Below are 57671 nucleotides of genomic sequence, written 5' to 3' on the forward strand. Positions count from 1 at the left end.
GTGAACTACACCATACCGGCGGGAGGGTTACGCCAGGGAGAGACCTGGTTCCGAAGGGCTGTAACTTCCGCTGGCTGTACTTCCTATTCCGAGGCAGTTAAAATCACGCTTTATCCTGGCTTGGCAAACAACGAGATCAGTGCAGATGAGACACAGGTCTGTATCGGCACCTCTCCGACTATACTTAATGGCACGGAGCCTACTGGCGGCAACGGTAACTATGCTTACCTATGGGAGAGCAGTACCACAGGCCCTGCTGCCGGTTTTGGAGAGGCGGTAGGTGTGAATGCCGGGCAGAACTATTCGCCTGGTAATCTTACGGTTACCACCTGGTTCCGACGCGTGGTGAGCTCAGCCGCCTGTGGTGCCGATACCTCAGGCGTGCTGGAAATCCGGGTAGCCCCAGCATTGCGCAATAACACGATCACTGCCACCCAAACAGATGTATGCGAGGGGCAGGTGCCGGCGCAGATTGCCGGAAGTATGCCAACAGACGGTGCGGGTGGGTATACTTACCTATGGGAGAGCAGCACCACAGGCCCTGATGGCGGGTTTGTGCAGGCAGCAGGCACCAATACTGGCCAAAGCTATACACCAGCCCCGCTAAACCGCGAAGCATGGTTCCGTAGGATCGTTTTCTCGGGCGGTTGCTCCGACACCTCTAATGTGGCAAGCCTGACTATACTGCCTGTGCCGGCTGCTCCGGTGGTTGCCGTGAGTAACGCTACTGCCTGCCTCAACGGCTCCGTTACCCTAGCAGTGGCCAACGCGGACGGCATGGAGTACAGGTGGTATACTTCATCTACAGGAGGCAATCCAGTCTTTATTGGGGCGGAGTTTCCGATTGATAACGTAACGCAATCCACAACTTACTATGTGGAGGCCGTGAATAACCAGGAATGTGTTAGTATGAGCCGCACGCCGGCTACTGTTACCGTGGTTATCGCTGAGGCGGACGCCGGTGAGGATGTGACCATTATACAAGGCCAGCCCGTAGAACTGCGCGGCTCTGGTGGCGCTACTTACTTGTGGGAGCCGGCCACCGGCCTCAATGACCCAACTCTGCAGAACCCTGTGGCCAGACCAGAAGAGACCATCACTTATACTTTAACCGTGACTACGGAAGAAGGCTGTACGGACACAGCCAGCGTAACAGTTGAGGTGATACCGGCCATTGAGGTGCCAAACGCCTTCACACCGAATGGCGACAATGTGAACGAAGTGTGGGAGATAAAGAACTATGAGAATTACCCGGATATGCGGGTGGAGGTATTTAACCGCTGGGGCAACAAGATCTTCAGCTCTAAAGGCTACGGTGTGCCATGGGACGGCACATACAATGGCGAAGAGCTGCCGGTGGCTACATACTATTACCTCATTTACCTCCGCAGCACGAATGAACAGCCGCTTTCCGGTAACGTGACCATTATCCGATAAGACATGACCAAGCCGCTTATACTTATACTTTCGTTGATGGCCGTGGCCATGCAGGCTATGGGGCAGCAACGGCCGCAGTACAGCCAATACATGCTCAATAATTACCTGCTCAACCCGGCCATATCCGGTATCGAAGACTACGCCGACATCAGGCTGAGCCATCGGCGGCAGTGGGTGGGTATCGATGGTGCCCCGAGTACTTATTATTTGTCGGCGCACACGCCGCTAAACAAAGGAGCGGCCAGCAACAAGTACCACCGGGCACTGGCGCACCACGGCGTAGGTGCGATTCTGCACACAGATAAAACCGGGCCGCTGCGCCGCACAGGCCTTAGTGTGTCCTATGCTTATCACCTGCCTCTCACCACAAGTATAAATTTGTCGGGCGGAGTTTCTACCGGTCTTATCCGTAACTCTATCAATTCCGCCGACCTTGATTTCTCCAACGAGAACGATCCGCTGCTGGGAGGGGGCGACATCAACAACACCGTGCTGGATCTGAACCTGGGGCTTTGGCTGTACTCACGCAACTTCTCGATAGGCGTGGCGGGAGCGCAACTGCTGGAGGATGCCGGCAGCTTTAAGGCAGACACGCGCGGTGAAGCAGGCCTTGATCTGCAGCGTCATTACTTTATAACAGCTAGCTACCGCCTGGAGCCAACTGAAAGTATAGACGTCATTCCGTCGGTTATGGTGAAACTGGCCGATCCGAGTCCGGCTTCTATCGACGCCAGCCTGCGCGTGATGTATGCCGAACGCTTCTGGCTTGGCGGCGCCTATCGCCACGAAGATGCGATTGTGGCAATGGTGGGTGTCTACATCAGCCCCCTGCTCGACCTTTCCTACTCCTACGATTTTACCACTTCAGATCTAAACCGGGTAAGCGCCGGCACCCATGAAGTGGTGCTCGGCTTTAAGCTGCTCAACGATAACCGCATCATCTGCCCACAGTGGGTGTGGTAAGTATAGCTTAGATACTGCTCTCAATCCCCTGAACGGCCCCGGCTGTTGCTGCTGCAACAGCCGGGGCCGTTTGTTTTATTCCAATATTCTGCCCAGAAAAAAACGCTGTGCCTCATGTATGCGATGTTACCTTCCTGATTGATAGCGCCCAGTGAGGTGTAAATGCAAAAAGTAATAAAAGTGTGGTAGTGGTATCAGAGAGAAAAATTAAGCTATATTAGTGATATATATAGTCTTATGCATATATTTATATATTATTTGGTCATGAAAAAATTTAAACTTTTTTGTAAAACTTGTATTGTACCAAAAATTGTGAAATTTTAGGTGTAGCATAGAGGATAAACGTATAGGTGCGATTTAATAATTTTTCTATGTAACTTTTATAGTCTATTATTGCACCTGAAAAACTGACTCAGAGAGAAAAGCCTGTTGGGATTTGTTGATTTAGTACAATGTGAGATGCCAGGAAAAACTCAATGTTTCACCTTAAATAGAGAAGTATATAAGAAAATTTTACGAATAACTGAATGAGAAGCTGGTTAGAAAAAGTCATACTCTTGTTAGTGTGCTTTTGCGTAATGGCTGCTGGCGCTTTTGCCCAGACAGCACCTGCGCTTGGGGCTCTATACGAGTTTGGAGCAGTAGCATCGTCTGGTATCTCCAACACGGGTAATACCGTCGTGCAAGCCAAGGTGGGGGCGCACCCCGGCAAAGTAACCGGTTTCCAGCCAACTGGAACAGGTGTAGCCATTCAAGGCGTCCATGAAGGCCCGTTAGCCAAGCAGGCCGTAGAGGATGCGCGCGCAGCCATGGCGTTTCTGGCAGCCCAGCCCAGAACCAGCACCATTGCCGCCGGCGAGATCAGCGGCATGACGATCACACCAGGGGTGCATGCCATAGATGGTAACGCCATTCTAAACGGCAACAACAAGCTGATTTTCGACGGTCAAAACAAGACCAATCCTGTTTTCATAATTAAAGTAAGCGGCACCTTTGATATAACCAAAGCTGAGTACGAGCTGCTGAACAAGGCTGCCAGCATTAACCTGTTCTGGGTAGTAGGTGGCGATGTTACGGTACGCAAAAGCGCCTCAGCACTGGGTAATATCTTCTCCGGTGGCAACATTGTGATGGAGGACGGCGCACAGATACAGGGGCGCCTGGTTGCTCCCTCTACCGGAAGCAAAGGCCAGATAACATTCACCAACAACTCGGTTACCTACCCAGCCGACCTGGAAGTGACGCTCTCAAAAGAGCCGGGCTCAAAAGGCGAGGATACCTATGCCTTCGGGGAGCAGATCACCTATTATATCACCGTAAAGAACAATGGCCCTACCAATGCGGAGAACGTGAAGATTTTCGGGGCGAACCTGGCCGGGGCGGTGTTAAGCTACTCCTCTTCAAGGCCGGGCGTTACGTTTGACAACCTTACCTGGTTTATCGGGGGGATGGACTATAAGAGCGAGGTGACGCTAACGGTTACGGCTAAGATAGAGAAGGCCGGTATCATTACAAGTACGGCTGCCGTGGCAGGGTCTGGTGTAGATGAAGTGCGAGGCAACAACCTTAGTACCCTCAGCTTCTGTGTGCTGCTATCAGAAACAGGTGAGATAAAAGGCCCGGCAGAGGTGTGTTTGGGAGATGAGTTCGTGTACAGTATCGATCCTGTAGAGGGAGCCACCAGCTATGCCTGGAGTGTGCCCTCCGGCTGGAGCTATACGCAGCTAGGTACAATGGGCGCTTCTACCTCCATTAAAGTAAAAGTAGGTTCAGAGCCTATCGTTGATAATGCAGGCTTTGTGAAGGTAACGGCCAGCAACACCTGCGGCGAAGGCCCCGCCAGAACGCTGGATATTACAGTGCAGGCTGCGGTGCCACCACAGGCAGGCCCAATCTCTGGTCCTGATGGCCTGTGCCTTGCCACAACGGAAGCCACTTTCAGTGTTGCGCCTGTAGCAAACGCCACCTCTTACAACTGGACGCTTCCCAACGGATGGTCATTTATATCGGGGCAGGGCACAAACGTCATTGTGGTGAAAACAGGCGGCAGCGGTACGATAACAGTTGAAGCGGTAAATGCCTGCGGTGTTAGCGAACCGCAAACCAAGTATGTGCAGGTAGACGACGCCACCCCTAGCCCGCCCTCTGAGATCCTGGGCACGGTACAGGGCTGTGTGGGCAACACCGTGCCTTTTGAGGTGGCTGACGCTGCAAACGTAACAAACTACAGCTGGACAGTGCCTGCCGGATGGGAGATTGTAGAAGGCCAGGGCACCCACAAAATATTGGTGAAGGTTGGTAGCTCTTCCGGCAACGTTACGGTGCGGGCCAGCAATGGCTGCGGCACAAGCGAGCCAACCAGCAAGCCCGTGGCGCCTGTCTCTTCTGTAAGTGCGGCACCAGGCCCGATAGCCGGCGATGTGAACTCCTGTATTAACCGAAATGGGCTGGAGTACTCCATAGAGGCTGTTCCTACAGCAACCAAGTATGAGTGGTCTGTGCCTGCCGGGTGGGAGATCGTATCAGGTCAGGGTACTACCAAAATCACAGTAAACACCAATGCCAATGGCGGCGATGTGACAGTAGTAGCCTGGAACGACTGCGGCCCGAGCGAAGAAAGTAAGTTAACCGTAGTGCCTGTAGAGGATGTGCCGCTGCAGCCGGGGCCTATCTCGGGCGTACAGTATGGTTGCGTGGGCGGAACCGCCACCTATAGTATAGATGAAACTGCCGGGGCAAACTCCTACAACTGGACCGTGCCTGCCGGCTGGACAATTACCTCCGGACAGGGCACAACCTCTATCGACGTAACAACGGGCTCAAACGGTGGCAAAGTAACGGTATCGGCCGTTAACGGTTGCGGTACGGGTGCCGCCAGTACGCTGGATGTTGTTCCGCAGACACAACCCCCGCTTCCTCCTGCTCCGATCTCTGGCCCGGGAGAAGTATGCGAAGGGCAGGCAGGCTATGAATTCAGCGTTCCGCAACTGGCCGGTGTAAATACTTATACCTGGACGGTGCCAACAGGCTGGGTTATCACGGCTGGCCAGGGTACTTCTAAAATAACCGTAACAGCTGGCGAGACGGCCGGAGAGGTTACCGTTAAAGGCGAAAACGACTGCGGCGCGGGAACGGCGGCAGCTGTGAATGTTACCGTGGTGCCATCTCCTCCAGACCAGCCTGGCGACATCAACGGTCCTCCTTCTGTGTGCGTGGGGCAGAAACAAGTAACATACACTATTGAGCCTGTCGCCTTCGCTTCTAACTACATCTGGTCTGTGGGTGACGGCAGCAACGGGTGGTCGATAGTATCCGGACAAGGAACGACCAGTATTGTGGTAAACGCGGGCTCTACGCCAACCATTATCTCTGTAAAGGCTGAAAACGCCTGCGGTATAACCGGTGAGACCCAGCTGACAACCATCATGACGGATGACGTGCCGGAAATGCCCGGGCCGATTTCGGGCAATACCGTGACCTGTGCCGGAGGTACTTATACTTTTAGTATAGATGCCGTGAAGGATGCCTACAAGTATAACTGGTCTTTCCCGGCTGGCTGGGAAGTGCTGGAGGATAACGGCACGACCATAAGTGTGAAAACAAACGGAACGGGTGGCACAGTGAGCGTAACAGCGCAGAACGGCTGCGGCCCGGGCGCTGCCCAGACCCTGCAGGTAACACCAACCAACACAGCGCCGGCAACACCAGAGGCCATACTTGGCAACGTGGATGTATGTGCAAATACCGAGGCTGTTTTCTCCGTGAAAGAAGTGAACGGGGCCTCCAGCTATACTTGGAAAGTGCCAACCGGCTGGACCATCGTATCCGGGCAAGGTACGCCAAGTATAACCGTGATGGTAGGTACCACTGCCGGAGCCATTAGCGTAACCAGCAAAAACGACTGCGGCGATAGCGGCACCATCTCAAGAAACCTGATCCTGAACACGGCCCCTCCTGCTACTCCGGGCGAAATCTCCGGCTCACAGCAGGTTTGCACCAGCACCACCACCACATACACCATAGCCCCTGTAAACACGGCCTACAATTATACCTGGAGTGTGCCGGAAGGCTGGGAGATCCTGAGCGGACAAGGCTCTGAAAGTATAGAGGTACGGATAGGCACAACAGCTGGCGAGGTAACCGTGGTGGCCGACAACAGCTGCGGCGAAAGCGGGGTGGCTAAGCTGGCCGTGGATGTGGCAGAGAATACCCCAATAAAACCGGGAGCTATCGCCGGGCCTGCCGCGAGCTTCTGTGAGGGCACCCCTGGCTTAACCTATAGCATTGAGCCTGTAAACGGGGCCGTATCTTATACCTGGGCCGTGCCAACCGGCTGGGCAATCACAGCAGGCCAGGGCACGACCAGTATCACCGTGACCTCAGGCTCTGAGGCTGGAGAAGTAACGGTAACCGTGGCAAATGCCTGCGGCAGCGAAGGCAGAGAAGCCATGAATGTGATGGCACAAACGGCACCACTCAAGCCGGAGATCTCTATGGGGCCGGTAAACCCTTGCCAGGGCGTAACAACCACCTACAGCGTTTCGGCAAGTGCCACAGGCAACGTGGATACCTACATTTGGGAGGTGCCAACCGGCTGGCAGATTGTATCGGGCCATAACACGAATACGATAGAGGTAATCGCAAACGGAACATCGGGCAAGATCAAAGTAACAGCTAAGAACAGCTGCTCCGAAAGCGGCACAGCTGAGATGGAGGTAGTGCCATCCCCTGCTTTACCAAGCACGCCAAGCGCTATAACAGGAACCCCTGAAATGTGCGCCGGCAGCACAGTAACCTATTCAGTGCAGAACCCGGAAGCAGGCGCCTCTTATGAATGGACAGTTCCGGAAGGATGGGAAATCGTGTCGGGCCAGGGCAAAGCTTCCATTACGGTAGTGGCTGGTGCGGGAGTAGGAACTGTTACGGTAAAAGGCGTGAATGGCTGCGGAAGCACAGATCCTGCTTCTCTGGAAGTGACGGCCATGCCGGAAGAGGGTGTAACAAGTATAAAGGATGTGAGTTCGCCGTGCGTTGGCCTAAGCTATGAGGTAGAGCCTGTGCCTGGTGCCACCGATTATGTGTGGAGCGTACCGGCAGGATGGACAATCACCTCTGGGCAGGGCACAACAAAAATCTCGGTAACCGCAGGCTTCGGCAACGGAGACATATCAGTGGTAGCGAAAAATGGTGGGTGTACAGATGCTCCGGTATACTTTACGCCGAGCCCAACCATGGCAAACAGTGAGCTGCACTTCCCGAATGTGTTCTCGCCTAATAACGACGGCACGCACGATGTGTGGGAGATACGCAACCTTACCAACTATCCTGACAGCGAAGTAACGATTATAAACCGCTGGGGCAACCAGGTGTACCACAGCAAGGCTTACAAGAACAACTGGAACGGCGACAACCTGAGCGAGGGTACCTACTTCTACGTGGTGCGCGTGAAGCTCTGCGATGGCCAGGATAAAATGTTTAAAGGTTACGTGATGATAGTAAGGTAAGGAGATGGTAACGAACGTGAAGGCAATACAGAAACTACTCGTGCTGCTAGGCATTGCGCTGGCCCCGGCCGCCTTTGCCCAGCAGGCTCCGCAGTACAGCCAGTACATCTTTAACGAGCTGGTGGTAAACCCCGCCTACGCCGGCAGTAAGGAGATACTGAGCATTAATGGCACCTACCGCACCCAATGGACAGGGCTTCAGGGGGCACCAACCTCTCAGACCCTGAGCGTGGATGGGCCAACAGGCCACAAGAGCCTGGGTTGGGGCGTGCACCTGCTAAACGATGAGATCGGGGCGCAGAGCCAGACATCAGCTTACGGTGCCCTCTCTACCCGCATCAGGTTAAGCCGCTATGCTGACCTGGCGCTGGGAGTTGCCGCTGGTGCATCTCAGTATGTGCTAGATGGTACACGCCTGGACCCCGGAAGCGAGATGCCTGACCAGGCCATACCGGAGGGGCGGGTGGCACAGGTGCTGCCAGACCTTAAAATAGGAGCTTTCTTTAACACAGAACGTTACTATGCGGGCCTCTCGGTGGCGAACCTGATTCCGTTTAAAGACGACAAAACCGAGATTGCCACACCTCGCCGCCACTACTTCCTGTCCAGCGGTTACGTGTTTGATATAAACCGGGACGTACGCCTGAAGCCAAGTATACTTATAAAAGAGGATTTCAGAAGCCCGACCTCCGTGGACCTGAACGCTTTTGTGCTGCTGTACAACCGCTTATGGCTCGGGGCCTCGTACCGTACGGCAGTGCCGATGTTTACCAGCCAGGAGATGAAGCAGCTGGACAAGCGAAACGCCATCGCCCTGATTACACAAATTTACGCTACAAAGAAGCTGCGTATTGGATATTCTTACGATATTAGCCTCAACGAACTTAAAAACTACTCTAGCCACGAAGTATCGGTGGGCTACTATTTCCTGAAAAAGAAGTATGGCCGCATCCTGACACCTCGAAACCTATAGTTTACACCACTCTTATATGAAGCGTAATTTTACCCTTGGCTTAGTGCTGGTTTTGCTAGCAATCAGCATGAGCCTGCCTGTGCTGGCACAGGATATGAAGCAAGCTGATAAGTACTTTAACAACTTTGAGTTCAGCCTGGCCCTGGATGCCTATAAAAAAGTACTGGAGAAAGAGGAGCCGAGCCTGAAGGTGGTGCAGCGCATTGCTGACAGCTACCGTATCCTCAACAACAGCAAAGACGCTGAGTTTTGGTATGCCCAGGCTATTGCGTTCCCCGACGCGGATCCCGCAAATATCTTCCTGTATGCAGAGTCGGCAAAGCGTAATGCCAATTACAGCAAGGCAAAGCAGCTCTTCCTGGAGTACAGCGAGAAGGTGCCGGCCCAGCGTGAGGTAGCCCTGCGTATGGCCGCCTCCTGCGACACAGCCATGAAGTGGATGAAGTACCCAAAGCCATACGATATTGTGCAGCTGGAGGCGATGAACTCGGATGGGGCAGACTTCGGCCCGGTACGCACCCAAGAAGGCCTGTTCTTCTCTTCTGACAGGTTGGAGGCGAACAACAAAAAACAAACTGCCCGGAACAACTGGACCGGAAACGGCTTCATCCAAATGTACTTTGCCCCAAAAGTTACGGACAGCACCTGGGCTACCCCTGCACCGCTTCCGAGCTCTATCAACACTGATTACCACAACGGCCCGGCCGACTATCTGGAGAAAGAGCAGACGTTGTACTTTACCCGCACACGTGTGGTGAAGAAAAGGGCCGCCGAGGGCAACAACTCCGACCCTACCAGCTGGTTTAAGGGCAGCGACAAGGGTACGCATACCAACCGCCATGGCATCTACATGTCAAAGTTCAACGGCAAGAAGTGGCAAAAGGCAGAGGCTTTTAAGTATAATGATACGGATGAGTTCTCCATAGGTCACCCCGCCATCACTCCTGACGGTAAGGTGCTATACTTTGTATCGGACATGCCGGGCGGGCACGGTGAGACAGACGTTTATTACAGCGAACGGCAGGAAGACGGATCGTGGGGCCAGCCGGTAAACGCTGGCGCTGTGGTGAACACCAGTGGCCGCGAGAGCTTTGTAAGCCTGGGCGAAGACGGTAGCTTATACTTCTCGTCCGACGGACACATGGGAATGGGTGGTCTCGATCTGTTCAAGGCCGTAGGTACTCACAAAGCATGGAGCAAGGTGGAGAATCTGCAGTACCCGATAAACACGGCCCAAGACGACTTCGGTATCCAGGTAGACAGTACCGGTAAAAAAGGCATGCTGTCATCCAGCCGCTTCTCTGAAACCGGTTTCGACGACATCCTGACGTTTAAGGAATATAAAGTGCCGTGTATACTGGTAGGCAAAACAATAGAAAAGCTAGCGCAGGAGGGCACGGTAAAAACAGTGGCTGTTCCGGTTACGGAGGCAAAACTGCAGTTGTATGTTGATGGCAGCGATGAGTTTGTAGAGGAAACTTCTAATCAGGAGGGTAAGTTCTACTTCCCGGTGGTGGCTGGTACCAAATACGTGATCAAAGGCAGCAAAGCAGGGTACCTGGACCAGGCGGTAACGTTTACGCCGGAGTGCCTTTACAAAACCGACACCGTGCAGGTGGAGCTGGTGTTTATCCGCAGTACACCCAACAAGCCGATCGTGGTTGAAAACATCTACTACGACCTGGATAAGTTCGATATTAAACCGGCTGCCGCTAAGGAGCTTGACAAGCTGGTGCAGATACTGCAGGTAAATCCGCTGGTCCGCATTGAGCTGAGCTCACACACCGATAGCCGCCAGACACACGAGTATAACCAAATGCTGTCGCAGCTACGTGCGCAGTCTGCTGTGGATTACCTGGTATCTAAGGGCATTAGCCGCGACAGGCTGGTGGCGAGAGGTTACGGCGAAACCAAGCTGATAAACAAGTGTAAGGATGGGGCAAAATGCTCGGAGCAGCAGCACCAGGAGAACCGCCGCACGGAGTTTAAAATACTGAGATAGCAGAAAGAACAAGTATAAAAAGAGGGCCGCAGGTATGATTTCTGCGGCCCTCTTTTTTTAAGCTTGATATATCTTTGCGCGAGAGTAGCTTTATACTTGCTGCCTTGAATGCCGTGCTTCGAAACAAAACCCAGGAGCTGAACAAAACCGTGCACCAGCTGAAGCAGCTGCCAGATGCAGTTGCCCGAAGGCAGGGTCGTTTCATTCTCCTCTTTTTGTCATCCAGAAAGGATTTTGGAAGCTGGGAGTATAGGCTTAGAGTTCCAGCTACCAAGTTTCTTAACAGAATGATAACTATTTTTTTGCTTCATTTATCAGAGTGAAGCAGCCTGCTTCGAAGGAGGAATTATACCTCGCCCCAGCCCTCTCCTTTTCTCGAGCGCCCCTACCCCAAAAAAGGGGGGCATCCAACCACCCCTGGCCCCACAGAGCTACGCTCGCTAGTTTCAAACTCTCATTCTCATTAGGCTAAGGAGGGGGAGTTCTTGAGCTGCTGCAGCTGAAATATAAATTGCTGCTGGTATCCGCGCACAGGTCGCAACCTGTCCCTACAGGTGTAAACCCACCCCTGCCCCTCCCGAGATGGGAATTTCGGCAGGCGATTGTCATCCCCCCGCCCCCTTCTCTGCCGAGGGGCCCTACTCCCAAAACAGGAGAGGGAGTTTTAGTAGTTACCGGGGCCAACCACCCCTGCCCCTCCTTAGCTAAGGAGGGGAGTTCTGCTGAAGCTTCGTGAGCAGTGGCTATCGAACTGATCCCAGTCTTTCTGTTGAGCGCCTTGTGAGATCCGGTGCCGCGAGAGCGGCAGCGCCCTGGCGCAGGAGGGAACACAGCGCGATGCGGGAAGACGAGCCCTGCCGGGCTGGAGGGAGCCAAAGCCAGAAATGAAACTGTAGGTTTGTAAGACTGCGGATAAACAGCAGCTAGAAAGGATAGCTTGTATCAAGCTAAAGAAAGCAGCGGCTGTGAAAGTATAGCACAGAATTAAAGTGCAGACTTTGCCAATAATAACCGGGTCTACCTTAATACTATTAACTACGAAAAAAATCGTAAATAAATTTCTTATTACGAAACAATTCGTATATACTTGCAGTACAACCTTAAAACACCGCATAACTACATCTACCTTATGACCTTACCACAAATCCCTAAACCCACGGAGTCGGAGCTGGAGATACTGCAGGTGCTGTGGCAGCACGGCCCGAGCACGGTGCGCTTCGTGCACGAGGAGCTCAGCAAGACCAAAGAAGCCGGTTACACCACTACCCTCAAAATCATGCAGCTAATGACGGAGAAAGGCATGCTGGAGGCTGACAAGTCGAGCCGCTCGCACATCTTTAAGCCGCTGCTGCAGGAGGAGGACACGCAGCAGCAACTGCTCAGCCGTTTTCTGGACACTGCCTTCAGGGGCTCGGCTAGTAAGCTGGTGATGCAGGCGCTCGGCAACAGCCGCACATCCAAGGAAGAGCTTGACGAAATCAGAAACCTGTTAGATAAACTGGAAGGAGGTAACCAATGAGCCTGATCCCGAACCTGTTACCCGAGGGGCTGGTAAGCGCCCTCGGCTGGACACTGCTGCACGCGTTGTGGCAGGGTGCCCTAGTGGCGCTGTTTCTAAGCCTGTTGCTGGTGCTGTTGCACCGCCAACCTGCCAAAACACGCTATGCCGTGGCAAGCTCCGCTATGCTGCTGCAATTGCTGCTATCAGTGGGCACATTTGTTTTATACTTTAATACAGCTGAGGGTGCCGCAACTGCAATGCAAAGTATAGCGGTGGCGGCAGAGGCTCCGGTTATAAGTATAAATGCCTCGTTTTGGGCCGATCCGGTGGGAACCGCACAGGTATACTTTGAACAGCACCTGCCGCTGCTGGTAACGCTGTGGCTGCTGGGCTTGGCGCTAATGGCCGTCCGGTTTATAGGCGGGTTGGCCTATACGCAGCGGCTGCGCCATTATAAAACTTCTCCGCTTGGGGTACAGTGGCAGCAGAAGCTGAACCAGCTTCAGAGGCGGTTAGGCATGCAGCAAGCCGTGCGGCTGGCGGAGTCGGCGTTGGTGCAGGTGCCCATGGCCATTGGTGTGGCTAAGCCCGTGATCCTGCTGCCGATGGGTGCGGTTACCGGTCTGTCGCAGGCGCAGGTAGAGGCTATACTGGCCCACGAGCTGGCACACATCCTCCGCAAAGACTACCTGCTAAACCTGCTGCAGTCGGTGGTGGACATGCTATACTTTTACCATCCGGCCATGTGGTGGGTATCGGGGGTGGTGCGTGCCGAGCGCGAGCACTGCTGCGATGATATGGCGGTGGCCCTCTGCGGCGACTCCCTAACCTATGCCCGCGCCCTTGCCGAGCTGGAGGCGATGCGCATGCCCGCCGCGCCGGGTATGGCTGTGGCTTTCTCAGGGCAACGAGGCTCTCTGATGAACCGGATTAAACGCCTGGTGGGGCAGCCCCTGAAGCCAACCTTTACCGAGGGATTTGCAGCCGGGCTGGTGCTGGTGGTAGGCTTGCTGGCAGTGTCTTTTGGGGCGATGGCCGAGCGGCAGCCGCTGGAGGCGGAAAAGCCAGCTCAGCCTGAAAAAGAAGCAACTGTACCAGAGCCTGAAGTTGCTGAGGAAGCAGGAGAAGCCGTGAGTTATACCGCGCAGGACGCCCAAGGCAATAACCGGAATGTGGTAATCATCACGAATAAAAAGGGGAAAGTAAAAGAGCTGTACGTAGACGGCAAGCGCATCCCGAAACGCGACATCGATAAGTATAAAAATCTTGTAGACCAGCGCCTGCAGGCTACAAACGATGCGCCTAAAGCAACACGTGAGGAATTGCAGGTGCTGCTGGAGCAGGAGCGTGAAGCCCTGGCCCGCGCCCAAAGGGATACCCGTAAACAGAGAATCATCATAGAGCGTTATGATGGGGAGACACCTCCGCCATTGCCACCTGTTCCCGGAGTGCCGCCGCTGCCCCCTATGCCGCCCATGCCTGCACCTGGTATTGCGCCACCCCCTCCCCCTGCCCCACCCGCACCTCCAGCTCCGCCTGTAGGAGCCAGCAAAAAGAAGCAGAAAGCCTACGAGCGCGAGATGAAGCAGTATGATGCGGAGTTGGACCGCTATGCGCAGCAGATGAAGCTGTACGAACAGGAAGTTATCGTGAGACGTATAGCCGGAGACAGCCTGAGGCGAAAAGAAATGATGGCCAGAAGCCGCGAAAGAGCCGACGAAATGAGAGCCCGCCAGGAGGCACGCCAGCAGGAGGTGGAAGCCCGACGCGCTGAGATGGAAACCCGCCGTGCCGAGATGGAAGTAAGAAGGGCGGAAATGGAGGAGCACCGCCAGAAGCACATGGAAAACATGCGCCAGTTGAAGGAGGAACTGGTAAAAGATGGCCTGATTGAGAGCGATAGCAGCAACCTTAACATCAGGATAAATAACAACACACTGTACATCAACGACAAGGAGCAGCCACAAAAGGTATACGACAAGTATAAAAAGTGGCTGCACCCGGATAAGCAGCCGTAACCTTTGACTATGCAAATTTCGCAATAAAGCCTACCTTTGATGTATAAAAAGGTAGGCTTTATACTTTTTAAGTATCTGGCAAGCTATACTTTATGCTTGGCGTACATATCCCTAAATAGGGTAAATTGCGTAAGTATGCGTACCCGCCTTTTGGCCGGCTTAAACGTTTGTTTCATTCTGTCATCACCCCATATATTTCTTTATGGCTAAAATGTTTCCCCTGACCCAGACATGTGTGCGTGCTGCGCTTACATTGCTGCTGCTCTTCCTGCTCTCTTCACGCGCCTTCGCCTCCGATACCCAACACATGATACCGCTCTCGCTGCAGGAACGGGTGCAGCAGTCTGAGATGGTAGTGGAAGGGGAAGTGGTGCGGCAAGAGTCTTTCTGGGATGCCCGTCACGAGAACATCTATACTTCCAGCATCATCAAAGTATATAAATCCTTTAAAGGCGAAGTCAAGGCCGAGCTGATAGAGGTGGTTACAGAAGGAGGCACGGTGGGCATGAAAAAACACGTTTTCTCCACGGCGCTTAAACTACGGCCCGGGCAGCAAGGGCTATTCTTTTTAAAGCGACAGCAGATGCTGCAGCGCACACCGGCTAACCTGCCCCTGAGCACCCGCGCCTACGGCAGCGAGCAGGGCTTTGTGCGTTACAATGTGGAAAACCGCACCGCCCGAGGTGTTTTTGAGAGCTACGATAATGTGCAGCAACTATATGATGCAGTCCGCGAGAAGACGGGGCTGCCGTTCAGGACCATCTCCGAAAACCAGAAACTGAAGGCCTCTGCTGTACAGAACGGGCAGAAGCAGCAGCAAAGCGCAATGGCGCCTGTCATCACCTCTTTCTCGCCTACAAGAGCCAGCGCAGGCACGGGCACAGTACTTACCATAAACGGTACAGGCTTTGGCAACAGCCGTGGTAACGGGTTTGTGGAGTTCCGGAATGCAGATGATGGCGGACAGACATTCGTAAAGCCGCTCCCGTCGGAGTACATATCCTGGACGAACACCCGCATCACCATGTATATCCCTTCTGTGATGCAGGATGATGGCACGGCCGGTTCAGGCCCTATCCGTGTAACCGCCAACGACGGCACCTCCTTTACCTCTGTGGGTAGCATTACACTGGAATTTGCCTACTCCAACATCGATTTTAACGATAAGTCCTTCCGCCCCATACTTACCAGTCAGAATAACGCAGGCGGTTACACCATTCTGTATTCCGAAAGTATGGATAGCAGGCTGGCGGCCAAAGAGGGCTTTCGGCGGGCCGTAAACACGTGGGTTTGCGTGTCGGAGATAAACTGGGTGCTGGGAGGGCTTACCCAGATAAACGCTGCGTCAGAAGACGGTTCTTCCGTAGTCCGTTTTGCCTCACAGTCTACGGTGGGCGAGTCGGTGCTGGCGCGAACCATTAGCCGCTACGAGGGCTGCCGTAGCCTTGTAACCAATGACACGCTGTTCTGGGTTACGGAGTTTGATATGGAGATAAACAGCGAGATTAACTGGCAGTATGGGCCGGGCGGGCCGGGGGCCGATCAGTTTGACTTTGAGACGGTGGTGCTGCATGAGCTTGGCCATGCACACCAGCTTGGGCACGTGAACATACCGCGCGCGGTTATGTTTTATGCCATAGAGTACGCACGTCTGGAGCGCGACCTTAGCTCCCTTGATATTGAGGGTGCTGAGTTGGTGGTGGCGAACAGTGTCGGCGAAAATGCCTGCAGTGTTCCGCCAATGGTGCCTAACCCGAACGGGGAGTGTAACCTGGCCCCGGAGATCCTGACGCTCGATGCCGAGTTTACCTCATCCAATGCCGTGCAGGTGGACTGGACCACCCGGGGTGAGCAGGAGGTGGATCAGTTTGTGGTACAGCGAAGCGCCGATGGCATCTCGTGGGAAGACGTGGGCACAGTAGCCGCCGAAGGCCCAAGCCAAACGGACCTGTTCTATACTTTCACGGATACCGACCCGCTGCGCGACCAGTCGTACTATCGCCTTGAGGTAGTGTACCAGAACGCTGAAAGCAGCTTCTCGCCACGTGCAGTGGTTGTGAACCCGGCCGACCTCCGCGTGCTACGCTACTTCCCTAACCCGGTTGGCGGCGAGAGCAGCCAGATTACCCTCAGGTATTTGGTTAGCCGCAACGCCACTTTGCAGGCGCAACTCTACGACTCCAGGGGACAAATGGTAAGGGATTACAAGGTCAGCTTCAGTACGGGCACCAGCGAATACAGCATAGACCTGCAAGGGCTCGCCGCCGGTATATACTTCCTGAAGTGGCAGGAGGGCAACAAGAGCGGCACAGAGAGAATCCTGAAAATATAGTACGTATAAAACAGCAGCGCCGGAGCTATCAACTCCGGCGCTGCTGTTTTATACGTTTGCTCTTTCTAATCTATCTTGATCTTACGGCTTGGCTTCTCCTTGTCTTTGCCTTTAGGCACCATAACGTGCAGCACGCCGTCTTTGTAGTTAGCCTTTATGTCATCCTCCTTCACAGATTCTGGCAGGCGGAAAGAGCGGCTGAAAGAGCTGTAGTTATACTCGCGGCGGGTATAGTTCTCCTGCTCTTCTTTCTGTTCCTCCTCCTTCTCAGAACTGATGGTCAGCATGCCTTCGTTCACATCAATATTAAAGTCCTCTTTCTTCATGCCTGGGGCAGCCACCTCAATGTCGTAGCCTTTATCGGTTTCGCGGATGTTGGTGGCAGGCACGTTGGCCATCATCTGCTGCCCCATACGCGAAGGCATTCCCCAAAGGTCATTCTCAAAAAAACGGTCTACATCGCTAAAGAAATCAGAGAAAACAGAACGGGCCGGAGCCATACTTCCCCTGTTTCTTCTAGTCATCAAGTTTGCCATGGTTTATTCCTCCTTCTACTTTTAAGTATAATATAAATATATTTTAATGATAAATGTTTGTCTTTTATCAAGTTTTACGAGTTGCTAAAGTATACGTTGTGCTGTGTCGGCAACATTGGCAGGTGTAACGGAGGCTTTTACTTAAAAAATGGGGACGGTTACAGGCAGAAAGTAAAAAGGCAGGCAACATGCAGTTGGGGAAACTGACTGTTGCCTGCCTTTTGGGAGAAGTGGCACCTGCTACACCATGGTTTGCGTAACACACATAGAAATTACAGCCTTGGTATACGCGCCACAGTGTAAGGTTTTAGAGCATTAAGGGTTTTCTAAGCTTGGAAACACTGTGAACGATGTCGTAAAAATGCACACCTCAATTCTATAACACAAGGTATTTTGAGACAGCTTTGTAACATCAGAAAAAGGGGTTTTTCAGTGCCATGTTTAATGCAAAACTGCGTTTAATAATTGTAGGGCCATGTTTTGGCTGGTAGAAAAAGGCCGGTTTGTCACATGGGGCTCCTGAAAAAAATGTGTTGTGCCATTAATTTTTTCAGGGCGCTGTTGTAGTTCTGGAAGTATGGACTGGTTTTGTTATAGGTATAAAGCTATATTTGAGATAGCATGGAAATACCCGGCTGGCCGGGGCATAGCCTATGGAAAAGAAAAGACGCAAGTTTACGCAGTGCCCCAACTGCGGCTACACTTTTGAGGAGGTAAACAACTACTGCCCCAATTGCGGGCAGGAGAACCACGACCTGAACGTGCCCGTGAAGCACCTGGTGGAGGAGTTCCTGGAGGGCACAATGCATTACGACGCCAAGTTCTGGGTTACGCTCAAGTACCTGCTTTTCAAACCCGGCCTGCTTACCGAGAAGTTCAACATAGGGCAGCGGGCCTCCTATGTGCCGCCATTCCGGCTGTACGTGTTCATCAGCTTGGTCTTCTTCTTCATGCTAGCTATCAGCCCCAACACCATGAACGTGGGCCTAAACAGAACGGACGCTTTAGAGAATATGGATCCGGAGGAGAAAGCCGCAGTAGCCAGGCTAGATTCTGTACGCGCGCAGGTGGGCAACGAGGTAGGAGTAGAGCAAGAAGGTATACTGGCAATGCTAGAGAAGGCGGATAAGGCTAAGACAAACCCAAAACTGCTGCGCGACAAGCTGATCAAAAACACCTCTTTCCTGATGTTCCTGCTGATGCCGCTCTTCGGGTACCTGCTCTACCTGTTTTACCGGAAACTGCGCCGCAACTACGTGGAGCACCTTATGTTCTCCATCCACATGCACTCGTTCTTTTTCATTCTGTTCACGGTTTACCTGGCGCTTAAATTCTTTTTGCCGGAGGGCGTGGACATTTTCTGGGTGGTGGTGCTGATCACAGCGGTTTATACTTATCTTGCCATGCAGCGCGTGTACAAGCAGACATACCTGCAAACGCTTCTGAAATTTATACCTGTTTCATTTATTTACATCATCTGCCTGGGTGTCGCTCTCTTCGGAAACGTGGTGGTGAGCATCCTGCTGAGCTGATTTATACTTGCCTGCCATGCCGCAAAACATACTTACCTGGGATAAGCTCATCTCCAAAAAACGCTTCGAAACGACCGATAAAAAGTATACTACGGATGAGTCGGTGCGGGGCGAGTTTCAGCGCGATTACGACCGCATTGTGTTTTCCTCCGCCTTCAGAAGACTGCAGAACAAGACGCAGGTGATGCCCATGCCGGAGAGCGACTTTGTGCACACCCGCCTCACGCACAGCCTGGAGGCATCGGTGGTGGGGCGTTCGCTGGGCCGCATTGTGGGGAAAAACATACTAGAGCGTAACCCGCAGCTGGCAGAGGAAAAGAATATTCAGGAGGCTGACTTCGGTGATGTGGTGGCCGCCGCCTGCCTCGCTCACGACATCGGCAACCCACCCTTTGGCCACTCCGGCGAGGACGCCATCTCGGCATACTTTAAAAGCGATGAGGCACAGCCATACTTGCAAAACCTGTCGGAGGCAGAAAAGGCAGACTTGTATAGCTACGAGGGCAACGCCGCAGGTTTCCGGGTGCTGACCTATACTTACCCGGCGCACTGTAACCTTCCCGGTGGCCTCAGCCTGACCTTTACCACGCTGGCTACCTTTACCAAGTACCCTAAGGAGTCGTTGCCGGTTATCAAAAAAACGAACAGCACCAGCGAGAAGAAGTATGGCTTTTTCCAGACCGAGAAGGCGTGGTTCAACACCATTGCGCAGGAACTGGGCCTGCTGAATAAAAGCCAGGGCGAAGAGGTGTTTTACCACCGCCACCCGCTGGCTTTCCTGGTAGAGGCCGCCGACGACATCTGTTACCGCATCATCGATTTTGAGGACGGTCTGAAACTAGGCCTGGTGCCGCAGGAACAGGGCCTGGACCTGCTCCGCCAGATTCTGAACGACGACCCCAACCGTAAGTCCAGCCTCACTTTCTATGACTGGAAAGAAGAGATCGGTTACCTCCGTGCGCGCATTATCGGGAAGTTGATAGAGGAGACGACGGGCATTTTTCTGCAGCACGAGGAGGAGATACTGGCCGGCACCTACGACAAGCCCCTGATAAACGAAGTTAGCTGTAAGGCTGTGCTGGATAAAATAAAGGACCTGTCTATAAAGCTGATTTACCAGAACCGCCCGGTGCTGGAGATTGAGGCAGCCGGTTTTGAGGTGCTCGGCGGTTTACTGGACGCTGGTATAAAAGCCGTGTTCAAGCCTGAGTCTAAGCACCACCGCAAACTGGGCGCACTCATTCCGCCGCACTATTTAGATTTACCAGAATCTGCCACCGACTACGAGCGCATCATCCACATCTGCGACTTCGTTACAAGCCTCACAGACCAAGCCGCGCTGGGGTTGTACCGCAAGATAAAGGGCATTGAGCTGCCGAGGATGTATTAGGGGCTATGTTAAAAGATAAACTGAGGAGAGCAGATTTGCTGCTGCTTTTGCTTTACCTGACCACCGCTGCAATCATACTTTTCAGGATTAGCGTGGAAGGCACGGGCTACCTGAGCCCCGACTCCAAGGCTTACCTCGGGCTGGCCCAGAACCTCAAGGACGCTTACGGGCTTTATGTGCCGGATGCGCAAGGAGCGGGCAGGCATTACTTCTCCATCTGGCCTGTCGGTTACCCGGTTATGATCTATGTTTTCTCAGAGCTAACTACGCTGGATGTATACTGGGCCTCCAAAATACTGAACCTGCTATTGCTGGGTAGCGGCTTTCTGCTGCTGCGGCAAATAAACAGGCCATACTCCTTTGTGCTGGCCTCCGTGTACGGGGCCTATACTTTCCTGGAGGTACACAGCTTTACCTGGTCTGAGGCTCCTTTTCTGCTGCTACTGCTCTTGCTGGCTTATTTTGCCAACCAAGTGTGGGGGGAAGAGCACATCAACAGGAATCTGGTCTTCATCTTCTTTATCTGCCTTGCACTGTTTTTGGTCCGCTACGTGGGGGCCTTCTCCTTTAGCGTGCCCGCGCTGCTCGGGTTATACTTTGGGTACCTGCGCAAGTATAAACAAGCATCCTGGTTTTTGGGGGCCACCCTGCTCCTGGCCATACTTGCCGGCGCCTACCTATATGCCAACTATGCCTTGAGCGGTTTTGCCACAGGGTTTGACAGGCTGGAGGCCAAGACAGAGGCGGCGCGAAGCTTTGTGCCGATGCTGCTGAAAGGGCTGATGAATGAGTTCCTGGTGATCCGGGAGTACAGGCCCCAAAACCAACCGGACTACCTGTTGTATGCGACAGCATTGCTTCAGCTGCTGGTGCTGGTATACATTGGCATCAACTTAAAAAAGTATTACAGCTTTGGGTGTGAAACAAGGAAAAACAGCTTTTCGGTGACTTGTCTCAGCATCGGGTTGTTATACTTTGTGGCGATACTTGCGCTACGCATACTGTCACATTTCGATGACCTGGATTATCGCCTGCTCTCCCCGCTTAGCTTTATGGCATTCATCGGTATACTGCATAGTTTTGTCTCGCTGCCAGATATGAACAAGGAAATTGTACGGATGAAGTTCTTAATCTTTGCATTCTTCGTACTATCGTTGTTGCTCAATGTACCAAAGAAGTTTGTGGTGAGCCAGCTGCAGTTGCTGTTTTAGCAAGTATAGCATTCCCCGAATCCATCCCTAATTCCATCATCAGCGTATGAGCTAAAACGTAACAACTGGCGTATGTCTCAGTCGCTGTTCAACTTCAAAACATACAGGCTGCAGGATTGGCTCTCGGTTTACCGGTTGCTGGCAGTACCGGCGTTGCTGTACACGCTGTTAAACAGGCATGAACGGATATTCCTGGCGCTGTTGGCTATCAGCCTGGCCACGGATGGCATAGATGGCCTGCTGGCGAGGCGGCAGCGGCAGAAGAGCAGGCGCGGTGCCAAACTAGACACGTACGGCGACCTGCTCACGGTGCCGTTCATGCTGGCCAGCCTGCTTATATTCAGGCCCGATTTCCTGGCGGAGCAGGCCGTGTTATTAAGCATATTAGTGGGTCTATACTTTCTGGAACTGGGAGCTTCGATGCTTCGCTACGGTAAACCAAGCAGCTTCCATACCTACCTCGACAAAATCTCTTTCATACTTTTAGGCATCTTCTACTTCAGCTTTTTCCTGTTTGGCTTTATAGGCTGGTACTTCTATTTTGCCATGGCCGTAGCCATACTGGCGGAGCTGGAGGAACTGGCGCTGGTGCTGCGGCTGCCCAGGTGGAGGAGCAACGTAAAAGGTTTGTACTGGGTGCTGCAGGAAAGGCGGCTTCAGTAAATGGCTCGCCGAAGGCATCTTGCTTTCGCCCCTCCTGCACATTCGTCTATAAAAAAAGTGGGTTCGTCTGCGCGCCCCTCTCATCTGTATAATGCGGCTGCTTAAGCGGCGCCTAAATTCGCTTCTTAGTGCTTTTTGAATTAATTTTAGACGTTGTAGCACAGCTGCGGCAGAAGGCCTACGGGCCTTTTACACTCTTATCAACTAACCAAAACACATGAAAAGCAAGTTTATCATTTGCCTTTTGTGGTGTGCCACCAGCCTCGCGGCAATGGCGCAGAGCAAAAGCAACAAGATTGAGTTTACGGAGTACACGCTCCCGAACGGCCTGCACGTAATCCTGCACCAGGATAACTCTACGCCCAATGTGGCGGTGTCGGTGCTGTACCATGTAGGCTCCAAAAACGAGGTGGAGGGTCGCTCCGGCTTTGCGCACTTCTTCGAGCACCTGATGTTTGAGGGCACTGAGAACATCGGTCGCGGCGAGTATAGCTCCCTGGTACAGAAAGCCGGCGGGGCCCTGAACGCCAATACCTCTTTTGACCGCACTTACTACTATGAGCTGCTGCCATCGAACCAGGTGGAGCTTGGCCTTTGGCTGGAAGCAGAGCGCATGAAGCACGCCAAGGTGGACGAGGTGGGCGTAGAAACCCAGCGTAAGGTGGTGCAGGAGGAGAAGCGTGAGCGCATCGACAACCAGCCTTACGGTTCGATGGGCGAGAATGTGTTTGCCCTGGCCTATAAAGAGCACCCTTACAAAACCATGCCGATCGGTTCTTTCGAGGACCTGAACGCGGCCAGCATTGAGGAATTCCGTGATTTCTACAAGACCTTCTACGTTCCGAATAACGCGACGCTTTCCGTGGCGGGCGACATCAACGTTGAGGAAACCAAGAAGATGATCGAAAAGTACTTTGGCGGCATCGCGAAAGGAACAAAAGAGATTCCGCGCCCGGATGTAGAGGAGCCGAAGCAGACCGAGGAGCGTCGCAAAACGGTGTATGACAACATCCAACTGCCAGCCGTTATCCAGGCCTACCATGTGCCGGAGCAGGGCACGGATGACTTCTACGCCCTGTCTATGCTGACTACGCTGCTGAGCGGTGGCGAGAGTGCACGTTTGCCGAAGGCGCTGGTGGATAAGCAGCAGAAAGCCGTGGCCGCTGCCTCCATCCCCTTCCCTACCGAAGACCCGGGCCTGTTCCTGACCTTTGCCATTGCCAACATGGGCGTGGAAGTGGATGATCTGGAGCAAGCCATGAACGCCGAGATAGAGCGTGTGAAGACAGAGCCGCTAACTGACCGTGAGTTCCAAAAACTGCGCAACCAGGTAGAGAGTAACTTTGTGCAGCAGAACAGCACCGTGGCTGGCCGTGCCGAGAGCCTGGCCAACTACCATGTATACTTCGGCGATGCAAACCTGATCAACACGGAGCTGCAGCGCTACCTGAACGTGACAAAGGAAGACATCCGGCGTGTGGCCAAGGAGTACCTGACCAAAAGCAACCGCGTGGTGCTGCACTACCTGCCAAAATCAGCTGAAGCAAAGCAGTAGTTATTTTAGACAAAGGACTAAGCCGGACAAAAGGCCTCGTTGCATACTGCAAAAGAGAAATTATACTTTAACTCGCCTTTTGCCCTTTGCCGATGAATCCTTTTTCGGGATCAAAATCTGAGATATATCATGATAAAGAAACTATATAGTACCGCATTTCTGGCGCTGGCACTAACGTGCGTGATGCCGGCCCAGGCACAACAATCCACTCCCCCGCCTCCGGGCCCAGCGCCCAAAATTGAGCTGGGCAAGTATGAGCACTTCACTCTAAAGAACGGCCTGAAAGTATACGTGGTAGAAAACCATAAGCAGCCGGTAGTCTCTATGTCGCTGGTGCTGGACCGCGATCCGATCCTGGAAGGCGACAAAGCCGGATACGTGCAGGCTGCGGGCCAGATGATGCGCACGGGTACCACCAACCGCACCAAAGACCAGTTTGATGAGCAGGTAGACTTCATTGGGGCCGACCTGGGCTTCTCTTCTACCGGCTTCAACGCCTCGGCTTTAAAGAAACACCTGCCCGTGCTGCTTGACCTGACCACGGATGCGCTGCTGAACCCGAAGTTTACGCAGGAGGAGCTGGACAAGATCAAAAAGCAGATGAAATCTAGCCTGGCGCAGGCCAAGGACAACCCGGATGCCATTGCCAGCCGCACCCGCAACCTGGTGCTGTATGGCAAAGACCACCCCTACGGTGAGCTGATGACAGAGCAGACGGTGGACAACTTTACACTGGAGGACATTCAGAAATACTACAACACGTACTACAAGCCGAACATCGGCTACCTGGCCGTGGTGGGCGACGTAACCCCGAAGGAGATGAAGAAACTCCTGAAGAAGTCGTTTGGCAAGTGGAAGAAAGGCAATGTGGAGGAGATAAAGTATGAACTGCCGCAAAAGCCGGAGCAAACGCAGGTAGTGATCGTGGATAGGCCAAGCTCAGTGCAAAGCTCGCTTATACTTACAAATCCTGCCGACCTGAAGCCGGGTGCACAGGATGCCGTGGCGACCTCGCTGATGAACAATATACTGGGTGGCGGCATGGACTCCCGCTTGTTCCAGAACCTGCGCGAAACGCACGGCTATACTTACGGCGCTTACTCTTCTATCAGTTCTGATGAGATTTTGGGCCGCTTTAACGCCAGTGCCAACGTGCGCAACGCGGTTACCGACAGTGCGGTGGTGGAGTTTATGAACGAGCTGAGCAAAATCCGCAGCGAGCGTGTGAGCGACGAGGAACTGCGCGATGCGAAGGCTTACGTCATGGGTAGCTTCGGCCGCGGGCTGGAGAATCCGGCTACCGTGGCAGTATACGCCATTAACACGGCGCGTTATGGTTTACCTGAAGACTACTACCCGAACTACCTGAAGAAGGTGGAGGCCGTGACGGCTGAGGATGTGCAGCGTGTGGCGCAGAAGTATATTAACCCGGATAAAATGTATGTGCTGGCTGTAGGCAACGCCTCCGAGATAGCTGACAAGCTGAAGAAATTCGATAAGGACGACAGCCAGATCACCTATTACAACACTGTAGGCGAGAAAGTAGACCGTAAGGCTATGGGCGTTCCGGCTGGCCTGACCGCAGAGCAGGTGATCAACGACTACATCAAAGCCATCGGCGGGAAAGCAAATATCGAGAAGCTAAAGGATGTTACTGTTACTAGCAATGCTTCTATCCAAGGTATGACGCTGGTGTTTAAGCAGCAGCAGAAAGGCAACGATAAGTTTGCGGTGCAGGTGCTGATGAATAACAACCCGATGCAGCGCGTGATCATCAACGGGGATAAAGGCAAGATAGAAGCTCCGATGCAGGGCATGAACAAGGAAATATCCGGTGAAGACCTGAAAGCGCAGAAGCTGGAAGCCAACTTGTTCCCGGTGCTGCAGTACGAGAAGTTGGGCATTCAAACAAAGCTTACCGGTGTAGAGGATGTGGATGGCACTGAGGCTTACGCTGTAGAGGTAACACAGCCAAATGGGCAGAAGACCACGCACTACTACGCCAAAGACTCCGGCCTGCGCCTGAAAGAGGTAAACAGCCTGGAAACACCGCAGGGCATCATCACCCAAACCAAAACCTATAGCAACTACAAAGAAGTAAACGGCGTGAAGTTCCCATACATGGTAGAAACCGTAGTAGGGCCGCAGACGATCAAAGCTGAAGTACAGAATATTGAAGTAAACAAAGGCCTGAGCGACGATACGTTTAAGCTATAGTTTATACTTGCTGATGATTTAAAGGCGGCTGCTCTTGTTAGGGCAGCCGCTTTTTTTATTGCTGGTATTTTGATAAAAGCTTCCCTAGTGAAAGCTGAGAATCCCGGAGCGACCGCTAGTGCTTTTTATACTTTCATAGCCCCTGCTTTCTGTAAACGGATACAAGCTATCCTTTCTTTCTGCGGTTCATCCTCAGTCTTACAAATCCATTGTTGCATCTCTGGCAGTGGTGCGCTCAAGCCCGCGAAGGCTCGTCTTCCCGCATCGCGCGCCAGGGCGCTGCCACTATCGTGGCACCGGATCTCACAAGGCGCTCAACGGAAAGACTGGGAACAGTTTTCGATAGCCACCGCTGACGGAGCTTGAGCCGGGCTCCCTCTCCTGTTCTTAGGAGAGGGTTGGGGAGAGGTGAAACTCCCCTCCTCGGAGGGGCTAGGGGTGGGTTTACACCTGCAGAAGCTCCCTCCCCTGTTTTAGAGGAAAGCTGGGGTGGGGTAACCTAAAACAACTCCCCCTGCACAGGCTGCACAAACTTCTTTGGAGGCTTCAGGTCAAACCCGCACACTTCATTCAGCTGCTGCACCAGGTATGTTTCCAGCTCCGGGGCAAGCGTATTATCCGGCTCATGCACGAAGAAGTATAGTTGCTGCAAACCGTTTTCAAACCACTTCTTCAGGCGCTCAACCCAGGCATCGATGCGGGTGTAATCGGTGGGATGCAGGCCGTTGCCAACGAACCGGATCATGGCGGAAGGTGTGGTGAGGCGCATGTGTAGCACATCGCGGCGGCCGGCTACATCTGTAAGCACAGTGCCAACTTTATACTTCTCCAGCACCTCAAACAGCTCCAGGCTGGCCACGTTGTCGGTAAACCAATCCGGGTGGCGCAACTCTACGGTGATAGGTATACTTTCCGGTATAAAGGCAAGGAAAGCCTCCAGATCGGGAAGTTGGGCGGGGGCAAAGTATGGCGGCAGCTGCAGAAAGGCTTCTCCCAGCTTATCCTCCAGCCCCGCAATGGCCGAGCAAAAGGCCGCTGTTACATCCTGGGTGCTGCGCAGGGCGGCTTCGTGGCTGATAAGTTGTGGGAACTTAGGGCAGAACTTAAACCCGCGCGGCACCGTGTTTCGCCAGCGGTCGATGGTGTCGGGGCTGGGGATGTGGTAGTGCGTGCTGTTGAGCTCGATGGTGTTGAACTGCTTGCCGTACCACTGCAGCGATTCCCGCTCGGGCATGCCGGCAGGGTAGTATTTTCCCACCCAGGCTTTGTTTACCCACACCGGCAGGCCCACGTATACCTGCGGTTTAATGTAGCTCCCAGAGCGCTGCAGCAACGGCAGCGTGTCGGGGTGGTTTGGGGGCAGCGTAAAGTCTACGCGGCTGATGTCGGGCAGCTTTCCAAAGTCCATAGTTTTATGCTTTAAATTACTATACGTGCAAGGCCAAAATTAGCAGGAACCACGTATCAGCCTCACTCAAATTACAGTAAAAATTGGCCGAAAATTGGACCAAATCTACTTGGCCGAAAGAAAATTTCTAATTATTTTTTATAGGCTATTTTCTATGCTCCAGATACATGAAAATATAGCCATACGTGCTTTAAAAAGCGATTTTCGCATTAGCAGACTTAAGGCAAATTTACCGGTGCTGCCTATATCCCCCTACACCCTTGGCGCAATAATGGCGTAAAAGGCTCCGTTTAAAAACAAATTCCGTAATTTTGCGGCTTCACCAACTATTAAGTGATATGAATCAGAATAGAAAGTGCTTTATTTTTTCATTGATCATTTTTCTATTTGTCGGCATTAGCCAACCAACTTTTGCACAAAACAACTCTAGCCAGCCCAAAGTACTGAAAGGCGAGGCATCGTGGTACGGCAGCCGTTACCACGGCAGAAAAACCAGCAGCGGCGAGCGTTACAACAAGAACGACATGACAGCCGCTCACAAAACACTTCCCTTCGGCACGAAGGTGAAAGTAACCAACCTCGAAAACAACCAGTGGGTAATCCTGCGCATCAACGACCGGGGCCCTTTTGTAGGCGACCGCATTATCGATGTGTCTGAGGCAGCTGCCCGCAAGCTCGACTTCCACAGCCAGGGTATTGGCAATGTTAAAGTTGAGGTGCTGGACTCGAAGGCGGAGCTTGCTGCCGCCATCGGCTTTTCTTTCGACGTGCCTTCTTTTGCCAAAAATGAGCTTAACTCCGGTATAGACACGGGGATGCTGCTTAGCCAAAGGTAGGGGTGGCAAGGCTGCTAAAGCCTTTTAAATTTCTCGAAGTAATTTACTTTTTAGAAGCGCGGTGCCTGTAGAGGCCCTGCGCTTTTGTTGTTTATAGCCTTTTTGGTAGAAAGGTATACTTGCTTCATCTATAAAAACCTATCGTTTAGCTTATAAGGTGTGGTGGTGCTTTGAGAAGCAAAATAGAATTGCTATACTTAAGATACCAAAACAAAACTCATTGTACTTAACTAACCTTACTACACCTTGAAAAGACGAAATTTTCTTGAACTCTCGGCGCTGGGTTTTGGCGGGCTAATGCTGCCATCCATTCCTGTGTTCGGCGATATTATCTCTCCGGAAAGGGCGCTGGAGACTGTTGACACTGCGCTAAAAAAGCGCCTGGCTGATGTAGCCCTGAATACAGCTAAGTCGAAAGGCGCAAACTATGCTGACGTGCGCATAGGCCGCTACCTGCAACAGTACATCTTTACCCGCGAGAAGCAGGTGCAGAACATCGTGAATGCCGAGTCGTTTGGCGTTGGTGTGCGTGTGCTGGCAAACGGCACCTGGGGCTTTGCAGCCACATCGGATGTATCAGATAAAGGCGTTGCCAAAGCCGCAGAGCAGGCCGTGGCCATTGCCAAAGCCAACTCCAAACTACAGAAAGAGCCGGTGCAGCTGGCCCCTGTAAAAGGCTTCGGCGAGGTAAGCTGGAAAACCCCTATCGAGAAGAACGCTTTTGAGGTGCCCGTGGGTGAGAAAGCCGACCTGCTGCTGGCCGCCAATGCCGCCGCCATGGACAACGGCGCCAATTTCGTTAACTCCGCCCTGTTCCAGGTAAACGAGCAGAAATACTTCGCCTCTACCGAGGGCTCTTACATAGACCAGGATGTGCACCGCATCTGGCCAAACTTTACCGTAACGGCTGTAGATAAGGCTAGCGGAAAGTTTAAAACCCGCGAGGCGCTGAGTGCCCCAATGGGTATGGGCTATGAGTACATGATCCCGAAGGCATCCGAAAAGATAAAAGGACCTGAGGGCACCGGCCTGAATGGCTACCGCTACGCCTACGATATGCTGGAGGATGCCGCCCTGGCCGCCAAGCAGGCAAAAGAGAAACTGACTGCCAAATCGGTAATGGCTGGCAAGTATGACCTGGTGCTGGACCCGAACCACCTGGGCTTGACCATTCACGAATCGGTGGGCCACCCGCTGGAACTGGACCGTGTACTGGGCTACGAGGCCAACTACGCAGGTACGTCCTTTGCCACGCTGGACAAGTGGAAGTCGAAGAGCTTTAAGTATGGCTCTGACAAGGTGAACATCTTTGCCGATAAAACGCAGAAAGGATCGCTTGGCTACGTGGGGTGGGACGATGAGGGCGTGAAGACCAAGAAGTGGGACCTGATAAAAGATGGCGTGCTGGTGAATTACCAGGCTATCCGCGATCAGGCACACATCATCAACGAGCCGGAGTCGCATGGCTGCTGCTATGCCGATAGCTGGAGCTCTGTGCAGTTCCAACGCATGCCGAACGTATCGCTGGCACCGGGCAAAGAGAAAATGGATGTGGATAAGTTGATAAGTGGAGTGGATAAAGGCATTTACATTGCCGGTCGCGGCTCCTACTCAATCGACCAGCAGCGCTACAACTTCCAGTTCGGAGGCACTACCTTCCACGAGATCAAGAACGGTAAAATTGTGGGCATGCTGGAGGATGTGGCTTACCAGAGCAACACTCAGGAGTTCTGGAACTCTTGCGCCGGCTCCTGCGATGAAAGCGATTACCGCCTGTTCGGATCGTTCTTCGACGGCAAAGGTCAGCCAAGCCAGATCAGCGCGGTGTCGCACGGCTCTGCCCACACCCGCTTCAACGGCGTGAACGTGATCAACACAGCCCGCAAAATTTAGTCTTTCACTTTCCAAATTGAGCATTAACTAAAATGGCAATATTAACAAAAGAACAAGCTCAGGCGATACTGAAGAAAGCGCTGGGTTTTTCGAAAGCCGATGAGTGCGAGATAACGCTTAGCGGCAACGAGGGTGGCAACATCCGTTACGCCCGGAACGAGGTATCCACCAGCGGCGCGGAAGAGAACGTGTCGATGGCCGTAGAATCGCGCTTCGGCAAGCGCTCGGGCGTGGCCACGATCAACGAGTTCGACGATAAGTCGCTGGAGAAGGTGATCCGCCGCTCAGAGGAAATCGCGAAGCTGGCGCCGGAAAGCCCGGAGTATGTAGAGCTGCTGGGGCCGCAGAAGTACATCACTACCAAAGCCAACTTCGACTCCACGGCAAAGATAGACCCGGCCTACCGCGCCGAGGCAGCCGCCAAAAGTATAAAAGCCGCCTCCGACAAAGGTTTAACGGCCGCCGGTTTCCTAGAGCACTACACCAGGTTTACCGCCAAAATGAACAACAAAGGGCTGTTTGCCTACCATCCGTCTACAGACATTGATTTTTCGGTAACGATGCGCACCGAAGATGGTACTGGCTCTGGCTACGTAACCCAGGACTTCTCTGATGCCAGCAAGCTGGACACCGGAAAGGCCTCGCAGATTGCCGCCGAGAAAGCAGCCAACTCGCGCAACGCCAAAGCCCTGGAGCCCGGCAAGTATACGGTTATACTTGAGCCTGCCGCATCCATAGACCTGCTGCGCAACATGTTCTTTAACATGGACCAGCGTAACGCAGAAGAAGGCCGCAGCTTCCTGAGCAAACCGGGTGGCAAGACAAAAGTAGGCGAAAAATTGGTAGATGAGCGCATCACGGTTTACTCCGACCCGACAAACCCTGAAGTGCCGACCGCTCCGTTTGCCGGCGATGGCCGTCCGCAGGAGAAAGTGACCTGGATAGACAAAGGCGTGGTGAAGAACCTGTATAACACCCGCTACTGGGCTTCGAACAAAGGCTCGGCCTCTATTCCGCCTCCGGGCAACGTGATCATGGAAGGTGGCAGTCAGTCGTTGGAAGATATGATCAAGAGCACCAAGCGCGGCATACTGGTAACGCGCCTGTGGTACATCCGCGCCGTGGACCCGCAAACGCTGCTCTACACCGGCCTTACCCGCGACGGTACCTTCTACATCGAAAATGGCAAGATCATGTACCCGGTAAAGAACTTCCGCTTCAACGAGAGCCCGGTGATCATGCTGAACAACCTGGAGGCTCTTGGCAAACCGCAACGCATCAACGGCAGCCTGGTACCACCCATGAAGGTCCGTGACTTTACGTTCACGAGTTTATCAGATGCGGTGTAAAATCTGCTGAGTTATACTTTGGATGCCGTATGCAGCAACGCTGCGTGCGGCATCTGTTTTCATACTTATTTCCTTTTAAGTTGAGAAAGCAATATTATCCGCCTCGGAAGGTAGGGCCGTTATGTTCTGGCTTTTTGTCATCCTGAAAGGATCTTGGTAGCTAGTAGTATAGTCTTAACCTCCCTTCCAACAGGTTTCTTATCAGAATGACAGAAGATTTTAAAAGTTTTTAAGTAGAACTTGACAACCCTGCCCTTTGTAGCGGATGAATAATTGCTTTCGAATCCATTATAAGAGAGTCAAAATTAAGCGTTTTCATAAAGTAACAGTCTAAATAAGAACTCACTCGAGACTCAGAACTCTAAACTCAGAACTCCCACCGTGCAACCCTTCACCTTCGTGCGCCTGCAATACCGCTCCGGCAACTGGGATACCGACCCGCGTATGCCCAGCAACCTGCTGCACTCGCTTATCCAGTACACCACAGTGCCGGTAAACGAGCAGGAGAAGGTGGTGTCGTTGGAAAGCGCGGAGTTGTTCAAATACCCCTTCAGCTACCTGAGCGGGCATAAGCTGGTGCAGTTTAACCAGAAGGAGCGGCAGAACTTTGAGACCTACGTGAAAAACGGCGGCTTCGTGTTTGTAGACGACTGCAACCACGACATCGACGGGCTTTTCGCTAAATCGTTTGAGGAGCAGATGCGGCAGATTTTCGGAGCCGGTGCGCTAAAGAAGATCCCGAATAACCACAAACTCTACCGCAGTTTCTTCACGTTTGAGGAGGGCCCACCCACCACCAGCTTCGAGCTAAACGGCTGGGGCGATGACCTGGTGCACGATTACCTTAAGGCGATAGAAGTAAATGGCCGCATTGCGGTGCTCTACAGCAACAAAGACTACGGATGTGAGTGGGATTACGACTTTAGAAACAAGCGTTGGCTGGCCGAGGATAATACGAAGTTTGGTGTGAACATCATCATGTATGCGCTAACGAGCTAAATACTACAGACCTCGCAGCGTGCGCAGCTCCTGCGAGCGTCTAAAAACATACTACCAAAAGTCATCACAAAGTATAAAATGACTGAACAAGACATAAACCGCCTGCTGGCAAAGCTCCCACAGCTAAAGCAGGAGATACAGAAAATAATCGTGGGCCAGGAGGAGGTACTCGACGAGGTGCTCATTACCATGATGGCTGGTGGACACGGCCTGCTGGAAGGCGTACCCGGCCTGGCTAAAACCCTGTTGGTACGCACCCTGAGCAATGCCATGGACTTAGGTTTCCGGAGAATACAGTTTACTCCGGACCTGATGCCAACCGACATACTTGGTACCGAAGTACTGGAAGAAGACCACGCCACCGGCAAGCGCTTTTTCAAGTTCAACGAAGGGCCTATCTTCTCGAATATTGTGCTGGCCGACGAGATAAACCGTACGCCACCCAAAACGCAGGCAGCCTTGCTGGAAGCCATGCAGGAGCACGAAGTAACCTACGCCGGAAAAACATACTTCCTGCCCAAGCCCTTTTTCCTGCTAGCCACCCAAAACCCGATAGAACAGGCCGGAACGTACCCGCTGCCAGAAGCACAGCTGGACCGCTTCCTGCTGTACATCAAAATAAAGTATCCAACCGAGCAGGAAGAGCTAAACATACTATCCAGCACTACCGGCACACGCCAGGCACAGGTACAACCTGTCATCAGCGGAGAGGAAGTGCTTATGCTGCGACAACTGGTGCGCGAGGTAAGCATAAGCGATGAACTCCTGGGCTTTGTAAACCAACTGGTACGCGCCACCCGCCCCGACAGCACAAGTATAGACTTTATAAAACAGTATTGTCGCTGGGGAGCAGGCCCGAGAGCCGGGCAGGCACTTATACTTACCGCCAAAGCCAGAGCCTTGCTGCACGGCCGCTTCGCCGTGACCGTGGAGGATATCACTACCATGGCCTACCCCGTGCTGCGCCACCGCGTGCTGGTAAATTTCGCCGCCGAAGCAGAGCGCATCACTCCTGACAGAGTGGTAGATGAGCTGCTGCAAAGTATAAAGCTGCCGAAAGAGGTACTGGTATAGACTATCCAACCACCCCTACCCCTCCTTATCAAAGGAGGGGAGTTAAAATACCTGGCGCGGGTATCTAACCCGTGACGTAGGGTGGGCGCGAGTCTCCAGACTCGCTTATACTATTTGTAAAACAAAAGCAGAAACAGATGGAAGAGACGGACATTGTAAAGCTGACGGAAACAGGAACCAACCTCCTGCGGAAGATGCTGGGAGAGCGCATCTGCTATTTCTTTACAGACACGATAAAGGTAGAAGCATCCGGTACTAACATACTGTACTGGGCTCCGGAATTTGCCATCGGCCTGAAAACCAACCGGGGCGACCAGAGCTTCATCAACATCAGCGCCGACTACAAGCTGTCTTCCAGATCCTCAACAACCTACTATGGCTTCGAGATAGAGGAAAGCAAAGTGCCGCTTCGCAAAGAAAAACTGCTGCAGTCTGGGCTCTGCTCCGAGATAAAGGTGCTGTCGTCGCAAGTGCTGATGATAGAGGTGTACCAAGACTGGAACCAGGAGTTTGACGAAGCCATCCACTACGACGCCGCCATCGTGCTCTACACCGACACTCAAAAGTACATGCTCAAAGTACGTGAGGAGTTAATCGGCGGGGTAGATGTTATACTTGATGAGGCTGCTATTGAAGCGGAACTGGTGGATTTAAAGTTGCGGCAAAGTTTGGTGTAGATTCAAATTATATGAAAAATAGAGGGCTAAGAAGGTATTTTGAAAATTTAAAACAACAGAAGCTGCCAGAGGCCCTAGACTTTAGTGGTGCTGATCAATCTTGGTTTGACTTATACCATTTACATATTGATGATCTAGGCTTAGGCAACATATCTTGGAAATCGCGAAAGCAGCATTTAGATGCTCTTTTTGAACTAGCTGAGCTTGTTAAAGAAAAGTTATCAGTTTACCCTAAAGATTATCAGTTCTGGATCGAAATCGATGAAAATGATAGTAGAGAAGATGCCATTTACATCCACACTCCAAATCCAAATGAAAATAATTTCCCGGTTAACCTTGAGTTTGATGAGGAGTTAGAAGTAAAAAACATACTATTGCTTAACTATCTAAATGGCAAAGGTTACTCAATGCAAAAGAAGAAGTTAACCAATTCTGAAGGAAAATTTTGTACAACATACTTTCTTTATCAAGAAGGACTTGGGGCAAGAATAAAAGCGCAACCTTTTAGAATTACCCAACCTTGACCACCCACAAATTCATCGACCCGAAGGTACTGGCTACCATAAAAGATCTGCCGCTGCTGGCTAAAACGGTGGTGGAGGGCTTTTTGGCGGGGCAGAACCAGAGTGTGCGGCGTGGGGCGGGGCTGGAGTTTAGCCAATACCGCAGCTACCAACCCGGCGACGACCTGCGCCAGCTCGACTGGAAAATGTTTGCCCGCTCCGACCGCTATTACATCCGCGAAGCCGAAGTAGACACCAACATCACGGTGCGGTTTATACTGGATGGCAGCGCCTCAATGGCACATGAGGATGTGAACGGCATCAGCAAAATGGATTATGCGCGGTTTCTGGTGGCCTCGCTGGCGTACCTGGCCACCACGCAGGGCGATGCGGTGGGGCTGTACGTGCTGCACGAGAACCAACTCATCAACCTGACGCCGCGCTCTGATAACATGCACCTGCAGCGCTTCTGGCACCAGCTGGCGGAGGTAAAGCCGCAGGGTAAGTTTCCAGGCATGGAGGTGGCCGCCAACCTGTTTGCCGACAGGCGGCAGAAAGAACTGACCGTTTTCCTATCGGATTTGTATGAGCATGAAAGTGAGATAAAAGACCTGCTGTTTAAGCTGGGCGCGCAAGGTCACGAACTGCTGCTGATTCACCTGATGAGCCGCAACGAACTGGAGTTTAGTTACACCGGCACCCTCACCTTCGAGGACTTAGAAACAGGGCAGACGCTACAGGTAAACAGCGCTGTGCAAAGGCAGGTTTATTTAGCCAAACAACAAGAATGGCTTCAGGAAACAGAAAAGGACATGCGCAACCACCAAATCGCCTACAACCGCTTCGTAACCGACGAACCGCTGGACAAGGCGCTAAGAACGTTCTTGCAGAAACGGATGCTGTATGGGTAGTTTAATTTTGAATGAGTGATTGAGTGAATAATTGTTGATAGGTGTTTTGTATGATAAAGATATTCATGGCGCGAGCGTCCTCGCTCATGACCAGCTATAGTTTGGGCCTCTGGCCCAGTTGAGTTACAAACTCAACATCAATGCAAGCCACAAGTTGAAAACTTGCGGCAGTAAGAATATAAGATTACAAAAACAGAAAAAGTCCCCCTTGGGCGTAAGGCCCCTCGACAAAGAAGGGGGTAGGGGATGACAATCGATCCCGATTCCCCTCTAGGGAGGGGTTAGGGTGGGTTAACCGCTCCACAAACTCATAACTTTTAACTCTTAACTCTTAACTATAACTTGAGCTTTCTAGCACCATACTGGCTTTTCGCAGCATCGGCTATACTTATCCCGATTGCCATTCACCTGTGGAATAAACGGCAGGGGAAGACGGTGAAGGTGGGCAGTCTGCGCTGGCTGGAGGCCTCGGCGAGTAACCGCTGGAGTAGTATCAAGCTAAACAACTTCTGGCTTCTGGTGCTGCGCTGCCTTATACTTATACTTCTGGCCGTGGCGCTGGCACAGCCGGTTTGGGTGCACGACCTGCAAAAGCCCAAAGGTGCCAAAGCGGTATTTGTTGGGCAGGAGCTACTTTACACTTCTGCGCTCAAGCCCATCACACCCACTATCGACTCGCTGCTGCAGCGCGGCTATGCGTTGCATACTTATACTTCCGATTTCAGGCAGATACCGCAGGAGGCGTGGCAACAGATCCGCAGTCGCACGCAGGACAGCACCCTGGTAAGCCACGAAAACTACTGGAGCCTCTCGCAGGCCCTGGCTGCAAAGTATAAATTACCGCAGGACAGCGTCTGGCTTTTCACCTCCGACCAGCAGCAATACTTTTCAGGAACCCGCCCCGAAACGATACCCCAGCATATCCGCTGGATTCCGGTGGCTACCGAGGCAAGTATAAACTGGCTGCAGGCGGCTATCCAAACCTCCCCCGACAGCATACTGCTCATACTTGGCCACAGCTCCCGCGAGGGCATCACTTACAGCAAGTATAAAACGGCCACATCAACCCAAAGTATAAACTTGTCCGGCAACCAGCAGCTGCAACTTCAGCGCCAGCAGGGTACGCTAATAGCTTCCACCGGAGGCAACAGCAGCAAGGTAAAAGTACAGACCGAACCGCTGCAGGTAGCCATACTTTCCAGCGAGGCACAACAGACAGAAGCGCGTTACATCAAAGCGGCTTTGCAGGCCATCAGCAGCTACACGAGCCTGCCCATTCACATCAGCTCCGACACAACCAGCGCGAACTGGGTGTTTTGGCTAAGGAACGAGGAGGTACCGCAACGTATAAACCAACAGGTAAAGCAAGGCTTACAGGTGTGGGTACAACAGGGGCAGGAACCACAGAAAACGATCACTACTTTGGCGGGCACAGGCGGCACAAGTATAAAAGTGCATCAGGTAAATCAGCTTGAGCCAGCACAGCAACGCCAGCTTTGGACCACGGCAAACGGTCAGCCTTTGCTCTTAGTGAAAACGATGGGCCGAGGCAAGATTTATACTTTCCGGAGTGGGTTTGGCCCGGCCTGGAGCGAACTGGGGCAAAGCGCGCAGCTACCGGAGCTATTGTTGCCTTTGCTCCTGCCTGAGCCTGATGCAACGTATGATTACCGGGCTATAGATGAGCGGCAATTGCTGCCAGCGAACCGGGTACAGGCGACGGCAGAAACCACCACGGAATCAACCCAAACGCATTTGCTGAAGTGGTTTGTTTTGGCCGCCTTTGTTTTATTTTTGATAGAGAGACTAATCGCCAACAGGCGCAGCAAAGTATAAATGGCCTTACCAGAGAGCATCCATATCCTCCAACGCATTCGCAGGCAGTACGTGCAGGCGAAACTGTGGCTGTATGCGCTGCAGGCTGTGGCGGCAATACTTTTGGGCACGGCTATACTTTGGCGCTGGAAATTTGAGGCACCTGTGCTGGCACTCACCGCCATTGCTATACTTGCCTGCGCCATCTTATACTTTATACTTCGATGGAGAGCTGTTTCTAGTACCACATTGCAGCAAGTGGCCCGCCACCTCAACCGGCAGTATCCGCAACTTCAGGACAGTACCGAGCTGTTGCTGCACGAGCCAGCCAACCTGCTGCAAAAGCTACAGCAGCAACGCGTTTCGGAGGCTTTGCAGCAGCTTCACCCGGAGCAGGATAAGACGTTTACCCTGCGTAGCACCGCCACCTATACTTTCCTGGGGCTGGCGCTGCTGTTGTCGGTAGGGATTTTATATTTGCCTGCTGCTCCGCTTGTCTCAACTGAGCCCGAAAGTATAAAAGTTGACTTTCCGGATGCGCCGGTTGCCGCTGCCGATACGGCCGCTAAAATTGAGAATATCTTGATATCTGTTTCTCCGCCGGCCTACACAGGCAAAGGCGCTTACCGCGCCGAGAGCCCTAACCTGCGTGTTGAAGAGGGTGCTACCGTTACCTGGCGCATCAGCACGAACAAACCCGCACAGTTGCAACTCGAAGTGAACGAGCAAAAGCCTATCAACTTTAAGCAGCAAGGCAACAGCTATTCATTGTCGCGCAGCTTTACCGCCGCAGGGCTCTACACCATCAACCTGAACGGGCAAAAATCTGCTTTTTATACTTTAGAGATTATCCCTGACAATGCTCCGACTATACAAATTCAGAAGCCGGAGCAGTATACCGAGGTATTGTTTGGCCAGCCGCAGCGCGTAACGCTACAGGCTCAGCTAACCGACGACTACGGCATCCGGGAGGCCAACATGATCGCCACCGTGGCAAAGGGAACCGGCGAGGCTGTGAAATTCCGGGAAGAAAAAATCAACCTGAACCTGAGTGGCAGCGCCAAAAACTACACGGTAAAGCAAACCTTGGACCTGCAGAAACTGGGCATGACCTACGGCGACGAGCTATACTTTTACCTGCAGGCCTGGGACCGCCACCGTGGCTACACCCGCTCCGAAACATACTTTGTGCAGATCGAGGACACCGCCATCGTGGAGTCGAGCTTTGATATGTCGATGGGCGTGAACCCGGTGCCGGAGTATTTCCGCAGCCAGCGCCAGATCATCATCGATACAGAAAAACTACTGAAGGAGCAGAAGAACATTAGCAGGTCTGTGTTTGAGGAGCGCTCCAACAACCTGGGCGTCGACCAAAAGCTGCTGCGCCTGCGCTATGGCAAGTTCCTGGGCGAAGAGTTTGAAAGCGGCATCGGTCCGGGAGGCGGTATACCGGAGGGTGAGGAAGGGCACTACGAAGGTGACGGACATGACCACGAGGAATTTGCAGATAAGAACAGCCCAGAAGCCCTGCTAGACCCTTACATGCACAAGCACGACCAGGAAGGCGAAGCGACCTTCTTTGAGCCCGCCACCAAAGCCAAGCTAAAGGGAGCGCTGGCCCAGATGTGGGAAGCCGAACTGCGCCTGCGCACGCATAAGCCTAAAGAAGCCCTGCCTTACGAGTACAAAGCCTTGCGCATGCTGAAAGAGGTGCAGCAGTCGCAGCGGGCTTATGTGGCCAAAACCGGTTTTGAAGCGCCACCGCTTAAAGAACCCGAACTGCGCCTCTCGGGGGAGCTGAACAAAATTACCGCGCCATCGGAAAGCAGGACCATTAAAGCCGAAAAGCAACTGCCAAACACGCGTACGGCGCTGCAATGGCTGGCAAAGTACAAACAGAGCGGCAAGTATAAACCAGCCGATGCGGCTTTGCTGGAGAAAGCGGGTCAGGAACTGGCGCAGCAGTCGTTCACTAAACCCGGCAGCAATTTAAAAGCGCTTCAGGATATAAGGACAATAATTTCAGAAATGCAGCGTGGGGAGAAGTTGTGCAGCTCGTGCCTGGTTTCTGTGGAAAAGGCTTGGGTTGATCTGTTGCCACCGGCAGCGCAAACGCCACAGCCGCAGCAGACGGTCAGGAGCAAGTTGGCAAGGGAGTATATGGAGCAGCTTAAGTGAGTTGTGGGTGCTGAGTTCTGAGTATCGAGTTAGGGAACGATTAACCCACCCCTGGCCCCTCCCGAGAGGGGAATTTCAGAAAACGATTATCCAGCCACCCCTGCCCCTCCTTGGCTAAGGAGGGGAGTTCGATTCAAGCTCCGTTAGCAGTGGCTATCGAGAACTGATCCCAGTCTTCACGTTGAGCGCCTTGTAGATTTCCGGTTTCGCTTTAGCGAAATTGCGACGTCAGGAGCAAAGGAAATGTACACAGCGCGATGCGGGAAGACGAGCCCTCGCGGGCTAGAGCGCACCAAGGGTAGAAATGAAACGATAGGCAAGTAAGACTGCGGATCAACAGAAGCTGGGGAGGATTGCTTGTGTCAAGCTACAGAAAGCAGCGGCTAAGTATATACACCCTGTTCAATGCCAGAAAATGATTAACAGAACCAACAAATGATCCAGTTTAAAACCCACATCGGCCTGCTACAGCATTTGCCCGGTATGCACTACCTGGAAGTGCCGCAGGAAGTGGTACAGCAACTCGGCACCTTAAACATACGCCTGCACTGCAACGTCAACCAAAAACTCACCTTTCAGTGTGGGTTGATGGCACTCGGCGAAGGCAAAGCCTACATTAACATCAGCAAAAAACGCATGCAGGAGCTCGGGGTAAAGCTGCACGACACGGTAACTATTACGCTGGAAAAGGATGATAGCCCATATGGTACCGAAATACCAGAAGAAATAGAGGAACTGCTGCGGCAGGATGAGGAAGGGAACAGGCGTTTCCTGCTGCTCAAACCGGGTATGCAGCGCTACATGCTCAACCATGTGTCGGCTGTGAAGAGTCCGCAGTTGCGCGTAAACAGGGCCATTACCCTTATTGAGAATTTGAAGAAACTACCGGAGGGCAAGGAGAACTTCCGGGCCATGCTGGGGCTGCCCCCGCGCTAATTTGAAAAAAGTATGATGCAACCTTACTGGCTTCTGGCTATACCTATTGTGCTGCTACTGCTGTGGCTGGCCTGGCGTCGGCCTAACCGGCAGCGGCTGGCGTGGCGGCTGCTGGCCAGTGTCGTGGCGGGCGTGAGCCTGGTGCTGCTGGTTTTCCCGCCTGTTACGCAGCAGGCCATTAGCCCCGGCACCGCCATACTTTTAACCGAGGGATTCGAGGCAGATTCGCTGGAAGCCGTGCTGCAAAAGCTGGAGGCGGAGCCGCAGGTGTATGCGTATCAAACTGCATCGGAGGCAAAGGCAATAAGCTCAATGGCAGAGCTGCGGCAGTTGCAGCCAGGCCTGGAAACAGTGCACGTGCTAGGCTATGGGTTGCAGCACGAGGAACTGGAGCAGCTAAAGCAACTTCAGCTAAAGCCTCACCTCACTCCCGCCCAGGCCGGTGTACGGTCGGTAAGCTGGCCCCAAAGTATAAAGCTGGGCGAAGCCGTGGAGGTGGCCGGAAAGTATACCTCAGAAAAGGAAAGTATAAAGCTATACCTGCATGTCGCCGGCAAGGCCCGGGATTCTGTAGAACTGGCAGCAGACAGCACCCATACCTTTCGGCTTCGCTACACACCCAACGTGCAGGGCCGCCATACTTATACTTTACTGGCCGGGAACGATACGCTGGGCCAGGTGCCGGTGCAGGTAACGCCGCACCAACAACTGGGCATACTGCTGCTTTCCTCCGCACCGTCTTTCGAGTTTAAGTTCCTGAAAAACCATCTGGCCGGGCAACAGCACCGGGTCGCTTTCCGGGCCAGCGTGAGCAAGGATATCAGCCAGAGCGAGTGGCTCAACATGCCCAAAACCGACCTTAGCCGCATCACCCCTAAACTATTACAGCAGTTTGATGTGGTGATAACCGAGCCACAAGCGCTGCAAAGCATGAGTGCGGGGCAACGAGCAGCCCTGCAGCGCGCCGTGACGGAAGATGGCCTGGGGGTGCTCACCATCGCCACCGAGCCAGCCAATAGCCGCAGCGCCAGCTTTTTTACGGACTTCCAGGGCAAGCGCCTCTCGCAGCAGGATACGCGCAGCACCCGCGCCGAGTGGCCTGGCCGCGAGGCAAACACCGCCTCGGCAGCGCCTTACACGTTAGCCAACACTACCGCCGTTACGGGCCTAATCGCAGAGCAGGGCAACAGCCTGCTGGCTGGCGCTAAAAAAGCCGGCTGGGGAAAAGTGGCCCTAAGTTACCTGCCGCAAACCTTCCCGTGGGTATTGGAGGGCAAAGACAAAGTATACGCCAGCTATTGGGCTGCCCTTTTATCAGCCATCGCTAAAGAGCAGGTAAAAGAGAAGTTCTGGCAACTGGAAAAACCGCAGGCACCGCACCCTAACCAGCCGGCTGTTCTTTCCTTCACAGATTATACTTTAGCCACCGCCCCAACCGCCACCGTTACCAACCTGGCGGACTCTACAAGTATAAACCTGCCGCTTGCCCAGCAGGTGTATCAGCCTGAAAAGTATAGCGCCACTTTCTGGCCGCGCAGCAGCGGCTGGCATAAAGTAGAAACCGCTAATGCCGCGCCATACTTTTTCTATGTGCAGGATACCTCTGATTGGGAGTTTGAAAGTGTAGCCACCCGACGGGCCGCCACGCAGGCTTTTGCCACACACCAAAGTATAAATCCTGCCGGGGCCGCTGTAGCTTTTAAAACGGAGCCGCTGCCGTTGATCTGGTTCTTCGTGTTGTTTGCCCTGAGTAGTGCGTTTCTGTGGCTCGAAGAGAAATTTTAGAAATCCCGGAGAGGTAAAAAGCCACAGCTCTGGCAGATGATGACTTATGATATCCGCAGAACGAACAGCGAATAATCAACAACCATCAATGCATCAGGGCAGACTTTACCATAATAAACTCGTTGATGTTATCGGTGTTGATAACTCCGGCCAGGCGGCCGTTTTCAAGTACAGGGTACAGCGGAACGCGGGTTTTCTGCAGCTCGGTATAGGCCTCGGAGAGTTTATCCTGCACATTAAAGGTCTTCACCTCCGCCGACATGACCTTGGCCACATGAGTTTCCATCTGCTCTTCTTTTACCGCCTGTATCAGCTGTGAGCGGGTAAGGGTGCCCACCACCACACCTTCATCCTCCACAATAAACTCATGCTCCGAGCCGGTGAGCAGCTTGTTAAGGGCATCGCGCACGGTGTTGGTTGGGGTAAGTGTCACGAAGTTGGTCATCATGCCCTCGCGCACGCTGTGGCCGCGCAAAAAGTCGAGGTGCTGCACCACCATGTTCTCAGAATAAGCCCCGAAAAAGACAAAAGCCCCTATCAGAATAAGGAAGGGATTATAGAAAAAGCCTATGAACACGAAGAAAATGGCCAGCAACTGCCCCAGGTTGGCCGCAATCTGGGTAGCCCGCACGCGGCCCAGCTTAAAGGCCAGCAGCGCCCGCAGCACACGCCCACCATCCATCGGGAAGGCAGGGATGGCATTAAACAGCACCAGCACCACATTCACAAAAAGCAGCAGATAAAGGAAATTGGCAGGCGTGATGCGCATAAAAAACTCCTCTGCTGGCACACCCTGCAGCGAGGGGAGCACCATCCAAAGTATAAATGCAATCACGACGTTAACGGCAGGGCCGGCTAAGGCTACCAGCAGCTCCTGCTTGGGCTTTTCGGGCATCTTCTCCAGGCTGGCTACACCGCCGATAGGCAGTAAGGTGATTACTTTGGTGTTGATGCCGTAGTGTTTCGCCGTGAGGGCGTGACCTAGCTCGTGCAGCACCACGCATAAGAAAACAGCCAGTATAAACCCGATGGCCAGCAGTATAGTTGCTGCATCGCTGCCGCGCTGCGCCTCGGTAAAAGCCACCCATCCCAGCAAGAGCACAAATGTCCAGTGTACCAGTATTTTTATACCTGCCACCCTGCCTAAGTTCAGCGACCATTTCATCGGCTTTATGCGTTAGTGTACAGTAAATTAACGCATAGCACAAGGCTAATGTTCACGGTGTTCTAAAACGAGCGGGGCCGGCTACTTTTACAGTAACCGGCCCCGGCAGATATGAGGTATTTCCTGCTTAATTGAGCTTTGCCACAAAAGCCTTCACATGCTTCCGGAACTGCTCCGGCTGCTCCTGGTAAGGGCAGTGGCCGGTTTCCATCACACGGTAGCTGGCTTTGGGAAATTTAAATGTTTTATAATGCTCCGGCCCAATGGAGTAATCATACTTGCCCGAAAACACCAGCACCGGCAGCTTTATACTTGCGGTTTTGGCAGTGAAGTCCTGGCCATACTCCTCGTAGCCCCACACCTTGGAGCCGAATTGCCAGTTCAGGGTAGTGTCCATCACGGCGTTCATGGCATCGAACATGGCTTTGTCGCGGTACATCATTTTGTACATCAACCCCTGCTCGTTCAGTTTCTGCACCACGCCGCCCAGCGCCTGCCCCACCGGTTCGCCCGGCTTCCGTAGCTCTGACACCGGCACCTGCAGGAAGCGCGCGCCTTCGTTCACGTAGCTCTCCAAAGAGTTGTTGATGTTGAGGGTGCTGTTTACATAGATGAGCCCCTGCACCTGCTGCGGGTGCTGGTAGGCGTATTCGGTTGCCATGGTGCCCCCGAAAGAGTGCGGCATCAGCAGCCACTTGTCATAACCCAGGTACTGGCGCAGCTCCTCAAAATCCTGCACCATGCGGGCCAGGGAGTAGTCGTTTCTATCAGAACCACCAGAACGGCCGCAGCCGCGCTGGTCCACGTAGACCATCTGCAGGTCCTGCTCCACCACATCGCCGCCAAGGGCATAGAAATATTTGGGCCAGGAGCCGGGGCCACCGTGAATGAACAGACAGGGCTTGCCTTCGCCGGCTATGCGCACATACAGCTGCACGCTGTCGGAGGTGGTAAAGAAGAACTGTTTTTGCTGCGCCTGGCTTAGGGCTGGAAGCAGGCTGCCAAGTATAAACAGCGCCGCGAGAAATGTTTTTTTCATAATTTTTAGAGTAGTTAAAGTAGCTTTAGCCGCTGTCGCTCGTAAACGCCGCACAGGGCTGGTATCACAGGTGTAAAATTACATTATTAAGAGGATATTTTTTACTAACAGAGGATGAATAATTTAGAGGGCAGAGGGTTTGAGCGGGAGCTGCAGTTTCAGGCATCGCGGAGCGGCGGCGCCGGCGGACAAAACGTGAACAAGGTAAACACCAAGGTGGAGCTGCGGTTTCAGGTGGAGAGCTCGGAGCTGCTCTCAGAGGAGGAGAAGGCGCTGGTGCAGGAGAAACTGGGCAACCGCATTAACAGCGAGGGATACCTGCAGGTGGTGTGCCAGACCGAGCGCAGCCAGCTGCAGAACAAGGAGCTGTGCGTGCAGCGGTTCTACGAACTGCTGCGGCAGGCGCTAACCCGCCAGAAGAAGCGCAAGGCCACCAAACCTACCCGCTCCAGCGTTCGGCGTAGGCTGGAAAGCAAGAAGAAGCAGTCTGAGAAAAAGGCCAGCCGGGGCTTACGCGGCAACCATTAGCAACTAGCAAAAGTATGGGCAGGCGGCAAGGGTGCCGCCTGCCCTGTTTTATACTTACTCAGTGCCTGCGCCGGAAGAGGCATTTGTATCCTTGCCTTTCAGGTGCGTGTCCAGGAACGTGAGGATGGCGCTGTAGCCCTCTATCTGGTTCTCCTTCTTCACAAAGCCGTGGCCTTCGTCGTCGAACACCACATACTCCACCGGCACGTTGTTCTTCTTTACGGCCTCCACAATCTCATCCGACTCTACCTTTAGCACACGCGGGTCGTTGGCTCCCTGCAGCACCATCAGCGGCTTCTTGATCTGATCGGCAAAGAACAGCGGCGATTTGTTGTACAGGGCGGCGGAATCCGTTTCGGGGTTGCCCATCTCCTTGTACAGTGCCTCCCTGAATGATTCCCAGTATGGCGGTATGCTTTGCAGCGTGCGCAGCCAGTTGGCCACCCCAAACAGGTTCACGCCCACGGCAAACTCATCCGGCGTAAAGGCAAGCCCCGCCAGCACCATATAGCCGCCGTAGCTGCCACCCATAATGCCAATCTTGTCTTCCTGCACATAACCTGTTTCGGTCAGGTATTTCTTGGCTTCTATCACGTCCTTCAGATCCACGTCGCCGTGCTTCTGGTCATCGGCCGCGAAAAAGGTTTTGCCGTAGCCGGAGCTGCCCCGGTTGTTCACCGCCAGCACCGCGTAGCCGTGGTTTACGAGGTACTGCATCAGCGGGCTGTAGTTCAGGCGTGTCTGTCCGCCCGGGCCGCCGTGTATCCAAAGTACGGCAGGCACTTTGTTGTCTGCGCTGGCATTCTTGGGCTTCATCAGCAGGGCCGGTATCTTCAGGCCGTCGTAAGACTCGTAGCGGATCACCTCGGTTTTCACCAGGTCTTCGGGGTTGATTTCCGGGTTCATGGTGTCCGTTAGCTGTGTGGTCTTGTTATTCCGGAAGTCGTGCACGTAGAGGTTGCTGGAGGAGGTGGGGCTGTTCACGTAAAAAGCCATCAGGTTCTCATCGTCCGAGAAGTTCACCCCGGTTATATCGCCGGCAGGCACATTGGGTAGCTGCACCTGCTTGCCTGTTGCCGTGTCGTATACTTTCACCTCGGTGCGGGCATCGTTGTTGATGGCGGTCACCCTATACTTGCCGTCGCGGGAGAAATAAGTGTACTGGATATCCCAGTCGGCCTTCTCCACATCCGCGGTTTTGCCTGTGGCGATGTCATAGCTCTTCAGCTCCATAAACTCGCCGCCCTCATCGGTCAGGAAGTATAGCTGCTTGCCGTCCGGGGTAAATGCCTCGGGCGCATACTTGATGTCTTCCTTATGGTCGGTCAGTTTCTTCAGTTGCTTTGTGGCAGTGTTGTACAGGTACATGTCGCTACTGTTGGTGTTTATACTTTTCACCAGCCCGATGTACTTCTTATCGCGGGAGATGGCTGCCACATCGAGGCCCTGCTCGTTCTGCATCACCAGCTTGGGCGAAAGCGTTTGCAGGTCCATTTCATACAGGTCGAAATACCGTGGGTCGCGCTTGTTAGACAGGAAGAAGAAACTGTTCTGGTCGTGGCTCCATCCTGCAAAGCTTGCCTTGGCCTTTGGCTCCGGCGTCAGGTCTTTGGTGGTGCCATCGGTGTTGCGCACGTACAGGTGCGTAATCTCATCGCCGCCCTTGTCGCTGGAGTATAAAATGCGCTCATCTTTCGGGAAGTAAGATATCACAAACACCGAGTTGTCCGTTGAGTTGGTAAGCTGGCGCGGCTCCCCTCCCGTTACCGGCACCTCAAAGGCATTGTACACCCCGGTTTGGTTGCTGGAGTACAGGATCTTGGAGTTGTCGGGCGAGAAATCGCTTCCCGTAATGGAGGTGGTGTTCATAAACTGCTCAATGGTGTAGGTCTGCACCACCGGCTCGGTTGTCTGGTTCTCGACAGATGTAGTGTTCTGGCATCCGGCAAGCAGGGTTGCCACGGCAAAGGCAGCAGGTGCCCAGGCGAAGATTTTTTTCATGTTTTTATAGTTTTAAGGTGCGCTAAGAAGAAGTTAATCTACTGAAATCCAGTTGAAAAACAAACAGCCGCTGCCGCTGAGGAAGTAAAATAGCATGGCGGGCTTCTCCTGTTTATACTTTATCTTTAGGCCCCTGCCGCGTTAGGTAAGGTATTTGCAGCAACAGCACCAGAAATTTCACCGTTGTTTATGATAAAGAGATTACTCTTGTTGATGGTATTGCTTGGCGGGCTAAGTATGGCCGCCGAGGCGCAGAAGTATAGAACAGCAGCCGGCGTGCGCCTGGAGAGCGACCGCTTTGGCGTGAGCGTGCAGCAGAAGCTGCACGAGAAGGGCACCCTGGAGGGCATCGTGCAGGTAGGCTCACGCGAGTACAGCGGCACCGTGCTATACGAGTGGCACCGGCCCATACTTGGCAAGCGCTTTAACTATTACCTGGGCGCGGGCGGCCACATAGGCAACCTGAAAGACAGCGGCGTTTTTACCGGTGTGGACGGTATCCTGGGGGTCGAATACAAGGTGAACGGTTTACCCTTCCTGCTCGCCGCCGACGTAAAACCGGCCGTGCACATCAACCACGACGACTGGGTGCACCTTTCCTCCGGCGTGTCTATACGCTATGTTATCGTGAAGGAGAAAAAAGAGAAAAAGAAGATATGGCCGTTTGGCAGGCAGGGCGACGACGACGATGACAGGCGAAGGAAGAACCGCAAGCAGGAAGAGCAGAAGCCCCGCATACTTGATATCTTCAAGAATAAGAATAACCAGTAGCCTCAGCTATGCTTTTAACACAGAAGGCCACTATTCAAAAGAGGTATAACCAAGGCCTCAGCCTATGGTGTAAGTATAGGCTGAGGCTGGTGCAGGGGCAGTAGCAAGCAACTGCTGGCGCGCAGCCACTTGTGTGGGGCAATCAGTGGTAGGCATCACATCCCGAAGCAAATCTTTGCCGGCAAGGTATAAGCCTACAAGTACAGCGATGATCAGGAACAGGGTCTTCATAGTTCTATTTCTTTTGCTGATGCATCAAACCTTAGGCGCGGGTGGCGACAATCTCTACCACAGGCAACAGGTTAGGCTGCGATTTGTACTTGTTAAGCTCCAGGCGCTCACTGATTTTTTTTGTTTCGTTGGCTGAGTTTTTAATTGTGGCGCCAACGGCCAACAGGATTACGAAGATTAGGATTACGATTTTCATGGTTTTATTTGGTTTGGTGTTTTAGGGACTGATTTAGTTTTAGGAGGAGCGGTGCCTTACTTAATAGCCGGGGCAACGATCTCAACCTCTGGCAACAGGTTAGGGTAGCTTTTGTACTCGTTCAGCTCCAGGCGCTTTTTAACTTGCTCCATTTCTTTTGCTGATTGTTTGATAGAGGCTCCCATGCCAGTCATTAATGCGAGGATTACGATCACGATTTTCATAGTAGTAAGTATTAATTGGTTTTCGATTTCTTTTCAGTTTCTGTATTAATAGATAGCAACTTAAGTCATATGGTTGCTTGGGATGCTATAAATTTTTTTATTTCTGATTCAGCTAATACATGTTGTGTGCCAAACTAAATAAGTTATTGATTTACAGCTGATTATGTGGATTTGTGATGGGTGCAGCGCGATGAAAACTGTCCGGTGCCGTACACTTTGCTGTACGGCACCGGACAGTTTTTTTATCTCTCCTGCAGCAGCACAACCTGCTGAGTAGATAATAATTACGTTGCCGTTTCAGAAACCCTTTGCTTAAGTATAACAGCAGCTATCCGGAGACAGCATGGACCAGCCATTCGTGAAGAGGGTTTAAGATGGGGAGCGCCTCTGTTGCGGGTGCCACGTACAAGCACTAAAGCATGAGAGGTGGCGCCGGTTGTTTTTAGCTGCAAATCAGTGCTATAGCCAACGCATACTTTCCAGGTTGCCGGAACAAATCAACCAGATTCGGATTTCTGTAGTATAAGAAAGCAATTTAAGTGTAGATGCACCTATGGAATCAGTAAAAGGAACACTAATAGCTTTGGGCGGAGGAGACGACGAAGGGCTGCTCAAGCTTATCCACTCCGAAATCTGTGCTATTACCTCGCATATAGAAGTAATTGCCACGGCCACCAGAACACCCGAAGAGTCTGGCAAGGCTTACAAAGAGGCTTTTGAAGAAATGGGCTGCCATAATGTGCGCTTTATGCACATAGATGAGCGCAACCCGGCCGATAAGCCGGAGTACCTGGAGCGAATAGGAAAGGCTGATGTTGTGTTCTTTACCGGCGGCGACCAGGTGCGGCTGGCCGGCTTCCTGAACGATACGGAACTGCTACGCCTGATGCGCCACCGCTACCGCACCGAGAACATCATCATCTCTGGCACCAGCGCTGGCGCGGCCATCATGTCAGACAGCATGATCTACGACGGCTATGGCCATTACTCCCTTATAAAAGGCGAAATGAAAACCACCCGGGGCTGCTCCTTTATCAAAAATATTTACATAGATACCCACTTCGCGGAGCGGGGCCGTTTCGGCCGCCTGGCCCATGCCGTTGCCCACGACCCCGAGTATGTGGGTATAGGACTGAGCGAAGAGACGGGCATTATTATTAAACAGGGTGACCAGGTAGAGGTGTTCGGGCCGGGTGTGGTGACGATAATAGATGCCAGCGAGATACGATTCTCAAACACCCGAGAGGTAGACGAGAATGAACCGATAGCCGTTGAAAACCTGAAGATGCACCTACTGGTGCACGGCTACCGCTATTGCCTGCGCGAGCACTTGTTCCAGTCGGTGCCACAGGAGCCTGGCAAGGCAGTAGTGCCTGGTTAATTTATACTTGCTACGCGCTAAGCCCTCCCTAAAAGGAGCAAGGCTGCTGCGGAATGCTTGGCTGAAGCCAACCTTCCGAGCACATATGCAGCCCCGTTTTGGTATGACTCAAAGCCATTCTTCCCTAAATTTCCCGGTCAGCATTTCTGCAGTGCGCCGCCAACCTGCCTAACCCCTCGCTTGGCTTAGGCAGGAAATCAGGTGTTTTCGGGTTATACTTTATAGCTTTCCACCCTACTTCCTGTCCTCCTCTTGCAGCTCTATGTTGATGGCCACGCCGGCTTTGGCGCCTTCGGCCGCGGCAACTATCACCATCTGCATATCGCGGGCGGCATCGCCGGCAACAAAGAGGCCGGGTATGTTGGAGTGTTGCAGCCTTCTGGTCTTTATAACACCATCGCTCGTGAACTCACAGCCTAACTGCTGGCCCAGGTCAGACTGCTGGTCGGTGCCAAGCGAAAAAAACATGGCCTGTTGCGGGCGCTTCTCCCCATTGTATAACACAATATGCTGTAACATGCCGTCAGCTCCCTCCAGACGCACGATTTTCTCCCTTTCCACCTTTACCTCGTTTCGTTTCAGCAGTTCCAGATCCTCGTGGCGCAAGTCGTTGGTTCCGTCGGTGTAGAGGGTTACGTCGCCGCTCCAGTTCGTCATGGCGAGTGCCTGGCCTATGCCATGGCGCTCTGGGCCATACACGGCAATAGCCTTGTCGCGACTTTCCCAGCCGTCGCAGTAAGGGCAGTGGTGTATACTTTTACCGTACATCTCCTCCACCCCTTCCAACTCCGGAAGCGTATCTTTCAGGCCGGTAGCCAGCAGCAACTTGCGTGAGCGGTATACTTTGCCATTCTTGTCATCTACCACAAAATTACCTTTGGTATGGGTGGCGCTCACCACCTCCACGTTCACCAACTCCACGTTATACTTGGCGAGTTCCGCGCGCCCTTTCTTTATAAACTCTTTGGGGGCCATGCCGTCGCTGCTCAGGAAGCCGTTCATGTTTCTGGCCCAGCGGTTACGGGGCTTTCCGCTGTCCAGCAGAATCACTTTTCGGCGCGAGCGGCCTAGTATCATGGCAGCATTCAACCCGGCGGGGCCACCGCCTATTATTATCACATCGTACATGTTGTTCACTTTCAGTTCAGGAGTTTTTAAACGCAAGGCGTGCAAATAAGATAGGCCCTGCTGCAGGATAATATTATACTTTGCCGCTCCCGTATGGTTCGGGGGCAGGCCAGAGGCCATGTGCAGCGGCTTATACCTGACAGCCGGGGCAGGCTGCCAGACGCTGTTTAGGAGCTATGGCGGGAATAAAGAGAGGCGCTTTTTCTCGCTCTTAAAGCACAAGCCAGGAAGCCCTTGTATTGGTTTTCGACTCGTTTTGAAAAATATTTGAAAAAGTATTGTGAGCCGCTGGAATAAGCATATATTTGTTTAGAGCAATTATCTCCCTACAATAACTAATTAGACTTTATGAAAAGCAGAATTTTAGCCTTACTCGGTGGCACGCTCCTTTCGGCGTCGGCCATGGCCGGGGGCTACCAGGTAAACCTGGCCAGCCAGCGACAGATAGGTATGGGCCACACAGGCACCGGTCTGGTAACTGGTACATCCAGCATCTTCTTTAACCCGGGTGCCATGAGTCATGTGCGCGAAAACGGCGTTACGATCGGTGCAAGTGCACTTTTCTCTAAAATTGCTTATTCAGCTCCGGAGAGCAACGAGGTTACCGCCAGAACAGATAACCCTGTGGGAACGCCTTTCCAGGTTTACGCTGTGTATAAAATCAACGATAAATTGGCCGCCGGACTGGGGGTATATACGCCGTTTGGCAGCACTGCCAAGTGGGGCACTGAGTGGAGCGGCCGCTTTGGCCTGGAGGAGCTGTCTCTTTCTGCTATTTTCTTCCAGCCTACTTTGAGTTATGCTATTACAGACAAGATTGGCATTGGTGCAGGCCTTACTTATGTTAAAGGTAAGGTGAACCTGCAGCGCGGCATTCCGGTGCAGGACGAGGCTGGAAACTATGGACGTGCCGAGCTTGATGGCGACGGAACAAGCGTTGGCTACAATGTGGGTGTCTACTTTAAGCCATCAGAGAAACTATCTTTGGGTATTAACTACCGCTCGCAAGTAGACGTGGACGTGGAAGAAGGCAATGCTACCTTTACCGTGGCTCCGTCGCTTAAGTCTCGCTTCCCGGATACAAAATTTGCTGCTTCGCTGCCGCTGCCTGCCACCCTTTCGGTTGGTGTAGGCTTTATGCCGACAGAGGCCCTGACCATTGCCGTTGACGTGAACCGCGTGGAGTGGAGCGCTTACGAAAGCCTGCGCTTTGATTACCAGGATGCCGTGAACGGCAGCAACTTTACTGAAAATGCCCGTAACTACGAGGATGCCTACATCTACCGTATCGGTGCTGAGTATAAAGCCACAGACGCCCTGGCCCTGCGTGCCGGTGCATATTACGATAGCACGCCAGTAGCAGACGGCTACCTGACGCCGGAAACCCCAGACTCAGACTCACGCGGCTTGTCAGTAGGTTTGGGCTACAGCGTTTCCGAGAACATCAAACTGGACGCTTCTTTCCTTTATATCAACAAAAAAGAGCGTACCGATGCTTCTGACAAATCAGGAGGTATTGCCGGTACCTATAAGTCGGTGGCCTACATCCCTGGTCTTGCTTTAACTTATAATTTCTAATTCCAGACGAATATGAAAAACTTATTCTATAAAACCGGTGCGCTGGCCCTTTTTGCCGGTGTGCTACTTACCAGCTGCGACCCTGAGATAGATACGCCTTCATCAAGTGCGGGTACGGCTGACTTTAGCTCTTACATTGCTGTGGGTAACTCTCTGAGCGCAGGCTACGCCGATAACGGCTTAACCCGTCCTGGTCAGGAGGCATCTCTTCCGGCCATTCTGGCCCGGCAGTTCGAGAAAGCTGGTGGCGGTGCGTTTGAGCAGCCGCTTTTCCCTGAGGAGCAGGCAAACGGCTCCGGCTACTTAAGACTAGCTGGTTTTACGCCACAGGGCTTGCCAATTACACAGCCGGTTACAAGCAACCTGGCAGTGCGTGGGCAGAATGAGGATGGCGGTCCACTATACACTAAGTATACTGAGAACGTTAATAACCTGGCTGTCCCGGGCATCAAAACAGCTGATATCAAAACACAAGGTTATGGTAGCACGCTTGGGAACCCATACTTTGAGCGCCTGACCGATAACCCGATGCAAACGTACCTGCAGTATGTGCAGGAGCAGGCGCAGGCAGCCAACCATACTTTCTTTAGTGTGTGGATGGCCGAGAACGATGTGCTGGGCTATGCTACTTCCGGTGGTGCTTTCGAAAGCGATCCGAAATACAGAATCACGCCAGTTGCTGATTTCGATGCCAATTTCACTGAGTTGCTGGATGTATTAACAGCAGATGACCAGAAAGGCGTTTTGATGACTGTGCCAGATGTTACTTCTGTGCCTTTCTTTACAACGCTTGGCCCGTCTGTTAAACAGCTGTTGGGTGCAAACAACATCCCGGGCATGGTAGCGCTTACAGGATCAGGCAGAGACCGTATGCCATTTGCGGCGGCTCAGATTGGTGCTGCAGAAAACGGCATATACTTCCCGCTGACAGCCTCTTCTTATGCAACGCTTGTTGGCCAGCCAACAGGTAAGTACTGGAAAGACCTTGCAAAGCAGATGAGCAAAAGCAGTAATGAATTAGTGATAAATTTTACCTTAACGCAGCTTTTGGTAAACTATGCGATTGACACTACTGCGATGTTTGGCCTTTCAGCAGGCAATCCGCTGCCAAGCGCTTTGGTGCTGGACCCGGTAGAGCAGGCTAGGATCAAGGCTGCCACTGACGGTTATAACCAGATCATCAAGGAGCAGGCCACTGCCCGCGACCTGGCTATGTTCGATGCCAACGCATACTTTAAGTCTATTCAGGGAGGCTTTGCTGCCAACAACGTGGCCTACTCTCCGGCATTCATTTCCGGTAACCTGTTCTCTCTGGACGGTGTACACCCAACCCCGAGAGGTTATGCCGTGATAGCCAACGAGGTTATTGATGCTATTAATGCTAAGTATAACGCCAACGTGCCGAAAGCAGACATCACACAGTACAACGCCGTACTTTTCCCGGGCCGTCAGTAAGCTGCCTGAAAGTATAAAACAACAAAAAAGCACCTCCGCAAGAGGTGCTTTTTTTATTCGTCTGAAACAGGAATAACGGATGGCTATACTTTAATAAATCAGTATCTTCCTGAGATCTATACTTATAAAATCCTGCGCACCCTTAAATGCTGAGAAGCCTGATCCTTAATGCGCCTCCAGCCAGTTGTCGCCAACGCCCAGGCCAACTTCCATCGGTACGCTCAGCGGCAGGGCATTTGTCATCAGTTCCACGATCTTCGGCGTCACGATCTCTATCTCCTCCTTTGGGGCGTCGAACAGGAGTTCGTCGTGCACCTGTAGGATCATGCGGGTTTTTAGCTTTTCCTGGCGCAGGTAATCGTGTATGTTGATCATGGCGATCTTAATGATATCGGCAGCCGTGCCCTGCATAGGTGCGTTGATAGCATTGCGCTCGGCAAAAGCACGCACCGTTTGGTTGCGGGAGTTGATGTCGCGCAGGTAGCGGCGGCGGCCCAGCACAGTCTCGGCATACTCCAGCTCTCGTGCCTTCGCAATGGCGCTATCCATGTACTCCTTCACGGCCGGGAACTCCTGGAAGTATGCCTCAATAATGTCGGCAGCCTCGCGGCGTGGGATGCCCAGGCGCTCTGCCAGGCCAAAGGCAGATATGCCGTAGATGATACCGAAGTTCACCGTTTTGGCTTTGCGACGCATCTCGCTGTCCACCTGCTCCAGTGGCACGTGGAACACTTTGCTGGCGGTGGAAGCGTGAATGTCAAGCCCGTTCTTAAAGGCTTCTTTCATCGTAGGGTCGCCGCTAAAATCTGCCATAATGCGCAGTTCTATCTGCGAGTAGTCGGCAGAGATGATCTGGTGCTTGCTGTCGCGGGCCACAAAGGCTTTCCTGATCTCACGGCCACGCTCCGTCCGGATCGGGATATTCTGCAGGTTGGGGTTGGTGGAGCTGAGGCGGCCGGTGGCGGTTACAGCCTGGTTAAAGGAAGTATGCACACGCCCGTCTAGCTCGCACACCAGCTGCGGCAGCGCATCGATATAGGTGGACTTCAGCTTGCTGAGCTGGCGGTGGTCAAGTATAAGCCGGACAATTTCATGCTCCGGGGCCATCTTTATCAGGATCTCCTCGCCGGTGGCATACTGGCCCGTTTTGGTTTTCTTGATCTTGGACTTGCCGTGCAGCTCCAGCTTATCGAAAAGTATCTCGCCCAATTGCTTCGGGGAGCCAATGTTAAATTGCTCGCCGGCAATCTCAAAAATGCGTTTCTCTATCTGGATGATCTCGCTCTCAAGCTGTGTGGAGTAGTCGGCCAGCACCTCGGAGTCTATGGTTACGCCTTCGTTCTCCACGTCGGCCAGCACCTGCACCAGCGGGTTCTCCACGTCGCGGAAGAGCTTCATCAGCCCCTGCTCCTGCAGCAACGGCTCAAAGTATAACTTCAGTCGTAGTGTGATGTCTGCGTCCTCGCAGGCATAGTCCTTCACCTCCTCCGGCTCCAGGTCAGCCATGGTTTTCTGGTTCTTGCCCTTCGGGCCGATCAGGTCGGTGATGGGCACCGGGCTGTAGTTGAGGTAAGTCTCGGCCAGCACGTCCATGTTGTGGCGCATCTCTGGCTCCAGCAGGTAGTGCGCCAGCATGGTGTCAAAAAGCGGTCCCTGCACCTCCAGGTTATACTTCTTCAGTACCAGGATATCATACTTGATGTTCTGGCCTATCTTAGAGATGTTGGCGTTCTCCAATACCGGTCTGAACTCATCAACTATACTTTGTGCTTCCTTCAGGTTATCATGCGGAACAGGCACGTAATAGGCCTCGCCAGGGCGGTAGCAGAACGACATGCCCACCAGCCTGGCTGTAATCGCGTCTATACTTGTGGTCTCGGTATCCCAGGAAATTTCGTCTTGCTTTAAAAGATACTGGATCAGGCTCTGGCGCAGCTCCGGCGTGTTGATGAGGTGGTAATCCTGCAGCGTGGTTTTTATACTTTGCATGGCGGCAGGCAAAGCTTCCTCTGCTACCTCAGTCTCTTCTGCCACTGCAGGGGCACCAAATAAAGACGTTTGGTTTGAGTCCACGGCCTTGCCTCTCTTAGCGCCTTTTGCCAAAGGGGCGGTAGCAGCCTCTCCCAGGCTTTTGCCCAGCACGCGCTGCGTCAGTTGGCGGAACTCTAGCTCGGCAAACAGCTCTGTGATGCGCTCCTCATTCGGGCCATCGTAATGCAGGCCTTCCTCGCTGAACCCGATGGGAACATCGCAGTGGATGGTGGCAAGCTCTTTCGACATCATGCCTTGGTCGGCGAATTTCTCCACGTTCTCCTTCTGCTTGCCCTTAAGTTGGTCGGTGTTGGCCAGTAGGTTCTCCACAGAGCCGAAGCGCTGGATAAGGCTTTTAGCTGTTTTCTCGCCAATACCCGGGATGCCCGGGATGTTGTCCACGGCATCGCCCTGCAGGCCAAGTATGTCGATAACCTGCTCCACGCGCTCCACCTCCCATTTTTCCAACACTTTCTGCACATCCCATACTTCGATGGCGTTGCCCATGAAGGCCGGTTTGTAAAGAAAGATATGATCGGTAACAAGCTGGCAATAGTCCTTGTCCGGCGTCATCATGTATACATCGAAACCGGCTTTCTCGGCTTTCTGCGCCAGCGTGCCGATAATGTCGTCGGCCTCGTAGCCATCCATAATCAGGACAGGGATGTTAAAGGCCTCTACAATCTTCTTACAGTAAGGAATGGCGATGGAGATATCCTCCGGCTGGGCCTGCCGGTTGGCCTTATAATCGGCAAAATTATCGTGGCGGAAGGTTTTGGCGGCCGAGTCGAAGGCGACGCCGATATGGGTGGGCTGCTCTTTCTGCAATACCTCTACCAGCGTGTTGGTAAAGCCGAGGGCAGCGCCTGTGTTCATACCTTTGGAGTTGATGCGCGGGTTCTTGCTGAAGGCAAAGTGCGCGCGGTAGATCAATGCCAGGGCATCTAACAGAAACAGTTTCTTACGTGGTTCGCTCATGGGGCTAATTTAGTTAATTTCGGGCTAATCCGTGGCACAGCGGGCTCAACTGGCTGCCGATTTATACTTTAACCGCACAAGACAGGTTAGGTTGGCCAACTGCTGCCCCTGTTACGATACAGCTTGGAGGTGCAGCTCCCCACACTGTAGAAATTATCAGCAAAACAAAAAATACGCAGGCAAAATTTTAAACCTAGTTTTGTTGTTGATTTACAGGTGTTTATGGGTTTGTTTCGTTTTTGGCACAGTTATCTCATAAGGAAAGGGCAGAACAGAATAATTTTTATAACTGAACTAGACCATGAAAAAAGTAACTGTATTAGCGTTTGCCTTCGCGGCATTCGGATTCATATCAACAGAAGCAACAGCACAAACACAACCACAAAACAACCCTTCTACTCAGCAGCCGCAAACAGAGCAGGTGCAGGAGCAGCAGGACGCCAACAAGCAGCAAATCACGGAGGAGGAGTTGCCTGAAGGTGTAAAGCAAGCCCTGCAAAACGAAGCCCTGAAAGATTGGCAGGTTAGCGAAGTATATAAAGTAGCTCCAGATGCCGCGGCAGGTGCTGACGCCAAAGCAACTTACGAAGTATACTTCACTAACGCTGAGCAGAAGCAGGCTGTAGCCCGTTTCTATGAAACTGGTAAGCCGGTTGCCGCTGCACCAGCGGAAGCAGCAGGTGACGTGAAGTAATTATCCTAAAAGTATAACTCTGACGAACAAATAATATGAATAAGATAAGTGTATTAGCGGCGGCATTTGCGCT

Annotated in this window: 43 protein-coding genes (2 of these 43 only partly in view); 33 read left to right on the forward strand and 10 right to left on the reverse strand. The window is 52.8% G+C overall.

Annotated features, from left to right (window positions below):
• The 8 genes from OO017_RS11970 to OO017_RS12005 all read left to right on the forward strand — a co-directional run.
• Positions 1-1437: the 3' portion of a DUF8696 domain-containing protein gene (locus OO017_RS11970; protein ID WP_266052730.1), read on the forward strand. 2160 nt of this gene lie to the left of the window's left edge; the window shows 1437 of its 3597 coding nt (coding positions 2161-3597); the start codon falls outside the window, past its left edge; the stop codon is at positions 1435-1437.
• Positions 1438-1440: 3 nt separating this feature from the next.
• Positions 1441-2400, forward strand: coding sequence for a PorP/SprF family type IX secretion system membrane protein (locus OO017_RS11975; RefSeq protein ID WP_266052731.1), 960 nt, complete (start codon positions 1441-1443; stop codon positions 2398-2400).
• Between the two features lie 527 nt (positions 2401-2927).
• Positions 2928-7904, forward strand: a complete 4977-nt coding sequence (locus OO017_RS11980; protein ID WP_266052732.1) for a PKD-like domain-containing protein — start codon at positions 2928-2930, stop codon at positions 7902-7904.
• A 4-nt stretch (positions 7905-7908) separates the two neighbouring features.
• On the forward strand, positions 7909-8877 hold the full coding sequence (locus OO017_RS11985; RefSeq protein WP_266052733.1) for a PorP/SprF family type IX secretion system membrane protein: 969 nt from the start codon (positions 7909-7911) through the stop codon (positions 8875-8877).
• A 16-nt stretch (positions 8878-8893) separates the two neighbouring features.
• Complete coding sequence (locus tag OO017_RS19940) at positions 8894-10879, forward strand: OmpA family protein (RefSeq protein WP_304608482.1); 1986 nt, start codon at positions 8894-8896, stop codon at positions 10877-10879.
• A 1129-nt stretch (positions 10880-12008) separates the two neighbouring features.
• Complete coding sequence (locus OO017_RS11995; RefSeq protein ID WP_266052734.1) at positions 12009-12398, forward strand: BlaI/MecI/CopY family transcriptional regulator; 390 nt, start codon at positions 12009-12011, stop codon at positions 12396-12398.
• Complete coding sequence (locus OO017_RS12000) at positions 12395-14398, forward strand: M56 family metallopeptidase (protein WP_266052735.1); 2004 nt, start codon at positions 12395-12397, stop codon at positions 14396-14398. Before OO017_RS11995 ends, OO017_RS12000 begins: the two co-directional genes overlap by 4 nt.
• A gap of 202 nt (positions 14399-14600) precedes the next feature.
• Entirely contained in the window at positions 14601-16730 is a 2130-nt protein-coding gene (locus tag OO017_RS12005; protein WP_266052736.1) for a T9SS type A sorting domain-containing protein, read from the forward strand.
• Positions 16731-16795: 65 nt separating this feature from the next.
• Here the strand turns inward: OO017_RS12005 and OO017_RS12010 are convergent, their stop codons facing one another.
• Positions 16796-17254 (reverse strand): Hsp20/alpha crystallin family protein, encoded by a 459-nt coding sequence (locus tag OO017_RS12010; protein WP_266052737.1) that lies wholly within the window; start codon positions 17252-17254, stop codon positions 16796-16798.
• Positions 17255-17919: 665 nt separating this feature from the next.
• On the opposite strand from OO017_RS12010, the gene OO017_RS12015 reads away from it, so the two are divergent.
• The 6 genes from OO017_RS12015 (at position 17920) to OO017_RS12040 (ending at position 25834) form a co-directional block, all read left to right on the forward strand.
• Entirely contained in the window at positions 17920-18798 is an 879-nt protein-coding gene (locus OO017_RS12015) for a DUF3667 domain-containing protein (RefSeq protein ID WP_266052738.1), read from the forward strand.
• Positions 18799-18814: 16 nt separating this feature from the next.
• Complete coding sequence (gene dgt / locus OO017_RS12020) at positions 18815-20188, forward strand: dGTP triphosphohydrolase (RefSeq protein WP_266052739.1); 1374 nt, start codon at positions 18815-18817, stop codon at positions 20186-20188.
• A 5-nt stretch (positions 20189-20193) separates the two neighbouring features.
• Complete coding sequence (locus OO017_RS12025; RefSeq protein ID WP_266052740.1) at positions 20194-21399, forward strand: hypothetical protein; 1206 nt, start codon at positions 20194-20196, stop codon at positions 21397-21399.
• Positions 21400-21471: 72 nt separating this feature from the next.
• On the forward strand, positions 21472-22062 hold the full coding sequence (locus OO017_RS12030; RefSeq protein WP_266052741.1) for a CDP-alcohol phosphatidyltransferase family protein: 591 nt from the start codon (positions 21472-21474) through the stop codon (positions 22060-22062).
• A gap of 217 nt (positions 22063-22279) precedes the next feature.
• Positions 22280-23617, forward strand: a complete 1338-nt coding sequence (locus OO017_RS12035) for a M16 family metallopeptidase (protein WP_266052742.1) — start codon at positions 22280-22282, stop codon at positions 23615-23617.
• A gap of 129 nt (positions 23618-23746) precedes the next feature.
• A complete protein-coding gene (locus OO017_RS12040) occupies positions 23747-25834 on the forward strand; it encodes a M16 family metallopeptidase (protein WP_266052743.1) in 2088 nt (695 codons plus the stop codon).
• 499 nt (positions 25835-26333) lie between these two features.
• Here the strand turns inward: OO017_RS12040 and OO017_RS12045 are convergent, their stop codons facing one another.
• Positions 26334-27242, reverse strand: coding sequence for a DUF72 domain-containing protein (locus OO017_RS12045; RefSeq protein WP_266052744.1), 909 nt, complete (start codon positions 27240-27242; stop codon positions 26334-26336).
• Positions 27243-27580: 338 nt separating this feature from the next.
• Here OO017_RS12045 and OO017_RS12050 point away from each other — a divergent pair, with 338 nt between their 5' ends.
• The 12 genes from OO017_RS12050 (at position 27581) to OO017_RS12105 (ending at position 42198) form a co-directional block, all read left to right on the forward strand.
• Positions 27581-28078 (forward strand): septal ring lytic transglycosylase RlpA family protein, encoded by a 498-nt coding sequence (locus OO017_RS12050; protein WP_266052745.1) that lies wholly within the window; start codon positions 27581-27583, stop codon positions 28076-28078.
• A gap of 246 nt (positions 28079-28324) precedes the next feature.
• A complete protein-coding gene (locus OO017_RS12055; RefSeq protein WP_266052746.1) occupies positions 28325-29971 on the forward strand; it encodes a TldD/PmbA family protein in 1647 nt (548 codons plus the stop codon).
• Between the two features lie 32 nt (positions 29972-30003).
• Positions 30004-31320: a TldD/PmbA family protein gene (locus OO017_RS12060; RefSeq protein ID WP_266052747.1), complete on the forward strand. Its 1317-nt coding sequence runs from the start codon at positions 30004-30006 to the stop codon at positions 31318-31320.
• Positions 31321-31701: 381 nt separating this feature from the next.
• A complete protein-coding gene (locus tag OO017_RS12065) occupies positions 31702-32319 on the forward strand; it encodes a DUF4159 domain-containing protein (RefSeq protein WP_266052748.1) in 618 nt (205 codons plus the stop codon).
• 78 nt (positions 32320-32397) lie between these two features.
• On the forward strand, positions 32398-33393 hold the full coding sequence (locus OO017_RS12070; protein WP_266052749.1) for an AAA family ATPase: 996 nt from the start codon (positions 32398-32400) through the stop codon (positions 33391-33393).
• Between the two features lie 137 nt (positions 33394-33530).
• Positions 33531-34070 (forward strand): hypothetical protein, encoded by a 540-nt coding sequence (locus tag OO017_RS12075; protein ID WP_266052750.1) that lies wholly within the window; start codon positions 33531-33533, stop codon positions 34068-34070.
• A gap of 11 nt (positions 34071-34081) precedes the next feature.
• On the forward strand, positions 34082-34594 hold the full coding sequence (locus tag OO017_RS12080) for a hypothetical protein (protein ID WP_266052751.1): 513 nt from the start codon (positions 34082-34084) through the stop codon (positions 34592-34594).
• Entirely contained in the window at positions 34591-35484 is an 894-nt protein-coding gene (locus OO017_RS12085; protein WP_266052752.1) for a DUF58 domain-containing protein, read from the forward strand. Before OO017_RS12080 ends, OO017_RS12085 begins: the two co-directional genes overlap by 4 nt.
• A 342-nt stretch (positions 35485-35826) precedes the next feature.
• Positions 35827-37320 (forward strand): BatA domain-containing protein, encoded by a 1494-nt coding sequence (locus OO017_RS12090; protein ID WP_266052753.1) that lies wholly within the window; start codon positions 35827-35829, stop codon positions 37318-37320.
• Complete coding sequence (locus OO017_RS12095; protein WP_266052754.1) at positions 37321-39477, forward strand: DUF4175 family protein; 2157 nt, start codon at positions 37321-37323, stop codon at positions 39475-39477.
• A gap of 435 nt (positions 39478-39912) precedes the next feature.
• Positions 39913-40413, forward strand: coding sequence for a DUF1905 domain-containing protein (locus OO017_RS12100; RefSeq protein ID WP_266052755.1), 501 nt, complete (start codon positions 39913-39915; stop codon positions 40411-40413).
• A gap of 12 nt (positions 40414-40425) precedes the next feature.
• Entirely contained in the window at positions 40426-42198 is a 1773-nt protein-coding gene (locus OO017_RS12105; RefSeq protein WP_266052756.1) for a hypothetical protein, read from the forward strand.
• A gap of 85 nt (positions 42199-42283) precedes the next feature.
• Here the strand turns inward: OO017_RS12105 and OO017_RS12110 are convergent, their stop codons facing one another.
• On the reverse strand, positions 42284-43363 hold the full coding sequence (locus OO017_RS12110; protein WP_266052757.1) for a site-2 protease family protein: 1080 nt from the start codon (positions 43361-43363) through the stop codon (positions 42284-42286).
• A 127-nt stretch (positions 43364-43490) separates the two neighbouring features.
• Complete coding sequence (locus tag OO017_RS12115) at positions 43491-44402, reverse strand: alpha/beta fold hydrolase (RefSeq protein WP_266052758.1); 912 nt, start codon at positions 44400-44402, stop codon at positions 43491-43493.
• A gap of 114 nt (positions 44403-44516) precedes the next feature.
• Between OO017_RS12115 and arfB the strand changes: the two genes are divergently transcribed.
• Positions 44517-44930: an alternative ribosome rescue aminoacyl-tRNA hydrolase ArfB gene (arfB, locus tag OO017_RS12120; RefSeq protein WP_266052759.1), complete on the forward strand. Its 414-nt coding sequence runs from the start codon at positions 44517-44519 to the stop codon at positions 44928-44930.
• Positions 44931-44984: 54 nt separating this feature from the next.
• On the opposite strand, the gene OO017_RS12125 is transcribed toward arfB, so the two are convergent.
• On the reverse strand, positions 44985-46931 hold the full coding sequence (locus OO017_RS12125) for a S9 family peptidase (protein ID WP_266052760.1): 1947 nt from the start codon (positions 46929-46931) through the stop codon (positions 44985-44987).
• Between the two features lie 189 nt (positions 46932-47120).
• On the opposite strand from OO017_RS12125, the gene OO017_RS12130 reads away from it, so the two are divergent.
• Positions 47121-47702, forward strand: coding sequence for a hypothetical protein (locus tag OO017_RS12130; protein ID WP_266052761.1), 582 nt, complete (start codon positions 47121-47123; stop codon positions 47700-47702).
• 57 nt (positions 47703-47759) lie between these two features.
• On the opposite strand, the gene OO017_RS12135 is transcribed toward OO017_RS12130, so the two are convergent.
• Genes OO017_RS12135 through OO017_RS12145 form a run of 3 tightly spaced genes read right to left on the reverse strand, consistent with a single transcriptional unit; the run spans position 47760 to position 48353 of the window.
• Positions 47760-47933, reverse strand: coding sequence for a hypothetical protein (locus OO017_RS12135; protein WP_266052762.1), 174 nt, complete (start codon positions 47931-47933; stop codon positions 47760-47762).
• A gap of 31 nt (positions 47934-47964) precedes the next feature.
• Positions 47965-48129, reverse strand: coding sequence for a hypothetical protein (locus tag OO017_RS12140; protein WP_266052763.1), 165 nt, complete (start codon positions 48127-48129; stop codon positions 47965-47967).
• A 56-nt stretch (positions 48130-48185) separates the two neighbouring features.
• Entirely contained in the window at positions 48186-48353 is a 168-nt protein-coding gene (locus OO017_RS12145) for a hypothetical protein (RefSeq protein WP_266052764.1), read from the reverse strand.
• Between the two features lie 553 nt (positions 48354-48906).
• On the opposite strand from OO017_RS12145, the gene OO017_RS12150 reads away from it, so the two are divergent.
• Positions 48907-49734: a cyanophycinase gene (locus tag OO017_RS12150; protein ID WP_266052765.1), complete on the forward strand. Its 828-nt coding sequence runs from the start codon at positions 48907-48909 to the stop codon at positions 49732-49734.
• Between the two features lie 234 nt (positions 49735-49968).
• Here OO017_RS12150 and OO017_RS12155 read toward each other — a convergent pair whose 3' ends face one another.
• Positions 49969-50982, reverse strand: a complete 1014-nt coding sequence (locus OO017_RS12155; protein WP_266052766.1) for an NAD(P)/FAD-dependent oxidoreductase — start codon at positions 50980-50982, stop codon at positions 49969-49971.
• 228 nt (positions 50983-51210) lie between these two features.
• Here OO017_RS12155 and OO017_RS12160 point away from each other — a divergent pair, with 228 nt between their 5' ends.
• Together OO017_RS12160 and OO017_RS12165 are read left to right on the forward strand one after the other, a co-directional pair.
• The gene (locus OO017_RS12160) at positions 51211-52440 is read left to right on the forward strand and encodes an OmpP1/FadL family transporter (RefSeq protein ID WP_266052767.1); all 1230 of its coding nucleotides are present in this window, start codon (positions 51211-51213) and stop codon (positions 52438-52440) included.
• Positions 52441-52452: 12 nt separating this feature from the next.
• Positions 52453-53895, forward strand: a complete 1443-nt coding sequence (locus OO017_RS12165; RefSeq protein ID WP_266052768.1) for an SGNH/GDSL hydrolase family protein — start codon at positions 52453-52455, stop codon at positions 53893-53895.
• A 165-nt stretch (positions 53896-54060) separates the two neighbouring features.
• On the opposite strand, the gene polA is transcribed toward OO017_RS12165, so the two are convergent.
• Positions 54061-56904 (reverse strand): DNA polymerase I, encoded by a 2844-nt coding sequence (polA, locus tag OO017_RS12170; protein WP_266052769.1) that lies wholly within the window; start codon positions 56902-56904, stop codon positions 54061-54063.
• Between the two features lie 301 nt (positions 56905-57205).
• Here polA and OO017_RS12175 point away from each other — a divergent pair, with 301 nt between their 5' ends.
• Complete coding sequence (locus tag OO017_RS12175; protein ID WP_266052770.1) at positions 57206-57598, forward strand: hypothetical protein; 393 nt, start codon at positions 57206-57208, stop codon at positions 57596-57598.
• A 35-nt stretch (positions 57599-57633) separates the two neighbouring features.
• A protein-coding gene (locus OO017_RS12180) for a hypothetical protein (RefSeq protein WP_266052771.1) crosses the window boundary here: on the forward strand, positions 57634-57671 show its 5' end (the start). The gene runs 295 nt beyond the window's last position; the window shows 38 of its 333 coding nt (coding positions 1-38); the start codon lies at positions 57634-57636; the stop codon falls past the right edge of the window.

Source organism: Pontibacter anaerobius, from assembly GCF_026241195.1.
GTDB lineage: Bacteria > Bacteroidota > Bacteroidia > Cytophagales > Hymenobacteraceae > Pontibacter > Pontibacter anaerobius.

Coding starts and splice junctions, on each gene's coding strand:
- OO017_RS11975 (WP_266052731.1), top strand. CDS start 1,441: ATGACCAAGCCGCTTATACTTATACTTTCGTTGATGGCCGTGGCCATG.
- OO017_RS11980 (WP_266052732.1), top strand. CDS start 2,928: ATGAGAAGCTGGTTAGAAAAAGTCATACTCTTGTTAGTGTGCTTTTGC.
- OO017_RS11985 (WP_266052733.1), top strand. CDS start 7,909: ATGGTAACGAACGTGAAGGCAATACAGAAACTACTCGTGCTGCTAGGC.
- OO017_RS19940 (WP_304608482.1), top strand. CDS start 8,894: ATGAAGCGTAATTTTACCCTTGGCTTAGTGCTGGTTTTGCTAGCAATC.
- OO017_RS11995 (WP_266052734.1), top strand. CDS start 12,009: ATGACCTTACCACAAATCCCTAAACCCACGGAGTCGGAGCTGGAGATA.
- OO017_RS12000 (WP_266052735.1), top strand. CDS start 12,395: ATGAGCCTGATCCCGAACCTGTTACCCGAGGGGCTGGTAAGCGCCCTC.
- OO017_RS12005 (WP_266052736.1), top strand. CDS start 14,601: ATGGCTAAAATGTTTCCCCTGACCCAGACATGTGTGCGTGCTGCGCTT.
- OO017_RS12010 (WP_266052737.1), bottom strand. CDS start 17,254: ATGACTAGAAGAAACAGGGGAAGTATGGCTCCGGCCCGTTCTGTTTTC.
- OO017_RS12015 (WP_266052738.1), top strand. CDS start 17,920: ATGGAAAAGAAAAGACGCAAGTTTACGCAGTGCCCCAACTGCGGCTAC.
- dgt (WP_266052739.1), top strand. CDS start 18,815: ATGCCGCAAAACATACTTACCTGGGATAAGCTCATCTCCAAAAAACGC.
- OO017_RS12025 (WP_266052740.1), top strand. CDS start 20,194: ATGTTAAAAGATAAACTGAGGAGAGCAGATTTGCTGCTGCTTTTGCTT.
- OO017_RS12030 (WP_266052741.1), top strand. CDS start 21,472: ATGTCTCAGTCGCTGTTCAACTTCAAAACATACAGGCTGCAGGATTGG.
- OO017_RS12035 (WP_266052742.1), top strand. CDS start 22,280: ATGAAAAGCAAGTTTATCATTTGCCTTTTGTGGTGTGCCACCAGCCTC.
- OO017_RS12040 (WP_266052743.1), top strand. CDS start 23,747: ATGATAAAGAAACTATATAGTACCGCATTTCTGGCGCTGGCACTAACG.
- OO017_RS12045 (WP_266052744.1), bottom strand. CDS start 27,242: ATGGACTTTGGAAAGCTGCCCGACATCAGCCGCGTAGACTTTACGCTG.
- OO017_RS12050 (WP_266052745.1), top strand. CDS start 27,581: ATGAATCAGAATAGAAAGTGCTTTATTTTTTCATTGATCATTTTTCTA.
- OO017_RS12060 (WP_266052747.1), top strand. CDS start 30,004: ATGGCAATATTAACAAAAGAACAAGCTCAGGCGATACTGAAGAAAGCG.
- OO017_RS12070 (WP_266052749.1), top strand. CDS start 32,398: ATGACTGAACAAGACATAAACCGCCTGCTGGCAAAGCTCCCACAGCTA.
- OO017_RS12075 (WP_266052750.1), top strand. CDS start 33,531: ATGGAAGAGACGGACATTGTAAAGCTGACGGAAACAGGAACCAACCTC.
- OO017_RS12080 (WP_266052751.1), top strand. CDS start 34,082: ATGAAAAATAGAGGGCTAAGAAGGTATTTTGAAAATTTAAAACAACAG.
- OO017_RS12095 (WP_266052754.1), top strand. CDS start 37,321: ATGGCCTTACCAGAGAGCATCCATATCCTCCAACGCATTCGCAGGCAG.
- OO017_RS12100 (WP_266052755.1), top strand. CDS start 39,913: ATGATCCAGTTTAAAACCCACATCGGCCTGCTACAGCATTTGCCCGGT.
- OO017_RS12105 (WP_266052756.1), top strand. CDS start 40,426: ATGATGCAACCTTACTGGCTTCTGGCTATACCTATTGTGCTGCTACTG.
- OO017_RS12110 (WP_266052757.1), bottom strand. CDS start 43,363: ATGAAATGGTCGCTGAACTTAGGCAGGGTGGCAGGTATAAAAATACTG.
- OO017_RS12115 (WP_266052758.1), bottom strand. CDS start 44,402: ATGAAAAAAACATTTCTCGCGGCGCTGTTTATACTTGGCAGCCTGCTT.
- arfB (WP_266052759.1), top strand. CDS start 44,517: ATGAATAATTTAGAGGGCAGAGGGTTTGAGCGGGAGCTGCAGTTTCAG.
- OO017_RS12125 (WP_266052760.1), bottom strand. CDS start 46,931: ATGAAAAAAATCTTCGCCTGGGCACCTGCTGCCTTTGCCGTGGCAACC.
- OO017_RS12130 (WP_266052761.1), top strand. CDS start 47,121: ATGATAAAGAGATTACTCTTGTTGATGGTATTGCTTGGCGGGCTAAGT.
- OO017_RS12135 (WP_266052762.1), bottom strand. CDS start 47,933: ATGAAGACCCTGTTCCTGATCATCGCTGTACTTGTAGGCTTATACCTT.
- OO017_RS12140 (WP_266052763.1), bottom strand. CDS start 48,129: ATGAAAATCGTAATCCTAATCTTCGTAATCCTGTTGGCCGTTGGCGCC.
- OO017_RS12145 (WP_266052764.1), bottom strand. CDS start 48,353: ATGAAAATCGTGATCGTAATCCTCGCATTAATGACTGGCATGGGAGCC.
- OO017_RS12150 (WP_266052765.1), top strand. CDS start 48,907: ATGGAATCAGTAAAAGGAACACTAATAGCTTTGGGCGGAGGAGACGAC.
- OO017_RS12155 (WP_266052766.1), bottom strand. CDS start 50,982: ATGGCCTCTGGCCTGCCCCCGAACCATACGGGAGCGGCAAAGTATAAT.
- OO017_RS12160 (WP_266052767.1), top strand. CDS start 51,211: ATGAAAAGCAGAATTTTAGCCTTACTCGGTGGCACGCTCCTTTCGGCG.
- OO017_RS12165 (WP_266052768.1), top strand. CDS start 52,453: ATGAAAAACTTATTCTATAAAACCGGTGCGCTGGCCCTTTTTGCCGGT.
- polA (WP_266052769.1), bottom strand. CDS start 56,904: ATGAGCGAACCACGTAAGAAACTGTTTCTGTTAGATGCCCTGGCATTG.
- OO017_RS12175 (WP_266052770.1), top strand. CDS start 57,206: ATGAAAAAAGTAACTGTATTAGCGTTTGCCTTCGCGGCATTCGGATTC.